Annotated in this window: 51 protein-coding genes and 1 tRNA gene (2 of these 52 only partly in view); 20 read left to right on the plus strand and 32 right to left on the minus strand. The window is 59.2% G+C overall.

Annotation, left to right across the window (positions count from 1 at the left end; genetic code table 11):
- Both HB680_RS02350 and cobA read left to right on the plus strand, forming a co-directional pair.
- A protein-coding gene (locus tag HB680_RS02350) for a bifunctional protein-serine/threonine kinase/phosphatase (RefSeq protein ID WP_213936958.1) crosses the window boundary here: on the plus strand, nt 1-522 show its final stretch. 1,149 nt of this gene lie to the left of the window's left edge; only the last 522 of its 1,671 coding nucleotides appear in the window; the start codon falls outside the window, past its left edge; its stop codon occupies nt 520-522.
- Nucleotides 523-565: 43 nt separating this feature from the next.
- Entirely contained in the window at nt 566-1,336 is a 771-nt protein-coding gene (gene cobA, locus HB680_RS02355) for a uroporphyrinogen-III C-methyltransferase (RefSeq protein WP_213936959.1), read from the plus strand.
- 188 nt (nt 1,337-1,524) lie between these two features.
- On the opposite strand, the gene HB680_RS02360 is transcribed toward cobA, so the two are convergent.
- The 8 genes from HB680_RS02360 to ppsA all read right to left on the minus strand — a co-directional run bounded on the left by HB680_RS02360 (nt 1,525) and on the right by ppsA (nt 9,663).
- Nucleotides 1,525-2,559, minus strand: a complete 1,035-nt coding sequence (locus HB680_RS02360; RefSeq protein ID WP_213936960.1) for an OmpA family protein — start codon at nt 2,557-2,559, stop codon at nt 1,525-1,527.
- Between the two features lie 107 nt (nt 2,560-2,666).
- The gene (gene sigX, locus HB680_RS02365) at nt 2,667-3,257 is read right to left on the minus strand and encodes an RNA polymerase sigma factor SigX (RefSeq protein ID WP_213936961.1); all 591 of its coding nucleotides are present in this window, start codon (nt 3,255-3,257) and stop codon (nt 2,667-2,669) included.
- An 87-nt stretch (nt 3,258-3,344) separates the two neighbouring features.
- On the minus strand, nt 3,345-4,169 hold the full coding sequence (locus HB680_RS02370) for a mechanosensitive ion channel domain-containing protein (RefSeq protein ID WP_054054005.1): 825 nt from the start codon (nt 4,167-4,169) through the stop codon (nt 3,345-3,347).
- Between the two features lie 2 nt (nt 4,170-4,171).
- Complete coding sequence (locus tag HB680_RS02375; RefSeq protein WP_008146303.1) at nt 4,172-4,420, minus strand: hypothetical protein; 249 nt, start codon at nt 4,418-4,420, stop codon at nt 4,172-4,174.
- 64 nt (nt 4,421-4,484) lie between these two features.
- Entirely contained in the window at nt 4,485-5,480 is a 996-nt protein-coding gene (locus tag HB680_RS02380) for a zinc transporter ZntB (protein WP_213936962.1), read from the minus strand.
- A 39-nt stretch (nt 5,481-5,519) separates the two neighbouring features.
- Nucleotides 5,520-6,011, minus strand: coding sequence for a ribonuclease E activity regulator RraA (gene rraA, locus HB680_RS02385; RefSeq protein ID WP_213936963.1), 492 nt, complete (start codon nt 6,009-6,011; stop codon nt 5,520-5,522).
- Nucleotides 6,012-6,133: 122 nt separating this feature from the next.
- Nucleotides 6,134-7,123 (minus strand): alpha/beta fold hydrolase, encoded by a 990-nt coding sequence (locus HB680_RS02390; protein WP_213936964.1) that lies wholly within the window; start codon nt 7,121-7,123, stop codon nt 6,134-6,136.
- 164 nt (nt 7,124-7,287) lie between these two features.
- Nucleotides 7,288-9,663 (minus strand): phosphoenolpyruvate synthase, encoded by a 2,376-nt coding sequence (gene ppsA / locus HB680_RS02395; protein WP_213936965.1) that lies wholly within the window; start codon nt 9,661-9,663, stop codon nt 7,288-7,290.
- 175 nt (nt 9,664-9,838) lie between these two features.
- On the opposite strand from ppsA, the gene HB680_RS02400 reads away from it, so the two are divergent.
- Nucleotides 9,839-10,657, plus strand: a complete 819-nt coding sequence (locus tag HB680_RS02400) for a pyruvate, water dikinase regulatory protein (protein ID WP_213936966.1) — start codon at nt 9,839-9,841, stop codon at nt 10,655-10,657.
- 123 nt (nt 10,658-10,780) lie between these two features.
- On the opposite strand, the gene HB680_RS02405 is transcribed toward HB680_RS02400, so the two are convergent.
- Entirely contained in the window at nt 10,781-12,190 is a 1,410-nt protein-coding gene (locus HB680_RS02405; RefSeq protein WP_213936967.1) for a PLP-dependent aminotransferase family protein, read from the minus strand.
- A 137-nt stretch (nt 12,191-12,327) separates the two neighbouring features.
- On the opposite strand from HB680_RS02405, the gene HB680_RS02410 reads away from it, so the two are divergent.
- The gene (locus HB680_RS02410) at nt 12,328-13,215 is read left to right on the plus strand and encodes an EamA family transporter (protein ID WP_213937105.1); all 888 of its coding nucleotides are present in this window, start codon (nt 12,328-12,330) and stop codon (nt 13,213-13,215) included.
- A gap of 94 nt (nt 13,216-13,309) precedes the next feature.
- On the opposite strand, the gene prpD is transcribed toward HB680_RS02410, so the two are convergent.
- The 6 genes from prpD to HB680_RS02440 form a co-directional block, all read right to left on the minus strand.
- Nucleotides 13,310-14,794 carry a 2-methylcitrate dehydratase gene (gene prpD, locus HB680_RS02415; RefSeq protein WP_213936968.1) on the minus strand — a complete coding sequence of 495 codons (1,485 nt, stop codon included), beginning with the start codon at nt 14,792-14,794 and terminating at the stop codon, nt 13,310-13,312.
- A gap of 288 nt (nt 14,795-15,082) precedes the next feature.
- The gene (gene prpF / locus HB680_RS02420) at nt 15,083-16,273 is read right to left on the minus strand and encodes a 2-methylaconitate cis-trans isomerase PrpF (RefSeq protein ID WP_213936969.1); all 1,191 of its coding nucleotides are present in this window, start codon (nt 16,271-16,273) and stop codon (nt 15,083-15,085) included.
- A gap of 54 nt (nt 16,274-16,327) precedes the next feature.
- Nucleotides 16,328-18,919: a Fe/S-dependent 2-methylisocitrate dehydratase AcnD gene (gene acnD, locus HB680_RS02425; RefSeq protein ID WP_213936970.1), complete on the minus strand. Its 2,592-nt coding sequence runs from the start codon at nt 18,917-18,919 to the stop codon at nt 16,328-16,330.
- A 209-nt stretch (nt 18,920-19,128) separates the two neighbouring features.
- Entirely contained in the window at nt 19,129-20,256 is a 1,128-nt protein-coding gene (prpC, locus tag HB680_RS02430) for a 2-methylcitrate synthase (protein WP_213936971.1), read from the minus strand.
- Between the two features lie 226 nt (nt 20,257-20,482).
- Complete coding sequence (gene prpB / locus HB680_RS02435; protein WP_008146328.1) at nt 20,483-21,373, minus strand: methylisocitrate lyase; 891 nt, start codon at nt 21,371-21,373, stop codon at nt 20,483-20,485.
- Nucleotides 21,370-22,089, minus strand: a complete 720-nt coding sequence (locus HB680_RS02440; RefSeq protein WP_213937106.1) for a GntR family transcriptional regulator — start codon at nt 22,087-22,089, stop codon at nt 21,370-21,372. Before HB680_RS02440 ends, prpB begins: the two co-directional genes overlap by 4 nt.
- A gap of 307 nt (nt 22,090-22,396) precedes the next feature.
- On the opposite strand from HB680_RS02440, the gene HB680_RS02445 reads away from it, so the two are divergent.
- From HB680_RS02445 to pabB, 4 genes are all read left to right on the plus strand, one after another.
- Nucleotides 22,397-22,933 carry an ATP-dependent zinc protease gene (locus tag HB680_RS02445; RefSeq protein WP_054053979.1) on the plus strand — a complete coding sequence of 179 codons (537 nt, stop codon included), beginning with the start codon at nt 22,397-22,399 and terminating at the stop codon, nt 22,931-22,933.
- A 5-nt stretch (nt 22,934-22,938) separates the two neighbouring features.
- Nucleotides 22,939-24,471 (plus strand): inactive transglutaminase family protein, encoded by a 1,533-nt coding sequence (locus HB680_RS02450; protein ID WP_213936972.1) that lies wholly within the window; start codon nt 22,939-22,941, stop codon nt 24,469-24,471.
- Nucleotides 24,471-25,457: an alpha-L-glutamate ligase-like protein gene (locus HB680_RS02455; RefSeq protein ID WP_213936973.1), complete on the plus strand. Its 987-nt coding sequence runs from the start codon at nt 24,471-24,473 to the stop codon at nt 25,455-25,457. Before HB680_RS02450 ends, HB680_RS02455 begins: the two co-directional genes overlap by 1 nt.
- 423 nt (nt 25,458-25,880) lie before the next feature.
- The gene (gene pabB / locus HB680_RS02460) at nt 25,881-27,218 is read left to right on the plus strand and encodes an aminodeoxychorismate synthase component I (protein WP_213936974.1); all 1,338 of its coding nucleotides are present in this window, start codon (nt 25,881-25,883) and stop codon (nt 27,216-27,218) included.
- A gap of 132 nt (nt 27,219-27,350) precedes the next feature.
- Here the strand turns inward: pabB and thrH are convergent, their stop codons facing one another.
- Nucleotides 27,351-27,968: a bifunctional phosphoserine phosphatase/homoserine phosphotransferase ThrH gene (gene thrH / locus HB680_RS02465; RefSeq protein ID WP_213936975.1), complete on the minus strand. Its 618-nt coding sequence runs from the start codon at nt 27,966-27,968 to the stop codon at nt 27,351-27,353.
- Nucleotides 27,969-28,141: 173 nt separating this feature from the next.
- Here thrH and HB680_RS02470 point away from each other — a divergent pair, with 173 nt between their 5' ends.
- From HB680_RS02470 to HB680_RS02480, 3 genes are all read left to right on the plus strand, one after another.
- The gene (locus HB680_RS02470; protein ID WP_213936976.1) at nt 28,142-28,882 is read left to right on the plus strand and encodes a phosphoadenylyl-sulfate reductase; all 741 of its coding nucleotides are present in this window, start codon (nt 28,142-28,144) and stop codon (nt 28,880-28,882) included.
- Nucleotides 28,883-29,456: 574 nt separating this feature from the next.
- Complete coding sequence (locus HB680_RS02475; RefSeq protein WP_213936977.1) at nt 29,457-30,998, plus strand: NCS1 family nucleobase:cation symporter-1; 1,542 nt, start codon at nt 29,457-29,459, stop codon at nt 30,996-30,998.
- A 57-nt stretch (nt 30,999-31,055) separates the two neighbouring features.
- Complete coding sequence (locus HB680_RS02480) at nt 31,056-31,784, plus strand: aspartate/glutamate racemase family protein (RefSeq protein WP_213936978.1); 729 nt, start codon at nt 31,056-31,058, stop codon at nt 31,782-31,784.
- Nucleotides 31,785-31,893: 109 nt separating this feature from the next.
- Here HB680_RS02480 and HB680_RS02485 read toward each other — a convergent pair whose 3' ends face one another.
- Complete coding sequence (locus HB680_RS02485; RefSeq protein WP_213936979.1) at nt 31,894-32,817, minus strand: LysR family transcriptional regulator; 924 nt, start codon at nt 32,815-32,817, stop codon at nt 31,894-31,896.
- A gap of 125 nt (nt 32,818-32,942) precedes the next feature.
- Between HB680_RS02485 and HB680_RS02490 the strand changes: the two genes are divergently transcribed.
- On the plus strand, nt 32,943-33,689 hold the full coding sequence (locus tag HB680_RS02490; protein ID WP_213936980.1) for a 3-oxoacyl-ACP reductase family protein: 747 nt from the start codon (nt 32,943-32,945) through the stop codon (nt 33,687-33,689).
- A gap of 120 nt (nt 33,690-33,809) precedes the next feature.
- Here HB680_RS02490 and HB680_RS02495 read toward each other — a convergent pair whose 3' ends face one another.
- Entirely contained in the window at nt 33,810-34,505 is a 696-nt protein-coding gene (locus HB680_RS02495; RefSeq protein ID WP_213936981.1) for an HAD-IA family hydrolase, read from the minus strand.
- 263 nt (nt 34,506-34,768) lie between these two features.
- Between HB680_RS02495 and HB680_RS02500 the strand changes: the two genes are divergently transcribed.
- Nucleotides 34,769-39,643 (plus strand): RHS repeat-associated core domain-containing protein, encoded by a 4,875-nt coding sequence (locus tag HB680_RS02500; RefSeq protein ID WP_213936982.1) that lies wholly within the window; start codon nt 34,769-34,771, stop codon nt 39,641-39,643.
- Complete coding sequence (locus HB680_RS02505; RefSeq protein ID WP_213936983.1) at nt 39,640-40,032, plus strand: hypothetical protein; 393 nt, start codon at nt 39,640-39,642, stop codon at nt 40,030-40,032. Before HB680_RS02500 ends, HB680_RS02505 begins: the two co-directional genes overlap by 4 nt.
- A 41-nt stretch (nt 40,033-40,073) precedes the next feature.
- On the opposite strand, the gene HB680_RS02510 is transcribed toward HB680_RS02505, so the two are convergent.
- The 5 genes from HB680_RS02510 to HB680_RS02530 form a co-directional block, all read right to left on the minus strand.
- A complete protein-coding gene (locus tag HB680_RS02510) occupies nt 40,074-40,292 on the minus strand; it encodes a hypothetical protein (RefSeq protein ID WP_213936984.1) in 219 nt (72 codons plus the stop codon).
- Between the two features lie 85 nt (nt 40,293-40,377).
- Nucleotides 40,378-40,563 carry a hypothetical protein gene (locus HB680_RS02515; RefSeq protein WP_213936985.1) on the minus strand — a complete coding sequence of 62 codons (186 nt, stop codon included), beginning with the start codon at nt 40,561-40,563 and terminating at the stop codon, nt 40,378-40,380.
- Between the two features lie 129 nt (nt 40,564-40,692).
- Nucleotides 40,693-41,115, minus strand: a complete 423-nt coding sequence (locus HB680_RS02520; protein WP_213936986.1) for a hypothetical protein — start codon at nt 41,113-41,115, stop codon at nt 40,693-40,695.
- 166 nt (nt 41,116-41,281) lie between these two features.
- On the minus strand, nt 41,282-41,653 hold the full coding sequence (locus tag HB680_RS02525; RefSeq protein WP_201196239.1) for a bacteriocin: 372 nt from the start codon (nt 41,651-41,653) through the stop codon (nt 41,282-41,284).
- A 321-nt stretch (nt 41,654-41,974) separates the two neighbouring features.
- On the minus strand, nt 41,975-42,163 hold the full coding sequence (locus tag HB680_RS02530; RefSeq protein WP_123512088.1) for a hypothetical protein: 189 nt from the start codon (nt 42,161-42,163) through the stop codon (nt 41,975-41,977).
- A gap of 261 nt (nt 42,164-42,424) precedes the next feature.
- Here HB680_RS02530 and HB680_RS32610 point away from each other — a divergent pair, with 261 nt between their 5' ends.
- A complete protein-coding gene (locus tag HB680_RS32610; RefSeq protein ID WP_256735437.1) occupies nt 42,425-43,138 on the plus strand; it encodes a hypothetical protein in 714 nt (237 codons plus the stop codon).
- A gap of 41 nt (nt 43,139-43,179) precedes the next feature.
- Here HB680_RS32610 and HB680_RS02540 read toward each other — a convergent pair whose 3' ends face one another.
- Together HB680_RS02540 and HB680_RS02545 are read right to left on the minus strand one after the other, a co-directional pair.
- Complete coding sequence (locus HB680_RS02540) at nt 43,180-43,500, minus strand: YbjQ family protein (RefSeq protein ID WP_192226200.1); 321 nt, start codon at nt 43,498-43,500, stop codon at nt 43,180-43,182.
- Between the two features lie 27 nt (nt 43,501-43,527).
- Nucleotides 43,528-44,835 carry a serine hydrolase gene (locus tag HB680_RS02545; protein WP_213936987.1) on the minus strand — a complete coding sequence of 436 codons (1,308 nt, stop codon included), beginning with the start codon at nt 44,833-44,835 and terminating at the stop codon, nt 43,528-43,530.
- 144 nt (nt 44,836-44,979) lie between these two features.
- Here HB680_RS02545 and HB680_RS02550 point away from each other — a divergent pair, with 144 nt between their 5' ends.
- On the plus strand, nt 44,980-45,747 hold the full coding sequence (locus HB680_RS02550) for a hypothetical protein (protein WP_213936988.1): 768 nt from the start codon (nt 44,980-44,982) through the stop codon (nt 45,745-45,747).
- Nucleotides 45,748-45,857: 110 nt separating this feature from the next.
- On the opposite strand, the gene HB680_RS02555 is transcribed toward HB680_RS02550, so the two are convergent.
- Nucleotides 45,858-45,947 (minus strand) — tRNA-Ser (locus HB680_RS02555).
- A gap of 308 nt (nt 45,948-46,255) precedes the next feature.
- Here HB680_RS02555 and HB680_RS02560 point away from each other — a divergent pair.
- The 3 genes from HB680_RS02560 to HB680_RS02570 all read left to right on the plus strand — a co-directional run bounded on the left by HB680_RS02560 (nt 46,256) and on the right by HB680_RS02570 (nt 49,122).
- Nucleotides 46,256-46,945 carry a crotonase/enoyl-CoA hydratase family protein gene (locus HB680_RS02560; RefSeq protein ID WP_213936989.1) on the plus strand — a complete coding sequence of 230 codons (690 nt, stop codon included), beginning with the start codon at nt 46,256-46,258 and terminating at the stop codon, nt 46,943-46,945.
- A gap of 213 nt (nt 46,946-47,158) precedes the next feature.
- Nucleotides 47,159-47,881: a 1-acylglycerol-3-phosphate O-acyltransferase gene (locus HB680_RS02565; RefSeq protein ID WP_213936990.1), complete on the plus strand. Its 723-nt coding sequence runs from the start codon at nt 47,159-47,161 to the stop codon at nt 47,879-47,881.
- A 269-nt stretch (nt 47,882-48,150) separates the two neighbouring features.
- Nucleotides 48,151-49,122 (plus strand): magnesium and cobalt transport protein CorA, encoded by a 972-nt coding sequence (locus HB680_RS02570; protein WP_213936991.1) that lies wholly within the window; start codon nt 48,151-48,153, stop codon nt 49,120-49,122.
- A 118-nt stretch (nt 49,123-49,240) separates the two neighbouring features.
- Here HB680_RS02570 and HB680_RS02575 read toward each other — a convergent pair whose 3' ends face one another.
- The 3 genes from HB680_RS02575 to HB680_RS02585 all read right to left on the minus strand — a co-directional run bounded on the left by HB680_RS02575 (nt 49,241) and on the right by HB680_RS02585 (nt 53,439).
- On the minus strand, nt 49,241-49,969 hold the full coding sequence (locus HB680_RS02575) for an amidotransferase (protein ID WP_213936992.1): 729 nt from the start codon (nt 49,967-49,969) through the stop codon (nt 49,241-49,243).
- A 95-nt stretch (nt 49,970-50,064) separates the two neighbouring features.
- Nucleotides 50,065-52,209, minus strand: a complete 2,145-nt coding sequence (locus tag HB680_RS02580; RefSeq protein WP_213936993.1) for a 3-hydroxyacyl-CoA dehydrogenase NAD-binding domain-containing protein — start codon at nt 52,207-52,209, stop codon at nt 50,065-50,067.
- A 24-nt stretch (nt 52,210-52,233) separates the two neighbouring features.
- Entirely contained in the window at nt 52,234-53,439 is a 1,206-nt protein-coding gene (locus tag HB680_RS02585) for an acetyl-CoA C-acetyltransferase (protein WP_213936994.1), read from the minus strand.
- Nucleotides 53,440-54,120: 681 nt separating this feature from the next.
- Between HB680_RS02585 and HB680_RS02590 the strand changes: the two genes are divergently transcribed.
- The gene (locus HB680_RS02590) at nt 54,121-54,942 is read left to right on the plus strand and encodes a cytochrome c (RefSeq protein WP_213937107.1); all 822 of its coding nucleotides are present in this window, start codon (nt 54,121-54,123) and stop codon (nt 54,940-54,942) included.
- A 114-nt stretch (nt 54,943-55,056) separates the two neighbouring features.
- Here the strand turns inward: HB680_RS02590 and HB680_RS02595 are convergent, their stop codons facing one another.
- The 3 genes in view from HB680_RS02595 to HB680_RS02605 are tightly spaced (at most 12 nt apart) and all read right to left on the minus strand, a layout consistent with a single transcriptional unit that may run on beyond the window.
- Nucleotides 55,057-55,872 (minus strand): transglutaminase family protein, encoded by an 816-nt coding sequence (locus tag HB680_RS02595; RefSeq protein ID WP_213936995.1) that lies wholly within the window; start codon nt 55,870-55,872, stop codon nt 55,057-55,059.
- The gene (locus HB680_RS02600; protein ID WP_213936996.1) at nt 55,869-56,819 is read right to left on the minus strand and encodes an alpha-E domain-containing protein; all 951 of its coding nucleotides are present in this window, start codon (nt 56,817-56,819) and stop codon (nt 55,869-55,871) included. The genes HB680_RS02595 and HB680_RS02600 overlap by 4 nt, the downstream gene beginning before the upstream one ends.
- Before the next feature lie 12 nt (nt 56,820-56,831).
- Nucleotides 56,832-57,671: the 3' portion of a circularly permuted type 2 ATP-grasp protein gene (locus tag HB680_RS02605; protein ID WP_054048561.1), read on the minus strand. 570 nt of this gene lie beyond the right edge of the window; only the last 840 of its 1,410 coding nucleotides appear in the window; the start codon falls outside the window, past its right edge — the gene reads right to left on this strand; its stop codon occupies nt 56,832-56,834.

Consider the following 57,671-nt stretch of genomic DNA (forward strand, 5'->3'; position numbering starts at 1 on the left):
AAACCGGAAAACCTGCTGTTGGGGGATGACGGCGAGTTGCGGCTGCTGGACTTCGGTCTCGCCTACTGCCCCGGTTTATCGCAAGACCAACCCTCTGCCCTGCCCGGTACGCCGAGCTACATCGCACCGGAAGCCTTTCGCGGGGAAACACCGACGCCGCAGCAGGATTTGTATGCGGTCGGCGTGACGCTGTTTTTCCTGCTGACCGGGCAGTATCCCTACGGCGAAATTGAAGCGTTCCAGCGGCCACGGTTTGGCGTGCCGGTCAGTGCCAGTCGCTATCGGCCCGATCTGCCGGAGTGGCTGGCGCTGAGTCTGGAACGGGCCGTCGCGGTGGATCCGCAGCAGCGCTTCGAAACGGCGGAAGAATGGTTGTTGCTGCTGGAACAGGGCGAGCGGCGCAGTTTGAGCGTGAGACCCAGACCGCTACTGGAACGTGAGCCGCTAAAGGTGTGGCGAACCCTGGCGCTGGGGTCGCTGGTGGTGAATCTGTTGCTGTTGTATCTGCTTTTTCATGGCTGAGTTTTTGGCACAGCCGATCGCCGTTATTTCGTGAGGAAACACTATGAGCGCAAAAGTCTGGCTGGTGGGTGCGGGTCCCGGCGATCCTGAATTGTTGACCCTCAAGGCTGTTCGGGCCTTGCGGGAAGCGGATGTGGTACTGATCGACGACCTGGTCAACGAAGCGGTGCTGGAACATTGCCCGGGTGCGCGGATCATTCCCGTCGGCAAGCGCAGCGGCTGTCGATCCACGCCTCAAGCGTTCATTCATCGACTGATGCTGCGTTATGCCCGTCACGGCAAATGTGTGGTGCGGCTCAAGGGCGGCGATCCGTGCATTTTTGGTCGCGGCGGCGAAGAGGCGCAATGGCTGCGCGAGCATGGCGTTGACGTTGAGCTGGTCAATGGCATCACCGCCGGACTGGCTGGCGCAACGCAATGCGATATCCCGTTGACCCTGCGCGGTGTGGCACGCGGCGTGACGCTGGTCACCGCCCACACGCAGGACGACAGCAGTCTGAACTGGCAGGCCTTGGCCCAGGGCGGTACGACGCTGGTGATTTACATGGGTGTGGCGAAGCTGAGTGAGATCCGCGAGCAACTGCTGGCCGGCGGCATGGCCGCGCAGACGCCGGTGGCGATGATTGAAAACGCTTCATTGCCTTGCCAGCGGGAATGTCGGAGTAGCCTGACGGCGATGGAGGAAGATGCCTACGGCTTTGGGTTGAAAAGCCCGGCGATCCTGGTGATTGGTGCGGTGGCGGCCTGCGAAGAAATCAAAAGATCGCAGCCTCGCTCCGCGAGTCAGTTCCTACATTCGAACGCGTCCTCGTAGGAAAAAGATCAAAAGATCGCAGCCTCGTTTCACTCGTCAGCTCCTACAAGGATGCATTCCAATGTAGGAGCTGACGAGTGAAACGAGGCTGCGATCTTTATGAGGCCGCGATCAAACCCTCGCCAAAACCCAAATCGCAGACAAAGAAAAGCCCGGCCTAAGCCGGGCTTTTCAGAGCTGCGAGCTAATTACTTAGCTTGAGCTTCAACCTGCGCTTCTACGCGACGGTTTACAGCGCGACCAGCTTCAGTTTTGTTGTCAGCAACTGGGCGGGATTCGCCGTAGCCAACAGACTGAACGCGGGAAGATTCAACACCGTACTGGTTGGTCAGAACTTGCTTAACGGCGTTTGCACGACGCTCGGACAGTTTCTGGTTGTAAGCGTCAGGACCGACGGAGTCAGTGTGACCTTCAACAGTAGTGGTGGTGGATGGGTACTGTTTCATGAAATCAGCGAGGTTTTTGATGTCGCCGTAGCTGTTAGGCTTGACTACCGACTTGTCGAAGTCGAATTTCACGTCCAGTTCAACACGAACAACTTCAGCAACTGCTGGGCAGCCATCAGCGTCAACAGTTACGTTGGCTGGGGTGTCCGGGCACTTGTCAACGTTGTCGCAAACGCCATCGTTGTCGCTGTCGGAGCAGACTTCAGCTGGTGCTGGAACTGGAGCAGCAGCAGGCTTGGAGCCGCCACCGAAGTTCACACCGATACCGACGCTTGGAGCCCACTCGGTGTCGCCTTTGTCGATGTTGTACTGAGCTTCAACGCCGGCACGAGCGTAGAAGTTGTCGGTGAAGTACAGCTTGGCACCGCCGCCAACGTTGGCGAAGGTGGAACGGTCACGACCGCCCGAACCGTTCTGACCGATGCTCTGATCGGAGAAACCGGCCGAAACGTACGGACGCAGCATGTCGCCCGGGTTGTTGAAGTGGTACAGAGCGTCCAGAGCGGTGTTGGCGCCCTTGATGTTACGACCGTCGTCGGAACGCACGTTGTGCACTTCGTCGTAGCCCAGACGCAGTTCAACGTCGTCGGTCAGGAAGTAACCAACCGAACCACCGAACAGGTTGCCGTTGTTCTTGAAGTTACGAGCGCTGTCGAATTGTTCTTTCTTGGCGAAGCCTTCGATTTCAACTGCGCCTTGGCCTTGTGCCAGAGCGCCGAACGAAGTGGCCGCAATAAGAGAACCAATGGCAAAGCCCAAGGTGTTTTTCAGTTTCATCCGTTAAATCCCCATCTGGTGATTGTGAAGCAGTCCCGCAAACCGGGGGACAACTCGGCGGCAAGTCTATCAGAACTTGCCTACACGTAAGAGATATTTGCTCTGAACTAAGTTTCAGCAACGCCTGCAAATTTCTCACGCAATTTATCTAGAGCACGTTTGTAACGCATTTTTGTCGCACTCAAACCCATGTGCATGATGTCTGCGATCTCCTGAAATTCCAGCTCTGCGACAAATCGTAGCACCAGAATTTCACGGTCAATCGGGTTCACATACACCAGCCAGCGATCAAGTCCGCCCTTATCCTCGGGGTTCGGCGTCTTTTCTTCAGACGCTTCCTCAAGGGGGTCCAGACTCAAAGCGTCCATCAAGCGACGCTTTCGCCGTTCTTTCCGATACTGTGTGATGCACTCGTTGTACGTGATGCTGTATAGCCATGTTTTGAACTTCGATTTCCCCTCGAAGTTCTTCAGGCCGTACAACACCTTCAACATCACTTCCTGACAGACATCGTCTGCATCGCGATCGTTCCCAAGATATCGTGCACAAACGTTAAATAATGTTCGTTGGTAACGCCGCATCAGTTCTTCATAGGCGCGCGTTACGTGAAACAGCTCGGTATGCGAGCGCGCGACCAACTCCTCATCAGAGAGCTCGCGGGGGTCGTAGCGCGTGGAGAGCGATTGAGCTTTATTCAAAACAAGTCGGGCCGACAGTCAGGTCAATGTCCGCCGCAGCCCTTTCAGGGCATTTTGCGGCGGCATACATTAGCAGGGTTTGCCGGGTTAGCGGCTACTCACATGCTGCTCCAGGAGGATCCGATTGGAGAGAGAGACTAGCTCACCCTCGTCGGTCAGCAATGTGGTTTTAACCGTGCCGATCTCTTCGATCTGACCTTCGACCTCGCCAACACGCACTTGTTGCCCAACCTGATACAACTCACGCACATAGATTCCCGCAAGAATCTGACCGGCAATTTCCCGGCTTCCCAACCCCATGGCCAGCGCAACCGCCAGACCAACGGTAATCAGTACGATCACAATCACGTGGTTAAGCAGGTCAGTCTTGACCTCCAACTGACTGATCGCAACCGACAAACTGATGATAATCACCAGGCCCTGGGCAATTCGCCCCAGGCCAGACGCGTAATCCAGCCCTACACCCTCTGCCGCCCCGCGCACCAGCCCATTGGCCAGTTGCGCCAGCAGCACACCCACCAGCAACACCAGCGCGGCGCCAAATACTTTCGGCAAATACAGCGCAAGCATATCCAGCGTAGCTGAAACTCGCTCAAGTCCAAGGGATTCTGCGGCAGAAACCAGGAAAATCAGCAAAACGAACCAATAGACAATCTTGCCAATCAGGGTCGAAATGGGCACCTGAAGGCCGGCACGCGACAACAGTTTGGTCAGACCAGTACCGCCCATCAGGCGATCGAGACCCAATTTGGCGAGCAGCTTGGACAACAAGGTGTCCAGAAGCTTGGCTACGACAAAACCCAACAGTAGGACAACCAGGGCACCGAAGAGGTTCGGAATGAAATTCGCAACCTTGGTCCACAACGCAGTCATTGCAGTGACGAGGCTCTGAGTCCAGAGATCAAGTTCCATATTCAATCAGCCTTATCAGCAGTGCGAACGGTAGGTTTACGGTGGCGGGAGACCGGCGCGACGTGGGCCGATCCATTGTTCAAGGCAATCATCAGCGCGGGCAGCCAGCGGCCCAGCAGGCTGAACAGATCGCCGGCGCCGACCTGGCGGTTGGCGGTTTTCAGGACACGGCCAAGGCACGCATCGTCGTCCCGAGTGGACGGAGATGCCTTGAGCATGTCACGCAAAGACTGTTCAAACGGATCGTGCATACGCACCTCTCGTGATGTCTGTGAAAGACGCGATCAAATTTGCCCGGGTCACATGGCTCATCAATCACACCCAACGCAAACGTCGGAATAACCACCACTGGCCGAGTGCCACCGAAACCATCATCAGGCACGCAATCAGGAAGCCATAGGGGCTGGCAGAGAACGGAATGCCGCCGACATTGATACCCAAAAGACCGGTCAGAAAACTCATCGGCAAAAAGATCCCGGTGATGATCCCGAAGCGGTACATCGTGCGGTTCATGCGCACGCTCAAACGCCGGTCTTCGGCCTCCAGGACCAGCCCCACCCGCTCCCGGGTCAATTCCAGCTCCTCGAGATAGCGGGTCAGGCTGTTGTTCAATTCATTCCAGTAATCGCCGTCGTCTTCGACAAACCACGGCAGTTTTATCCGCGTCAGTTGTCCGAAAATATCCCGCTGCGGAGCCAGGAAGCGTTTCAGCCCGGCGGCCCTGCGACGGATCTGCAAAATGGCCCCATGCTCGGGTGTATACCGTTCGTCGGCATCCAGTTTTTCTTCTTCCTCATCGACCACTTCCGAGAGGCAAGTGACCAGATCCTGCACCTTATTGGTCAGGTACTGAGCCATATAAAGGATGAGTTCGGAGGCGGTTTTCGGTCCCTTGCCTTCGGCGAGCTGCACCAGCAATTCATCGGTGGCACGCAACGGACGCAAACGCAGGGAAATCACCCGCGGGGCCGAAGCAAAGATGCGCACAGAAACCATGTCCTCCGGCTCCGCGCCGGGGTTCAGGTTCACTCCACGCAAAAATAGCAGCAGTTCGCTGTCGGAAAGCTGTAAAAGACGCGGACGGGTGTTCTCTTCGAGCAGCAGATCACAGCTGAATTCGCTCAGACCGCTGGACTTACGCAACCAGGTCTGGGTTTGCGGGTGACTGCGATCCCAATGCAGCCACAGGCTTTCATGCTCCTGCAGCTGCAAGTCATCGAGATCAGTCCGGGCTATCGAACGCGCACCGCCTTTACCGTCCAGCACCAGGGCATGCACCAGCCCCCACTGCGCGTTTTCTTCCTCGAACATCCTCACCCCATGTTTGCCACGAAAATTCGCATCGACGCTTTATTCAGGCATCTGCAGCGGGCTTGGCGAGATGATCACGCCGTTATTGTCCGCATAAATGTAATGCCCTGGATGGAACGTCACGCCGGCAAAGGTCACGGCGACGTTGAGATCACCGATACCGCGCTTGTCGGTTTTCATCGGGTGACTGGCCAGGGCCTGAACCCCGAGGTCGGTTTGCGCGATGACATCGACGTCACGGATGCAACCGTAGATCACCAGCCCTTCCCAGCCGTTCTTGGCGGCTTTCTCGGCCAACATGTCGCCAAGCAAGGCGCGACGCAGGGAACCGCCACCGTCGACCACCAGGACCTTGCCGTCACCCTTGAGCTCGACTTGCTCTTTGACCAGCGAGTTGTCTTCGAAACATTTGATGGTCACGATCTCGCCGCCGAAGGAATCACGGCCGCCGAAATTGCTGAACATCGGTTCCAGCACCTGCACCAGCTCTGGATAGGCATCGCACAGGTCAGGCGTGAGGTAATGGTTCATCGAGAAACTCCTGTAAAGAGGAAGACAATCGAAGGATGTCGCAAAGTGACCAAAAAAGCTCAATGCGTCATATCTTAGCCGCAAGCCGACCGGAGCGAAATGCCCTTGTTAGAGCAGTGCGCTCAGACGGCGGTGGCCAAATCCGGCTTTTCCCCGAGCAACGCAGTCTGCTGGTCGGCCAACCAGCGCGCCACCAACGGCCAGACTTCGACCTGCGCCGCTTTGCTTACCAGCATTTCAACATGGCCAAAATTGTCGGCGAAACCCTGCTCGCGTCCCAGGTTGATGAACTGTTTGTGCTCGGAGCCGAGCTGATCGAACAGTTTGCGACACGCCCAGGCCGGGTCCTGATGATCGCCCGCCGCACTCACTGCCAACACCGGCAACTGAACTTCGGCCAGTCCGGCCCACCAGTCCTTGTCCGCATCGCCAAAGCGCCCGAACAGGCCGTACCAGCGCATGCTTTCCAGGGCCAGGCCAATCGGCTCGTCCTCCGGGCCGCGTTTGAGCCGTGAACCGGACAACTGCGCAAAGCGCTTGAGAATGAAGCGCCCGCCCCACTCCACCGGCGGAATCTTCAGTGGCCAATAGGTGCGACTGACCTGCGTCCCGAAAAACGCCGCCGACGCCACCACCGGTTCGCCGATGTACTGACCACCGAGCGCGGCCGCCAGGGTAATGCCGCCCAAGGAATGGCCGATCCAGTGCGGGACCTGGCCACTTTGTTCGCGCACGAACGCACCGATGGCCGGCAGGTCGTAACGGGCGTAGTCGCAAACGCGGTTCTTGCGGTAGTTCTGGTTGCGCTGGGACAAACCGTGACCGCGCATTTCCGGGATCCACACGTCGAATCCCAGGCGCGTCAGGTAGGCGCCCAACCCCAGGCCCTTCGGGGAAAACCAGAACCGGCGATTGGAAAAGCTGCCATGCAGCAAAATCACCGGAACGCCGCGCGTGTCAGAGCCGTCCGCCATGCCCAGGCGGGTCACCGCCAGCTCGACGGTGCCATCAGGGCTGTTGCCGGGTTTCAATCGATACACGTCTTCGCTCAGATCGCCGCGCCGCTCGGCGCTGATCAGGGCGACAGGAAATAGGTTGCTGCTGCTTTGCATAATGCTCTTGCACAAAAAAGGGCGGCGTCCAGAGGAGCCCGCCCTACTTGAATCTCAGAAAACGACTACCCTCTGTAGAAGCGCAGCTTGCTGGCGATGGCGATTTTGAAGACGCCATCGCGGGCAAGCCTTGCTCCTACAGAGAGCGGTCCGCTCACACACCATCAGGCCGAAGCTTGGCCTTCAGCCAGGAAGAACCAGGTTTCCAGTACGGAATCGGGGTTCAGCGAAACGCTTTCGATGCCCTGCTCCATCAGCCATTTGGCCAGGTCCGGGTGATCCGAAGGACCCTGACCGCAAATGCCGATGTACTTGCCCGCCTTGTTGCAGGCCTGGATCGCATTGGCCAGCAGCTTCTTGACCGCCGGATTACGCTCGTCGAACAGGTGAGCGATGATCCCGGAGTCACGGTCCAGGCCCAGGGTCAGTTGGGTCAGGTCGTTGGAGCCGATCGAGAAGCCGTCGAAGAATTCGAGGAATTCTTCGGCGAGGATCGCGTTGGACGGCAGTTCACACATCATGATGATGCGCAGACCGTTTTCGCCGCGAGCCAGACCGTTTTCGGCCAGCAGATCGATCACTTGGCTCGCTTCGCCCAAGGTACGGACGAAGGGCACCATGATTTCAACGTTGGTCAGGCCCATCTCATTGCGCACACGTTTCAGCGCGCGGCATTCGAGTTCGAAGCAATCGCGGAACGCTTCGCTGATGTAACGCGAAGCACCACGGAAGCCCAGCATCGGGTTTTCTTCTTCCGGCTCGTAGAGCTTGCCGCCGATCAGGTTCGCGTATTCGTTGGACTTGAAGTCCGACAGACGCACGATGACCTTTTTCGGGGTGAACGCTGCAGCCAGGGTGCTGATGCCTTCGACCAGTTTGTCGACATAGAAGCCAACCGGATCGTCGTAACCGGCGATGCGCTTGTCGACGCTGTCCTTGATGTCCTGCGGCAGACCGTCGTAGTTCAACAGCGCTTTGGGGTGAACCCCGATCATGCGGTTGATGATGAATTCCAGACGGGCCAGGCCCACACCGGCGTTCGGCAGTTGCGCGAAGTCGAAGGCGCGGTCCGGGTTGCCGACGTTCATCATGATCTTGAACGGCAGATCAGGCATGGCGTCCACGGAGTTTTTCTTGATGTCGAAGCCCAGTTCGCCTTCGAAGATGTAACCGGTGTCGCCTTCCGCGCAGGAAACGGTCACGCCCTGGCCGTCTTTCAACAGCTGGGTGGCGTTGCCGCAACCGACCACGGCCGGGATGCCCAGCTCGCGAGCGATGATCGCGGCGTGGCAGGTACGGCCGCCACGGTTGGTGACGATGGCGCTGGCGCGCTTCATGACCGGTTCCCAGTCCGGGTCGGTCATGTCGGAAACCAGAACGTCGCCGGGCTGGACTTTGTCCATCTCAGACACGTCCTTGATGATGCGGACCTTGCCGGCGCCGATGCGCTGGCCGATGGCACGACCTTCAACCAGCACGGTGCCGGTTTCTTTCAGCAGGTAACGTTCCATGACGTTGGCCTGGGTGCGGCTCTTCACGGTTTCAGGACGGGCCTGAACGATGTAAAGCTTGCCGTCGTCGCCGTCCTTGGCCCACTCGATGTCCATCGGGCACTTGTAGTGCTTCTCGATGATCATCGCTTGCTTGGCCAGCTCGCTGACTTCGGCGTCGGTCAGGCAGAAACGTGCACGATCCGCCTTGTCCACGTCGATGGTCTTGACCGACTTGCCGGCCGTGGCCACTTCGCCGTAGATCATCTTGATGGCCTTGCTGCCCAGGTTACGGCGCAGGATCGCCGGACGACCGGCTTCAAGGGTTTGTTTGTGAACATAGAATTCGTCCGGGTTAACCGCGCCTTGTACGACGGTTTCGCCCAGGCCGTAGGCGCCGGTGATAAACACCACGTCACGGAAACCGGATTCGGTATCGAGGGTGAACATCACGCCGGCGGTGCCGGTTTCGGAGCGGACCATGCGCTGCACACCGGCCGACAGGGCCACCAGCTTGTGATCGAAGCCCTGGTGGACGCGGTAGGAAATGGCGCGGTCGTTGAACAGTGAAGCGAACACCTCTTTGGCGGCGCGAATGACGTTTTCGACACCACGGATGTTCAGGAAAGTTTCCTGCTGACCGGCGAAGGAAGCGTCCGGCAGGTCTTCGGCGGTAGCGGAAGAACGCACGGCCACGGCCATGTCAGGGTTGCCGGCCGACAGCGTGGTGAACGCAGTGCGGATCTCGGCGTTGAGCTTCTCGGGGAACTCGGCTTCCATGATCCACTTGCGGATCTGGGCGCCGGTCTTGGCCAGGGCGTTGACATCATCGACGTCCAGGGCGTCGAGGGCGGCATGGATCTGATCGTTCAGGCCGCTCAGTTCCAGAAAATCACGATAAGCCTGAGCTGTCGTGGCGAAGCCACCGGGCACCGATACACCGGCACCTGCAAGGTTACTGATCATCTCGCCCAGGGATGCGTTCTTGCCCCCTACGTGCTCTACATCATGGACGCCGAGCTTATCGAGGGAAACTACGTACTCTACCAAGGTGATCTCTCCACTAACTGTGTTGGAAAAGCTCAGAAGCCGGCGGCTCGGGGGAGCCTTTGCCGACTGTATGGCCTGGACCTGGAAAATAAGTGAGAATGCGGGCCAACCGGCGGCCTACAAATCGCGTCTATCATATCCAGAAATCTTCACTAGCTTAAGGCCCAAGGTGCAAATGAAACGATCTGCTTTCTTCATCTCCGATGGCACGGGTATTACCGCCGAGACCCTCGGGCAAAGCCTGTTGGCGCAGTTCGAAAACATTACCTTCAGCAAATTCACGCGGCCCTACATCGACAACGTCGATAAGGCGCGGGCCATGGTACAACAAATCAACAAAGCCGCCGAAAACGATGGTTTTCGTCCGATTATTTTCGACACCATCGTCAATCAGGACATTCGTGAGATCCTCGCAACGTCCAATGGTTTCATGATCGACATTTTCTCGACCTTCCTGGCGCCGCTTGAACAGGAACTGACCGAGCATTCTTCCTACACCGTCGGCAAGTCCCACTCCATCGGCAGCAACACCAATTACATGGAGCGAATCGAGGCGGTGAACTTCGCCCTGGACAACGATGACGGTGCGCGCACGCATTATTACGACAAGGCCGATCTGATCCTAGTGGGCGTGTCGCGTTGTGGTAAGACACCGACGTGCCTGTACATGGCCATGCAATTCGGCATCCGCGCCGCCAACTATCCGCTGACCGAAGACGACATGGAGCGCCTGACCCTGCCGTCCGCGCTGCGCGCCCACCAGCACAAGCTGTTCGGCCTGACCATCGACCCGGACCGCCTCACCGCGATCCGCAACGAACGCAAGCCCAACAGCCGCTATTCGAGCTATGCCCAGTGCGAATTCGAAGTGCGCGAAGTGGAGAATCTGTTCCGCCGCGAGAACATTCCGCACATCAATTCCACGCATTTTTCCGTGGAAGAGATTTCGGCGAAGATTCTGGTGGAGAAAGGGGTGGAACGGCGGTTCAAGTAGTTTTGTAGCGCTTGTAAGGGCGCCTTCGCGAGCAAGCCCGCTCCCACAGTGGATCGTCGTCGAACACACATGCCGTGTTCACTGAAGATCTACTGTGGGAGCGGGCTTGCTCGCGAAGAACGATCACACGGTTTCTGTTAATGCCCCCACCAACGCTTCAAAACCTCGCAGCAACATCCGATCATCCCCCGCCGAATGACACACACTCGCCCGAATAAACTGCGGCACCGCCCCGTGCCCCACCGCAAACGCCTCGGCGGTGGCCACCAGGTAATTATTTTCCTTAAGCTCCGCCGCAATCTGCGACGCGCGCCACGGCTCGGGCACTTCGATCCAGAAGTGCGGGCTATGGGGATGCGTCTTGTAGCTGACGTCTTCTAACACGCCGCTGACCAACCGCTTGCGGCGGCTGATTTCAGCAATCTGCTGCCCCAGCAACTGTTTGGCGATACCGTTTTCGATCCACGCCGTCGCCAGTTCCATCGACAGCGGACTGGCCATCCAGCAGGTCCCGCGCACCGCCGCGCTCAAACGTCCGATCAACGGTTGCGGCGCATGCAGATAACCCACGCGCAAACCGGCGGAAACCGCTTTGCTCAGGCTACCGATCAGCACCGAGCGTTCCGGAGCAAAATGGCTCAAGGGCAAGGGACGCTGCTGCGCCAGCACGGCATGGGCTTCGTCTTCGATGATCAGCAGGTTGTGTTGGCGACAGACCTCGGCAATCGCCTCGCGCCGTGGGACCGACATCACCGCCGCCGTAGGATTCTGGATGGTCGGCGTGCAGTACACCGCCGCTACCCGATGCTGCTGGCAAACGTCCGACAGGCGTTCAGGCAACAAACCTTCGTCATCCATCCCGACGCCGATGAGTTTTACCCCAAGCATGCGTGCGACGCTGATCAAACCGGGGTAGGTCAAATGCTCGGTCACCAGCGTGTCGCCGGGCTTGAGCAGCGCCATCAACACGCAGAGCAAGCCATGCTGGCCGCCGTTGACGCAAATCACCTGCTCGGCATTCGGCACAAAGGCCTGGTGCCGCAGCCAATGGGCGCCGGCCTCTCGGTGGCGCGGTAATCCGCCATCGGCCGTATAGCCGCTGAGAAATTGCAAGGTCTGCGGGTCGCCGGCCAGGGTCTGCAAACTCTGACTTAGAAACGCGGCTTCCTGCCCTGGGATCGGCTGATTCCGGCTCATATCGAAGTACGGCTGGGGTTCATCGCTGACATTGCGAAAGCCACTGTCCCGCAGTCGTTCCATCCCGCGCTGACGCACATAAGTGCCATCTCCGACACGGGCCACCACCAACCCGACCCGCTCCAGTTCGCCATACGCGCGACTGATGGTGCCGATGGTTACGCCCAGGCTGTCCGCCAACAATCGATGGGGCGGCAATTTGCTACCGGCCTCTATCAAACCTTCGCCAATGCTTTTTTCCAAAGCCTCGGCCAAGCGTTTGTACTTGACGCCGCGCCCATGGGCCAAGCCTTCACGCAGGATTGACACCGTGGCAATACTTACTTTGACAGTCATTTCCATCCCGAATAGCGTGCTGAAAACAGGTTCAATCAGGGATAGACCTTTTCCGTTATCAGGTCAATTCCGGCGACCCAAGGAGCACGACCATGTCGATTGCCATCAGCACGCCGTCCATCACGGGAAAACCCTGGCTGGCGGGATTGATCACCAGCATTTTGTTTCTGATCGTATGCCTGAGCTGGGGCACCACGTGGCTGGGGATCAAGATCGCCGTCGAAAGCGTGCCCCCCCTGACCGCCGCCGGCCTGCGCTTTCTGATCGCGTTTCCGCTGTTCTTGAGCTTCGCCCTGCTGCGCCGCGAACCGCTGCTGTTTCCACGGCAAAGTCGCTGGTTTTTCGTGTTCGTCACCTTGTCGTACTTCAGCCTGCCGTATTACTTGCTCAACTACGGCGAGATGCACGTTTCGTCTGGCCTGACCGCGCTGCTGTTCAGTTGCATGCCGGTGTTCATCCTGATTTTTTCCGCAGTGTTGTTGCGGGAGAAAATCTACCCTTCGCAAGTGATTGGCATCGCCATCGGCTTTGGCAGTTTGTTCATGATTATCCGCAGCCAGGGCCTGCACCTGGACCACGCTGAATTCTTCGGTGTGCTGGCGATTCTGGCGGCGGCGCTGATGCATGCGTTGTGTTACGTGGTCACCAAGAAACAAGGCACGGCGATCAGCGTGATTACCTACAACACGCTGCCCATCGGCCTGGCCGGATTGATGCTGTTTGTTGCGGGGTTGAGCGTTGAGGCGCCGGTGTTCGACGACATCACCACGCGCTCGTGGGGCGCCCTGCTCTATCTGGGGCTGGTAGCGTCGGTGGGCGGGTTTATCGTTTACTTTTTACTGCTCAAACGCCTGAGCCCGATCATTTTGTCGTTCGTGTTTATTATTTTTCCGGTGTTCGCGGTGGTGATTGGTGCCTGGTATGAGGGGCAGAGTATTTCGCAGGAGTTGATGATTTATTCGGCGGTGTTGCTGGCGGGGTTTGCCATCACCAAATTGCCTGTCGAGAAATGGCTCAAATCCTGAGCACGCCCCCCCCTTCTGCAGGAGCAAGGCTTGCCCGTGATGGCTGTCTTGAGAGCGCCATCGCGAGCAAGCTTTGCTCCTACGGGGATCGGTGTCAGATCACGAAAAGATCAACAAACCGGTTAACCGGCGTTGCTTCCAGCGCAGCCTGATCCTTGCACAACGCAAAAATCTCGGCACTGCGCTGACCGGTGAAACGCGTCGCGAGGTTGGCCTTGAACTTGTCTTCCAACAGCGGAATGCCATCGGTACGGCGGCGACGATGGCCAATCGGGTACTCGACCACGACGTTCTCGGTGCTGGAGCCGTCCTTGAAAAATACCTGGATCGCGTTGGCGATGGAACGCTTGTCGGCCTCCAGGTATTCGCGGGTGAAACGCGGCTCTTCGACAATGACCATTTTCTCCCGCAGTACATCGATGATCGGGTGCGCGGTGTGGAAGTCGTCTTCGTACTGCTCGGCCACCAGATTGCCGAAGGCCAGCGGCACGGCGGTCATGTACTGGATGCAGTGATCGCGGTCAGCGGCATTGGCCAATGGGCCGACCTTGGAAATGATGCGGATCGCCGATTCGTGGGTGGTGATCACGATCCTGTCGATTTCGTGCAGGCGATTCCTGACGTGCGGATGCAAGGTCACCGCGGCTTCGCACGCCGTTTGTGCGTGGAACTCGGCGGGAAAGCTGATTTTAAACAGCACGTTTTCCATCACGTAGCTGCCGTACTGGCGAGAGAAACTGAAAGCGCGTTTGTCTTCGGGTTTTAGCGCCAGATCGTTATTGGTGTGGCTGAACAACACGTCGTAGAAGCCCCACTGCCTGGCGGTCAGGACGCCGGGAATGCCCATCTCGCCGCGCATCGCAATGTCCGCGAGACGCACGCCACGGCTGGAAGCATCGCCCGCCGCCCAGGATTTGCGCGACCCGGCGTTCGGCGCATGGCGATAAGTGCGTAGCGCCTGTCCGTCAGCGAAGGCGTGAGACAGCGCCGACAGCAACTGCTCGCGATTGGCGCCCATGAGTTTGGCGGTGACGGCGGTCGAGGCGACTTTCACCAGCAACACGTGATCGAGGCCTACACGGTTGAAGGAGTTTTCCAGCGCGATCACGCCCTGAATCTCATGGGCCATGATCATTGCTTCGAGCACCGCGCGGATCGTCAGCGGCGCGTCGCCGTTAGCCAGGCGTTTTTGCGACAGGTGATCCGCCACCGCGAGAATCCCGCCGAGGTTATCCGACGGATGTCCCCATTCGGCAGCGAGCCAGGTGTCGTTGTAATCGAGCCAGCGCACGATGCAGCCGATGTCCCACGCGGCTTTGACCGGATCGAGACGAAAAGCGGTGCCGGGCACACGGGCGCCGAACGGCACGACGGTGCCTTCGACGATCGGGCCCAGGTGTTTGGTGCATTCGGGAAAGCGCAGGGCCAGCAGGCCACAGCCGAGGGTGTCCATCAGGCAGTTGCGGGCGGTGTCGAGTGCTTCTGTGGACTCGATCTTGTAGTTGAGGACGTAGTCAGCGATGTCCTGCAGGACTGTGTCGTAGTCGGGGCGGTTGTTCAGGTCGACGTTGGCGCTCATTCGGGGTTACTCCAGTGAAGGAATGATTGGGTTGTTGTGTTCCTCAGCGGCAGGTTGGGTTAGTTTTTGCAGGTCTGGGGTGCCTGCTTGATGTGTATTTTTTCAGGTGCATCGACCCCTCACCCCAACCCTCTCCCCAAAGGGGAGAGGGGGAAAGGGAGCCGATCTCCATGCTTTTCAACACTTGAGTTCGGCTCGGAATGGCAGGTCGCTGTTGCTATCAAGAACAACTCGGTCAGCCCCCTCTCCCCTCTGGGGAGAGGGTTGGGGTGAGGGGTGGTTTTCGGATCAGAAAGAATCGCCAGGAATACGCACGAACCCTTCCATCAACACCCGCGCACTGCGGCTCATGATGGCTTTGTTCACGGTCCATTCGCCGTTCACTTGGCTGGCTTCAGCGCCTACACGCAAGGTGCCGCTCGGATGCCCGAAGCGCACCGCGTTGCGTTCAACGCCGCCGGCCGCAAGGTTCACCAACGTCCCGGAAATCGCCGCCGCCGTGCCAATCGCCACTGCCGCCGTGCCCATCATCGCGTGGTGCAATTTGCCCATGGACAACGCACGCACCAGCAGGTCGACATCCCCCGCCGCAATCGCCTTGCCGCTGGACGCCACGTAGTCCCCAGGCTTGGCCACGAACGCCACTTTCGGCGTGTGCTGCCGCTTGGCCGCTTCGTCCAGATCCTTGATCAGGCCCATGCGCAACGCGCCATAGGCACGGATGGTTTCGAACATCGCCAGGGCTTTCGGGTCGCCGTTGATTGCGCCTTGCAACTCGGTGCCCTTGTAGCCGAGGTCTTCGGCGTTGATGAAGATCGTCGGGATGCCGGCATTGATCATGGTCGCCTTGAAGGTGCCGATGCCGGGCACTTCGAGGTCGTCTATCAGGTTGCCAGTGGGGAACATCGAACCGCCGCCGCCCTCTTCTTCCGCTGCCGGGTCCATGAACTCCACCTGCACTTCGGCGGCCGGGAAGGTCACGCCGTCGAGTTCGAAATCACCGGTTTCCTGCACTTCGCCGTTGGTGATCGGCACGTGGGCGATGATGGTTTTGCCGATGTTGGCCTGCCACACGCGCACCACGGCCACGCCGTTGTGCGGAATGCGGCTGGCGTCCACCAGACCATTGCTGATGGCAAACGAACCGACCGCTGCCGACAGGTTGCCGCAGTTGCCGCTCCAGTCGACGAATGGCTTGTCGATGGAGACCTGACCAAACAGGTAATCGACGTCGTGATCGGCCTTGATGCTTTTCGACAGGATCACGGTTTTGCTGGTGCTGGAGGTCGCGCCGCCCATGCCGTCGATTTGCTTGTCGTACGGGTCGGGGCTGCCGATGACGCGCAGCAATAATGCATCGCGCGCCGGACCGGGAATCTGTGCCGCTTCGGGCAGGTCTTTCAGGCTAAAGAACACGCCTTTGCTGGTGCCGCCGCGCATGTAGGTGGCGGGAATTTTGATTTGAGGTACGTGAGCCATGTCATTCCTCTATTGGCCGACAGGGGACGTGAAATCCCCTGCGGCCCTGAATTTTTAAACGGCGACTGCCGATTCAAGGAAGTCCTGAGCAAAGCGCTGCAACACGCCGCCCGCCTCATAGATCGACACCTCTTCAGCCGTGTCGAGACGGCAAGTCACCGGCACTTCAACCCGCTCGCCATTCAGGCGATTGATCACCAACGTCAACTGCGCACGCGGGGTGCGGTCGCCGATCACGTCGTAAGTTTCGCTGCCATCGATGCCCAGTGTGTGGCGATCGGTGCCCGGCAAAAACTCCAGCGGCAACACGCCCATGCCCACCAGATTGGTGCGGTGAATGCGCTCGAAACCTTCGGCGGCAATCGCTTCCACACCGGCCAGGCGCACGCCCTTCGCCGCCCAGTCCCGGGACGAGCCCTGGCCGTAGTCGGCACCGGCAATGATGATCAGCGGCTGCTTGCGTTCCATGTAGGTTTCGATGGCTTCCCACATGCGCATGACCTGGCCTTCCGGCTCGACGCGGGCCAGCGAACCCTGCTTGACCTTGCCGTTTTCCTGGACCATTTCATTGAACAGTTTCGGGTTGGCAAAGGTCGCGCGCTGCGCGGTCAAGTGGTCGCCACGGTGGGTCGCGTAGGAGTTGAAGTCTTCTTCCGGCAAGCCCATTTTCGCCAGGTATTCACCCGCCGCGCTGTCGAGCATGATCGCGTTCGACGGCGACAGGTGATCGGTGGTGATGTTGTCCGGCAGCACCGCCAGCGGGCGCATACCCTTGAGCGGACGCGCGCCGGCCAGCGCGCCTTCCCAGTACGGCGGACGGCGAATGTAGGTGCTCATCTCGCGCCAGTCGTACAGCGGCGTGACTTTCGGGCCGGTGTCTTCGTGGATGGCGAACATCGGAATGTAGACCTGGCGGAACTGCTCCGGCTTCACCGAGGCTTTCACCACCGCGTCGATTTCTTCGTCGCTCGGCCAGATGTCTTTCAGGCGAATTTCCTTGCCATCGACCACGCCCAATACATCTTTTTCGATGTCGAAACGGATGGTCCCGGCGATGGCGTAAGCGACCACCAATGGCGGCGACGCGAGGAACGCATTCTTGGCGTACGGGTGAATCCGCCCGTCGAAGTTGCGGTTGCCCGAGAGCACGGCGGTGGCATACAAATCGCGGTCGATGATTTCTTGCTGAATCACCGGATCGAGTGCGCCGGACATGCCATTGCAGGTGGTGCAGGCGAACGCGACGATGCCGAAACCGAGCTGCTCCAGTTCCGTGGTCAGGCCCGCTTCGTCGAGGTACAGCGCGACGGTTTTCGAACCCGGCGCCAGGGACGATTTGACCCACGGCTTGCGGGTCAACCCGAGCTTGTTGGCATTGCGCGCCAGCAGGCCGGCGGCGATGACGTTGCGTGGGTTGCTGGTGTTGGTGCAACTGGTGATGGCGGCGATGATCACCGCGCCGTCCGGCATCTGGCCGGGCACTTCGGTCCATTGGCCGGAGATGCCTTGGGCAGCGAGATCGGAGGTTGCGACGCGAGCGTGCGGGTTGCTCGGCCCGGCCATGTTGCGCACCACCGAGGACAGGTCGAAGCTCAAGCCGCGCTCGTATTGCGCATGCTTCAGGCTGTCAGCCCACAGGCCGGTGGTCTTGGCGTAGTTCTCGACAAGCGCTACCTGCTCGTCTTCACGGCCGGTGAGTTTGAGGTAGTCGACGGTCTGCTGATCGATGTAGAACATCGCAGCGGTGGCGCCGTACTCCGGGGCCATGTTGGAAATGGTTGCGCGGTCGCCGAGGGTCAGCGCCGAAGCGCCTTCGCCGAAGAATTCCAGCCAGGCGCCGACGACTTTTTGCTTGCGCAGGAACTCGGTCAGCGCCAGCACCATGTCGGTGGCGGTGATGCCCGGTTGCAGCTTGCCCGTCAGCTCGACGCCGACACTTTCTGGCAGGCGCATCCATGACGCGCGACCGAGCATCACGCTCTCGGCTTCCAGGCCACCGACGCCGATGGCGATCACGCCCAGGGCATCGACGTGCGGGGTGTGGCTGTCGGTGCCGACGCAGGTATCCGGGAATGCCACGCCGTCACGCACCTGGATCACCGGAGACATTTTCTCCAGGTTGATCTGGTGCATGATCCCGTTGCCCGGCGGGATCACATCAACGTTCTTGAAGGCTTTTTTGGTCCAGTTGATGAAGTGGAAACGGTCTTCGTTGCGACGGTCTTCGATGGCGCGGTTCTTCTCGAACGCCTCTGGGTCGAAACCACCGCGCTCGACGGCCAGGGAGTGATCGACGATCAATTGCGTCGGCACCACCGGGTTCACTTGCGCCGGGTCACCACCTTGCAGGGCGATGGCATCGCGCAGGCCGGCGAGGTCGACCAGGGCGGTCTGGCCGAGGATGTCATGGCAGACCACGCGCGCCGGGAACCATGGGAAGTCGAGGTCGCGCTTGCGTTCGATGAACTGCTTCAAGGAATCGGTGAGCGTGGCCGGGTCGCAGCGGCGCACCAGGTTTTCCGCGAGTACGCGGGAGGTATACGGCAGGGTGTCATAGGCGCCAGGCTGGATGGCATCGACCGCCGCACGGACGTCGAAGTAATCCAGATGGCTGCCGGGCAGCGGTTTGCGGAATTCTGTGTTCATCGGTCAGGACTCGGTCACGGTAGTTGCAAAAGGGGCGCGCCTGGCTCCGGACTTGAATTGAAACCGGGTCAAATGTGGGAGCGGGCTTGCTCGCGAAAGCGGTGTATCAGTCGACATAGATGTTGAATGTCAGTCCGTCTTCGCGAGCAAGCCCGCTCCCATAGGGGGTTCCGGTTCCTTCAGTTACCAGTGCTCAGGCCCTCCCCCAATCAGCGTTGTTCGATTGGCACGAACTTGCGCTGTTCGACGCCGACGTATTCGGCGCTCGGGCGGATGATGCGGTTGTTGGCTCGTTGTTCGAACACATGCGCGGCCCAGCCGGTCAGGCGCGAGCAGACGAAAATCGGGGTGAACAATTTGGTCGGGATGCCCATGAAGTGGTACGTCGACGCATGGTAGAAGTCGGCGTTCGGGAACAGTTTCTTTTGCTCCCACATGGTCTTGTCGATGGCTTCGGACACAGGGAACAGCACGGTGTCGCCCACTTCGTCCGCGAGTTTTTTCGACCAGCCTTTGATCACCTCGTTGCGCGGATCGTTGTCCTTATAGATCGCGTGGCCGAAACCCATGATCTTGTCTTTGCGCTCAAGCATGCCGAGGGTGCCTTTGATCGCCTCTTCCGGCGACTTGAAGCGCTCGATCATTTCCATCGCCGCTTCGTTGGCACCGCCGTGCAGCGGACCGCGCAGGGAGCCGATGGCGGCGGTGATGCAGGAGAACATGTCCGACAGGGTCGACGCGCAGACGCGGGCAGTGAAAGTCGAAGCGTTGAATTCGTGTTCCGCGTAGAGAATCAGCGACACGTTCATCACTTTGACGTGCAGATCGCTCGGCTTCTTGTCGTGCAGCAGGTGCAGGAAGTGGCCGCCAATCGTCTGCTCGTCGCTCACACAATTGATGCGCTTGCCGTCGTGGCTGAAGCGATACCAGTAGCACATGATCGCCGGGAACGCGGCCAGCAGGCGGTCGGTCACGTCGTGTTGGGCGGAGAAGTCTTTCTCCGGCTCGATGTTGCCCAGGAACGAGCAACCGGTGCGCATCACGTCCATCGGGTGGGCGTCGGCGGGGATGCGTTCCAGCACTTCTTTCAGGGCTTGCGGCAGGTCGCGCAGCTTGCTCAGTTTGCTGATGTAGCCATCCAGTTGCGCTTTGGTCGGCAGTTCGCCGTACAGCAGCAGGTAGGCGACTTCTTCGAACTGCGCGTCAGCCGCCAGTTCGCGAACATCGTAGCCACGATAGGTCAGGCCTGCGCCCGACTGGCCCACGGTGGACAGTGCGGTTTGCCCGGCCACCTGGCCACGGAGCCCGGCGCCACTGAGTACTTTTGCTTCAGCCATTGCTGTCTCCAATCTTGAAATTTTTAGGGAATCTGCAATTTCTTTCGGTTTACATCGCCCTCTGTAGCAGCTGTCGAGCACCGCGAGCCAGCGTCCGGCGGCGCAGCCGTCGTAAACCTGGCATACGCGGTATCACCGGAAAAACTCAATCGCCTGGTTCGGCGAGTCCTTGGGCCTCGGACGCAGCCTCGCAGGCTCGGCAGCTGCTACAAAAGCGCGTGTCTCATCATTTTTTCGCGGCGAACAACGCATCGAGCTTCTGCTCGAAGGTGTGGTAGTCGATGCGATCGTAAAGCTCCATGCGGGTTTGCATGGTGTCGATCACGTTCTGTTGCGTACCGTCGCGGCGGATCGCGGTGTAGACGTTTTCCGCCGCCTTGTTCATCGCGCGGAACGCCGACAATGGGTATAGCACCAGCGACACGTCGGCGGCGGCGAGTTGCTCGGTGGTGTACAGCGGCGTCGCGCCGAATTCGGTGATGTTGGCCAGGATCGGCGCTTTCACGCGGCTGGCGAACAGCTTGTACATGTCCAGTTCGGTGATGGCTTCCGGGAAGATCATGTCGGCGCCGGCCTCGATGCACGCCGCAGCGCGATCCAGGGCAGATTCCAGACCTTCGACGGCCAGCGCATCGGTACGCGCCATGATCACGAAGCTGTCATCGGTGCGGGCATCGACGGCGGCTTTGATGCGGTCGACCATTTCCTGCAGCGACACGATCTCTTTATTAGGACGGTGACCGCAGCGCTTGGCGCCGACCTGGTCTTCGATGTGAATCGCCGCCGCGCCGAACTTGATCATCGATTTGACGGTGCGCGCGACGTTGAATGCCGAGGAGCCGAAACCGGTGTCCACGTCCACCAGCAGCGGCAGGTCACAGACGTCAGTGATGCGGCGCACGTCAGTCAGCACGTCGTCCAGGCCGGTGATGCCCAGGTCCGGCACGCCGAGGGAGCCGGCAGCCACCCCGCCACCCGACAGGTAAATCGCCTTGAACCCGGCGCGTTTGGCCAGCAGCGCGTGGTTGGCGTTGATCGCGCCGACCACTTGCAACGGATGTTCGCTGGCGACCGCATCGCGGAAACGCTGGCCTGGAGTGCTCTTGTTGGAACTCATGACTCACCTCGTTCAGTGGCTGTCTTATTGGCGCCGTCCTGGTAGTGACGGGCGATATTGCGTTTGGAGGCGCCGATGTGACGGCGCATCAACAACTCGGCCAGCTCACCGTCACGGTCGGCGATGGCGTCGAGAATCCGGTGGTGCTCGGCAAAGGCCTGGCGCGGGCGATTGGGCGTGGTGGAAAACTGGATGCGGTACATGCGCACCAGTTGATAGAGCTCGCCGCAAAGCATCTGGGTCAGGGTGCGGTTGCCGCTGCCCTGGATGATCCGGTAATGAAAGTCGAAATCGCCTTCCTGCTGGTAGTAACCGACACCGGCCTGGAACGCCGCATCGCGCTCATGGGTTTCAAGGACCCGGCGCAACTCGTCGATTTCTTCGAGGGTCATGCGCTCGGCGGCCAGGCGACAGGCCATGCCTTCCAGTGATTCGCGGATTTCGTAGAGCTCCAGCAACTCGGCATGGCTCAGGGAAACGACGCGCGCACCGACGTGCGGTATGCGCACCAGCAGGCGTTGGCCTTCGAGACGGTGGATCGCTTCACGCAACGGCCCGCGGCTGATGCCATAGGTGCGGGCAAGCTCCGGTTCGGAGATCTTGCTGCCCGGGGCGATCTCGCCCTTGACGATGGCGGCCTGGATGCGCCGGAAGACGTTCTCGGACAGTGTTTCCGAATCGTCTTGCGCAACGACCGGGGGATCGAGTTGATCCAGCATATTGTCGACACCTTGTTAGCCAGTGCGGCAAAAACTAGCGAATACAGGCCGTATAGTCAAAGAATAAATAGAGACTGTCGACAATCGTCTAATAACCGCTTGCACCATAACGACGCAACACAGCGGTTTATAGCCCCCTGTCGGCGCTGGCGCCATAAAACCACCGTGCTAGAATGCCGCCCGCATTTGTTTGTCATTTGCATCTGCACGGCTTGTCATAAATAGCTGATAGGCATACGAGGGAGCTTGCGCAGCAATGCCAGGGCCTTGAATCGAAGTACGGACCGCTGCGCACCCAGGATTTATGAGACTCAAGCCCTTCCCCACCTTTCTTTATTTTCTGTTCCTGCCCGGTGTCGCCGCCGCGGGGGAAAAAACCGTGTACGGCCTCAACGAGTACGCCTCGTTGAACGGCATTGACCTGGAAGTCGCCGCCAAACTCGACACCGGGGCGAAAACCGCGTCGTTGAGCGCCCGCGACATCAAGCGTTTCAAACGCAATGGCGAATCCTGGGTACGCTTCTATCTGGCCATCGACGCCGCGCACTCGCACCCGATAGAACGGCCACTGGCCCGGGTCAGCAAAATCAAGCGCCGGGCCGGCGACTACGATCCGGAAGAAGGCAAGAAATACACGGCCCGCCCGGTGATCGAGCTGGACATCTGCATGGGTTCGGCGTTGCGCAGCATCGAAGTGAACCTGACCGACCGCAGCGCCTTCCAATACCCGCTCCTGATTGGCTCCGAAGCCCTTAAACGCTTCGATGCGCTGGTCGACCCCAGTCTTAAATACGCTGCTGGCAAACCCGCCTGCGCCACCGACGCTCATACCGCAGAGTAATTCCAATGCGCTCTATTAACCTCCACCTGAAAATCCTCATCGCCCTTCTGGTGGTGCTGGGCATTTCAGTTACGGCCTACCAGATCTTCGTGCTCGGCATTCCCGTCACCGAAGACGCCACGGACGACTTGTGGAACATCGACGCCAAGGTCGAGTTCGTCGCCAGTGCCAAAGACCCGGTCAAGATCCAGATGTTCGTGCCGCCCCTGAGCCGCGACTATGTGAGCCTGAACGAAAGCTTCATTTCCAATAACTATGGCGTGGCGGTGAACCGGGTCGATGGCAACCGCAAGGTCACCTGGTCGGCGCGTCGGGCCAAGGGCAACCAGACGCTGTATTACCGTCTCGTGCTGACCAAGCGCTACAGCGGCGAAAAATCCAAGATCAAAGGCCCGACCTTCCGCGACAGCATCGCCGTCGAAGGCGCAGAAAAAGTCGCCGCCGAAGCCTTGCTCGCGCCGATCCGCCAACACTCGGCTGACGTCGAAACCTTCGTCGGCGAAGCGATCAAGCGCGTCAATAATCTCAACGACGACAACGTGAAGCTGTTGCTCGGCGGCGATCCGTCCACCGCGAACAAAGCCCGGATCGTCGAGCTGGTCCTGTCCATTGCCCACGTGCCGGTGGAGAAAGTCCACACCATTCGTTTGGTCGCCGATCAGCCGCAAATGCCTGAACTGTGGCTGCGCAGTTTCAATGGCACCGACTGGCTGTACTTCAACCCGGAAACCGGCGAACAGGGCCTGCCGACCGACCGCCTGCTGTGGTGGACCGGCGACGAAAACCTGATCACCGTCGATGGCGGCAAAAAAGCCAACGTCACCTTCAGCCTGAACAACAGCGAAATGAACGCAATTCGCCTGGCCAAGCTGACCGACGAAAACACCGACGCCAACTTCCTCGAATACTCGCTGTACGGCCTGCCGCTGCAAACCCAGCAGACGTTCATGATCATGGTGATGATTCCGATTGGCGTGCTGGTGATCCTGATCCTGCGCAACCTGATCGGCCTGCAGACCCTCGGCACCTTTACCCCGGTGCTGATCGCCCTGGCCTTCCGCGAGACGCAACTGGGCTTCGGGATTGTGCTGTTTACCATCATTACGGCGCTGGGGCTGTCGCTGCGCTCCTACCTCGAACACTTGAAGCTGCAAATGCTGCCGAGGCTGTCGGTGGTGCTGACATTTGTCGTGGTGTTGATCGCGGCGATCAGCCTGTTCAGCCATAAACTTGGGCTGGAACGCGGGTTGTCGGTGGCGCTGTTCCCGATGGTGATTTTGACCATGACCATCGAACGCCTGTCGATCACCTGGGAAGAGCGCGGCGCCGGGCATGCCTTGAAAGTCGCGATCGGTACGCTGTTCGCCGCGTCCCTGGCGCACCTGATCATGAGCGTGCCGGAACTGGTCTACTTCGTGTTCACCTTCCCGGCAATCCTGTTGATCCTGGTGGGTTTCATGCTGGCCATGGGTCGCTATCGCGGCTATCGCCTGACCGAACTGGTGCGCTTCAAAGCGTTCCTCAAGGCTGATTCGTAATGTTCGGTTTCTGGAAGACCTGGAAGGCCCTGGAAGCCCGGGGCATCATGGGGATCAATCGGCGCAACGCGGACTACGTGCTCAAGTACAACAAGCGCAGCCTGTACCCGATTGTCGATGACAAGATCATCACCAAGGAACGCGCGATCGCCGCCGGCATCAATGTGCCGGAGCTGTACGGGATCATTTCCACCGAGAAGGAAATCGACAACCTCGACCAGATCATCGGCGGGCGCAGCGATTTCGTGATCAAACCGGCGCAGGGCGCGGGCGGCGACGGCATTATCGTGGTGGCCGACCGTTTCGAGGGCCGTTATCGCACGGTGTCCGGCAAGATCATCAGCCATGAGGAAATCGAGCACCATGTGTCGAGCATCCTCACCGGTCTGTATTCCCTGGGCGGCCACCGGGATCGGGCGCTGATCGAATACCGCGTCACGCCGGACCAGATTTTCAAGAGCATCAGCTACGAAGGCGTGCCCGACATCCGCATCATCGTGCTGATGGGTTACCCGGTCATGGCTATGTTGCGCCTGCCAACCCGCCAGTCCGGCGGCAAGGCCAACCTGCACCAGGGCGCCATTGGCGTCGGTGTAGACCTGGCGACTGGCTTGACCCTGCGCGGCACCTGGCTGAACAACATCATCACCAAACACCCGGACACCACCAACGCGGTGGATGGCGTGCAACTGCCCTACTGGGACGGTTTCATGAAACTCGCCGCGGGCTGCTATGAGCTGTGCGGCTTGGGTTACATCGGCGTGGACATGGTGCTCGACCAAGAGAAAGGGCCGCTGATTCTCGAGTTGAACGCCCGGCCGGGGTTGAACATCCAGATTGCCAATGATTGTGGGCTGACGTTGCGTACCCATGCGGTCGAGGCGCGGCTGGAAGAGTTGAAGGCTCGCGGGGTAATCGAGACCGTGCAGGAACGGGTGGAATTCGTGCAGGAGATGTTTGGGCATATTCCGCCGGTTGAGGGTTAGGTCTGGTTTTTTGGGGTTCAGTTAAATCCACCCCTCACCCCAACCCTCTCCCCAGAGGGGCGAGGGAGCTGACCGAGTAGTTTGGGCAAGTTGCATCGACCTGAAATATCGAGTCGAACTCAGGCTCTGAAAAGCCCCCCGATCTGCTCCCTTTCCCCAAGGGGTAGAGGGAACCGACCGAGTTGTTTATTCGAGCTACATCGACCTGAAATATCGAGTCGAACTCAGGTTCTGAAAAGCCCCCCGATCTGCTCCCTTTCCCCTCTCCCCTCTGGGGAGAGGGCTGGGGTGAGGGGTGGATTTTGATTCAGACGCCCATCTGGAATTACCACCTACCTGCCAATCCCCGACATCCCCTCTAGGAGCAATTCCTACAGAGGACTACAATCGCCACCCCGCCTCGATGGCTGATCCGCGCCGCTCATGTTGACCTGTTCCGTACACCCGCTCCCCTATCGCACCAACCCCGCCGACTACTTCGCGGCGATTCGTCATGCCCCCGGCGCCGTGCTGCTCGACAGCGGCCGCCCGAGTGCCGATCGCGGGCGTTTTGATGTACTCAGCGCCTGGCCGCTGGCGCAGTTGGCCGTGCTGCCGGACGAAAGCGGCGCCGATTTCCTGCAACGCTTGCGGGACAATCTGACGCAACTGGGCGAAGCGTCAGTGCCCGATGAACTGCCTTTCGCTGGAGGCCTGATCGGTTACCTGAGCTACGACTTCGGCCGTCATCTGGAAAACCTGCCGAGCCAGGCCCGGGACGACCTGCATCTGCCGGATGCGCGCTTCGGTCTGTATGGCTGGGCGCTGATCAGCGATCACCAACGGCTGACCAGTCAGTTGGTGTTTCACCCGACGCTGGCGGATAGCGAGCGTCAGCGTCTGGTCGCACTGTTCACTCAGCCGGCGACTGACCCGGTTACGCCGTTCAAGCTGAAGGCACCGATGAGCGCCGACCTCAGCGCCGACCAATATCGCCAGGCCCTTGAGCGGATCCAGCAGTACATTCAGTCCGGCGACTGTTATCAAGTCAACTTCGCCCAACGCTTTCGCGCGCAATGCCAAGGCGACCCATGGGCCGCGTATTGCGCACTGCGCGCCGCTTGCCCGACGCCGTTCTCCGGGTTCCAGAGCCTGCCCGACGGTGGCGCGGTGCTGAGCCTGTCGCCGGAGCGTTTCGTCAAAGTCAGCGAGCGACAGGTTGAAACCCGCCCGATCAAAGGCACCCGCCCGCGCGGCCTGACCCCGGCCGAAGACGCCGCGAATGCCGCCGAACTCCTGGCCAGCCCCAAGGACCGCGCGGAAAACCTGATGATCGTCGACCTGCTGCGCAATGACCTGGGCCGCACCTGCCGCATCGGTTCGGTGCGGGTGCCGGAGTTGTTCAGCCTGGAAAGCTATCCGAACGTGCATCATCTGGTGAGCAGCGTCACCGGCGAACTGGCCGATGACAAGGACGCCCTGGACCTGATCGCTGGCAGCTTCCCCGGCGGCTCGATTACCGGCGCGCCGAAAATCCGCGCGATGCAGATCATTGATGAACTGGAACCGACCCGTCGCGGGTTGTACTGCGGATCGTTGGTGTACCTGGACGTGCGCGGCGAGATGGACAGCTCCATCGCGATTCGCAGTTTGCTGGTCAAGGATGGGCAGGTGTGTTGCTGGGGTGGCGGCGGGATTGTCGCCGACTCGGAGTGGCAGGCCGAATATCAGGAATCGATTACCAAGGTGAAGGTGTTGCTCGATACCCTCCAGAACCTGTAACCAACGTCCCTCAATAGGATCTGTGGGGCCGTAGGCGCTGCCGAGTGAAACGAGGCTGCGATCTTTTGATCTTGTCTTTAAAAATCAAAATCAAAAGATCGCAGCCTTCGGCAGTTCCTACAGGGTTGAGGTTTACAGACTGAGGGCGCGGTTGGAGGCTTTGATAAATTCCTGCTTCAAATCCGCAAAACTGTGCACCGCCGGGAACTGCGGGAACTCGCGAATCACATTGTCCGGCGCATGGAACAGAATCCCGGCATCCGCCTCACCCAGCATCGTCGTGTCATTGTAGGAATCCCCCGCCGCAATCACCCGGTAGTAGAGGCTCTTGAACGCCAAAACCGACTGACGCTTGGGATCTTTCTGACGCAACTGATAGCTGGTCACCCGCCCGGCATCGTCGGTAATCAGGCGATGGCAAAGCAAGGTCGGGAAGCCCAGTTGACGCATCAGCGGCTGGGAAAACTCATAGAACGTGTCCGACAGAATCACCACCTGGAAGCGCTCGCGCAGCCAGTTGACGAACTCGATGGCGCCGTCCAGCGGCTGGAGCGTGGCGATCACTTCCTGAATATCGGTGAGCTTCAGGCCATGTTCGTCGAGGATCCGCAGGCGCTGCTTCATCAGCACGTCGTAGTCGGGAATGTCCCGGGTGGTGGCCCTCAGGGATTCGATTCCGGTTTTTTCGGCGAAGGCGATCCAGATTTCCGGGACCAGCACACCTTCAAGATCCAGACAGGCAATTTCCACAAGACACTCCCATTTGTATTGATTATTGAGTCGAGCGAGCAAAAGGACTGCCGAACTCTAGCGACTCGGGCGAGCCTGTGCAACGCAGAGGGCGCGCCAGTGGCCGTGGGATTTTGTTACCATCGGCCCCATATAGAGCGCCCAGCGCCACCGACCTGTAGGAAGCCGCCCTGATGAGCCCATCGTTCGATGTCGTGGAACTCGCCACGACCTATGCCAACAAATCCGCCCAGGACATCCTGAAGCTCGCGTTCGCCGAGTTTGGCGATGACCTGTGGATATCTTTCAGCGGCGCCGAGGATGTGGTGCTGGTGGACATGGCCTGGAAGCTGAACAAGAACGTCAAGGTGTTCAGCCTCGACACCGGCCGCTTGCACCCCGAGACCTACCGTTTCATCGATCAGGTGCGCGAGCACTACAAGATCGACATCGAACTGGTGTCGCCGGACTACACGAAACTTGAACCGTTCGTGAAGGAAAAAGGCCTGTTCAGTTTCTACAAGGACGGCCATGGCGAATGCTGCGGCATCCGCAAGATCGAGCCGCTGCGCCGCAAACTGTCCGACGTCACCGCCTGGGCCACCGGCCAGCGCCGGGACCAGAGCCCGGGCACCCGCAGCGCCGTCGCCGTGCTGGAAATCGACACCGCGTTTTCTACCCCGGAGCGCACGCTGTACAAATTCAACCCGCTGGCGCAGATGACCAGCGAAGAGATCTGGGGTTACATCCGCATGCTGGAGCTGCCTTACAACAGCCTGCATGAACGTGGCTTTATCAGCATCGGCTGTGAGCCGTGCACCCGCCCGGTGCTGCCGAACCAGCATGAGCGCGAAGGTCGCTGGTGGTGGGAAGAGGCGACGCAGAAAGAATGCGGGTTGCATGCGGGGAACATCATCAGCAAGTCCAAGGCATAACCCCTAGCCTTGTGAAGATCCAAATGTGGGAGCGGGCTTGCTCGCGAAGGCGTCGTGTCAGTCGACTTCAATTTCAACTGACCCACCGCCTTCGCGAGCAAGCCCGCTCCCACAGGTCCGATTGCGGCTTAATAAATGTGTACACACAAATGTCACCATAAGTGCCATTTATGTGTGCACTTTTTGTTTCATCGCCCCCAAAAGTTACAATTTCCCTTCCTGCCTTCCTCAGTCGACGTTTCCTAAACACTTCGCCGAAAATAAATACCTGTTTAATCGGTCAATTTATATGTCCTTTATTTCAGCAACTTATCGCCTATCGATAACAAAAAGAAATTACAGAAGAACTTCATAGATCCTGATCTGGCATAGAACTGGCTTAAGTGCGTTTATGTTTTGTATACAATTTTATTCAAAACATACACACACTTTAGATCCGCAAGCCTGAAGCGCCCTATCCCGTACAGGCTGCAGATGCCCCGTAACCAGTGATGCTCACCCCCGCGACGAAGATTTGTCGAGCCAACGCTCATGCACAGTCATCGCGGTATTCGAGCATCAGGAGCCTGCCGGAATGCGTACTAGCCTATCCAATAACAACATCGCGCTGGATCTGCCCTCCTCTCAACCTGCCCTCAACATTAGCGATCAAACGCTTCAAGCCCCGGTGGTCCTCAGCCCCCGCCTGCACAATAAAGACCTGGCGCCGACCAAGGCCGAAGGTCGGCGCTGGGGGCGCTATAGCATCTTTGCCCTGTGGACCAATGACGTTCACAACATCGCCAACTACTCGTTCGCCATCGGCCTGTATGCCTTGGGTCTGGGCGGCTGGCAGATCCTGTTGTCGCTGGGGATCGGCGCGGCGCTGGTGTATTGCTTCATGAACCTCTCCGGCTACATGGGCCAGAAAACCGGGGTGCCGTTTCCGGTGATCAGCCGGATCAGTTTCGGCATTCATGGGGCGCAAATTCCTGCACTGATCCGCGCCGTTATCGCCATCGCCTGGTTCGGGATTCAGACGTACTTGGCGTCAGTCGTCTTTCGCGTGCTGCTGACCGCAGTGCATCCCGGCTTCGCCGACTACGACCACGACTCGATCCTCGGCCTGTCGACCTTGGGCTGGATCTGTTTCGTGGCGATCTGGTTCGTGCAGCTGGCGATCCTGGCGTATGGCATGGAAATGGTGCGGCGCTACGAGGCATTTGCCGGGCCGGTGATCCTGCTGACCGTCGCCTCCCTCGCCGGATGGATGTACTTCCAGGCTGACGCGACCATCGCCTGGTCGATCCGCGAACCGCTGAGCGGTGGCGAGATGTGGCGCAACATCTTTGCTGGCGGCGCGCTGTGGCTGTCGATCTACGGCACGCTGATCCTCAACTTCTGCGACTTCGCCCGTTCCTCGCCATGCCGCAAAACGATCAAGGTCGGAAATTTCTGGGGCCTGCCGGTGAATATTCTGGTGTTCGCCAGCATCACCGTCCTGCTTTGCGGTGCGCAGTTTCAGATCAACGGCCGGATCATCGAAAGCCCGACCGAAATCATCGCTTCCATCCCGAACACGTTCTTCCTGGTCCTCGGTTGCCTGGCCTTCCTGATCGTTACCGTGGCCGTCAACATCATGGCCAACTTCGTCGCCCCGGCCTTCGTGCTCAGCAACCTGGCGCCGAAATACCTGACCTTCCGCCGCGCCGGGCTGATCAGCGCCACCATCGCCGTGCTGATCCTGCCGTGGAACCTCTACAACAGTCCGCTGGTGATCGTGTATTTCCTGTCCGGCCTCGGCGCCCTGCTCGGCCCGTTGTACGGGGTGATCATGGTCGACTACTGGCTTGTACGAAAAGGTCAGATCAATGTGCCGCAGTTGTACAGCGAAGACCCCAACGGCGCTTATTACTACAGCCGTGGCGTCAATCTCCGCGCGGTGGCGGCGTTTATTCCTGCAGCCCTGATCGCCATCGTCCTGGCGCTGATGCCGGGTTTCCACAGCGTGTCGCCGTTCTCCTGGCTGATTGGCGCCGGGATTGCAGGGATGCTCTACCTGATCATCGCCAAACGGCAGCCGCATTACGCCGATGTCAGCGGTGAAAGCATCGCGGTCGATAACGTCAGCCATTAATCCCCTGGCGGCCCGGCAGCGTCGGGCCGCAGAACCACCCCGCTATAAGGACTTCCCATGCGAATTCTCGTGGTCAACGTCAACACCACCGAATCCATCACCCAGGCCATCGCCCGCCAGGCCCGGTCCGTGGCCGCGCCCGGCACTGAAATCATCGGTCTGACGCCACATTTCGGTGCCGATTCCATCGAAGGCAATTTCGAAAGTTACCTGGCCGCTATCGCCGTGATGGATCGGGTCATGTCCTACGACCAGCCCTTCGACGCGGTGATCCAGGCCGGCTACGGCGAACACGGTCGCGAAGGCTTGCAGGAATTGCTCAACGTGCCGGTGGTGGACATCACTGACGCGGGCGCCAGTACCGCCATGTTCCTCGGCCATGCCTACTCGGTGGTCACCACCCTGGACCGCACCGTGCCGCTGATCGAGGATCGCCTCAAGCTATCGGGGCTGTGGGATCGTTGTGCGTCAGTGCGGGCCAGCGGTTTGGCGGTGCTGGAACTGGAATCCGATCCGCAGCGTGCGCTGGAGGCGATTGTTCGCCAGGCGGAATTGGCCGTACTGGAAGACAAGGCCGAGGTGATTTGCCTGGGCTGCGGCGGCATGGCCGGACTGGATGAACAGATCCGCCAGCGCACCGGTGTGCCGGTGGTGGATGGCGTGACGGCGGCGGTGACCATTGCTGAATCGCTGGTGCGGTTGGGGTTGTCGACCTCGAAAGTACGGACGTATGCGACACCGCGGCCGAAGACGATTATTGGGTGGCCGGGGCGGTTTGGGCGGTAGACCGCGTTATCGTTTAATCGCGAGCAAGCTTTGCTCCTACAGAAACCGCGCAAATCCCTGTAGGAGCAAGGCTTGCCCGCGAAGGCCGCGACTCGGTCTAACTCAGGCTTCAAATCGCACTAAACCGCGCCCCCAACCCCCGCGCCGCAAACTGCTCAATAATGAAATCCACAAACGCCCGGGTCTTGCCCGGCAACAACTTGTGTTCCGCGTAATAGATCGAAATGTTGCCATCGTCGACGTACCAGTCCGGCAACACCCGCTGCAACGTCCCGGCCTCCAGATAACCTACGGCAAACGGCATGCTCACCAGCGCAATGCCCAAACCCTGCACAGCACAGGCGCAGGCTGCTTCCGAATCGCTCATGGTCATCCGCGCCTTGAGCACCAGCGGACTGTGTTGCTGGGTCCGACTGCTCAGTTGCCAGGAGCGCACGCGGCCGGTTTGCGGGGAGCGGATCAGAATCCCGTCGCACAGCTTGAGGTCGTCAGGTTCGACGATCGCCTCGCGCCCGGCCAGATACTCGGCTGACGCCACCAGCACTCGATGGGCCGGGGTCAGCTTGCGCGCCACCACGCCTTGGGGCAGTTCGAATCCGCCGCCAATCGCCGCATCAAAACCTTGAGCGATCAGATCGACCTGACGATTATCGAAATGCCAGTCCGGGTTGATTGCCGGAAAGCGCTTTAGAAATTTCCCCAGTAGCGGCACGACATATAACCGCCCGAACACCGTGCCCATGCTGACTTTCAGCGTGCCCGCCGGGCGTCCTTCGGCACTGGCGAGGTTGGCCACGGCATTTTGAATGGTGTGCAGGCTGGCGCTGACTTCGCTCAAAAACAACTGACCGGCCTCGGTCAACGTCAGGCTACGGGTACTGCGCTGAAACAGCCGCACACCCAGGCGCGCCTCAAGTTTGGCGACGCTTTTGCCCACGGCCGCGGGGGTCAGGCTCAGGCGTCGCGCGGCTTCGGCGAAGCTGCCGACCTCGGCGCTGCGCACGAAGCATTCGATACTGCTGAAGGTTTCCATAGTCGCCACTATAAACTTTTGGTTTACACAGACTATCGCAATTACCCTCTACACAGCATGTAATCCGGAATCGATACTAGGCTCCATCAACCGAGACATCTCGCCTCGGGACTTTGGAGATCGATATGACTACTCAGAACCTCAGCGGCAAAGTGGCTTTGATTCAAGGCGGATCCCGCGGCATCGGCGCAGCCATCGTCAAACGCCTGGCCGCTGAAGGCGCCGCGGTTGCCTTCACCTACGTCAGCTCCACCGCCAAGGCAGAAGAATTGCAAAACAGCATCACCGGCAACGGTGGCAAAGCCCTCGCCATCAAAGCCGACAGCGCTGACGCCGACGCCATTCGCAACGCCGTGACCGCCACCGTCGACGCCTTCGGTCGCCTGGACATCCTGGTCAACAACGCCGGTGTGCTGGCCGTCGCCCCACTGGAAGATTTCAAACTCGAAGACTTCGACCAGACCTTGGCCATCAACGTGCGCAGCGTATTCATCGCCACCCAGGCCGCCGCCAAACACATGACCGAAGGCGGTCGCATCATCAACATCGGCAGCACCAACGCCGACCGCATGCCCTTCGCCGGTGGCGGCCCGTACGCGATGAGCAAAGCGGCGCTGGTCGGCCTGACCAAAGGTTTGTCCCGCGACCTCGGTCCGCGCGGCATCACCGTCAACAACGTGCAACCGGGCCCGGTCGACACCGACATGAACCCGGCCAGCGGCGACTTTGCCGAGAGTCTGATCCCGTTGATGGCCGTGGGTCGTTATGGCAAAGCGGAAGAGATCGCCAGTTTCGTCGCTTACCTGGTTGGCCCGGAAGCGGGTTACATCACCGGTGCGAGCCTGACGATTGATGGTGGTTTTGGCGCCTGATGAGCTAAAAACAAAATCAAATGTGGGAGCGGGCTTGCTCGCGAAGGCAGTGTGTCAGCCGACATCAATGTTGTCTGACGCTGCCTCTTCGCGAGCAAGCCCGCTCCCACATTTACTGCATCAGGCCCATTCGAGTGCTGGCAAACCGCATGCACTCGGCGTGAATGCCTTCAACGTACGAAGAATCCCATCCGCATGTGCGTACTTTTCGTCCGCCATGGCCGCATCCGGGATCGCAATCGCGGTCATCCCCGCCGCTTTCGCCGCTGTGACGCCAAAGGGCGAATCCTCGAACACCAGGCAATCCTCCGGCGCAACACCGAGGCGCCGCGCAGCGGTCAGGAAGATGTCCGGCGCTGGTTTGGCCGCGCCGACTTCCGGATCATCGGCGGTAACAACGAAGTCAAACAGCGCAAACCAGTCGCGGTGCAACGTGGTTTTCTGGCCGAACGATTGGCGAGAAGAACTGGTGCCCACCGCAATCGGAATGTTATTGGCCTTCAAATGCCGAACCAGTTCCTCGGCACCCGGCATCGCCAGTGCCTTGGGGAAACGCTCGCGCATCAGCGGCTCGCGGATCACCAGGAACTCTTCGGCGGTGATCGGCAAATCCAGCGCTTCGACCACATAACGCGCCAGGTCGCCCGCGCCACGGCCGATGATGTTCTGCTTGATGCTCCAGTCGAAGGTCCGGCCGTAACGCTCGACAATCATCGACGTGACCTCGGTGTAAATGCCCTCCGTGTCCAGCAGCAAGCCATCCATGTCGAAAATAACGGCCTTGATCGGGCCGAATGCTTTCAGTGGTGCATTCATCGCATCTGATCCGTTTTTTAATGACATCCCAGGCGGCTCAGGTACGGCCAGTACTCGGATCGATTAAAGGGTTCAGCAGCATAACGAGCACGGCTGGCATAGGGCAACGGGCAATCCCCCGATGGATAAGAAAACCTGCACGTCCGTGCTGCCCATGATTTAGAGATTATCCCTACAGCAAACACCTCCTTTCCCGACTTCTTTCCTCGCTGATCCCCCGCAAAGTCTCGCGCTCCTTAATTGAAGCGCGCGAGTGACTGCGAATGTTCGACCCCGATCGACTCCTGGCCCTGAACAACACCATCGGCCTGCTGGTGGTCGCCTCCATGAACCCGGAGCAACCGAACGTCGAAACGTTGCTCGGTGAGTTCCGTCTCTGCCTTAACGACTATGAGCGCTGGGCGGAAAACTTTTGGAGCGGTTGGGCGCTGGACGTCGAGCAGGTGTTCAGGGTCGGCAATGATGTTCGCCTCAGCGCGCCACTGAATCCCCCCAAACCTGTCAGCTCTGTCGTTGCTCAATGCCCCGCCGCCGGCCCCTTGACCCTGGTGCACATGTTCGAGGCGGCGCGTTTCGTGCCGATCGGCAATACGCCGGTGATGCTCGAGCCGGTCATCGCGAATCGCAACGGCGAGCTGACATTCGGCGAGCCCGTCCACAAGACCATCGGCCCGAGCGGCATTCTTGAGGTTTCCGACTGTCAACGGGGCCAGCGTTATCGCATCACCTTCTTTCCCGATGTTTCCGCCGAGCACATCAAAGTGCTATATGCCTCTTATCAAGGCCTGATCGACGAGCTGGAAGGCTGGTTGCGTGCCGAGTGGACCGCTGAATTCGAGCCGTTGTGGGCGGAGTTCGCCAGCGCCGGATTCCGCGAACGCTTTGGCCTGCTGCAAGAGGCGGACTGGCGGGGTGTCGAAAAATCGTTGCAGGGTATTTGGGATGACGTGAAACAGGTCTATGCCCTGCTCGCGGACCTGCAAGCCAACAGCGAAAAACTGTTGGAGTACCTGACCCAAGCCGAACTGGACGCGCTGCTTCTTGCCTCTGCCGACGCCATCGCCAATGGCTTGCTGCTGCTGAGCGACGAGCCGCTGCTGTTCATTCACCTCGCCGCGTTTACCAGTTGGCTGAGGATGCTGCCGCCGCAGTTCGCCGCCGAGGTGGTGGCGGAAATTCGCACCGAGTTGTTGATCGCGTTTGTGTTGATGGCGGTGACCGGCCCGATGGGCGTGAGGGTCGGTTTAAGCGTCAAAGTGCTGGGCAAAGTCAAATCGCCACGGGCCCGACAGTGGCTGGCGGCGGCCACTTTGCGCCTGAGCGAATTGACCGAAAAATCAAGACTGACTGATCACGCAGGCGCGTTTAAACCGCTGGCGGTCAATGCGCGCCACGCGCCTTTGAATCCGACGCCGACCTTGCCACTGGAGATTCGCAACGGTGAGGCACCGATTCTGGTGGTGAAAAATCCGGCGCCCATCGCCCGGAATAAAACGGACGCGCAAACGCGATTGGTCCGACACGAACCTCACGACGATGCGCCGGACCAGGCGAAAAACCCCAACGGCGACAGTGCCGATTGCGGGTCATTGACCTGCACCAATGGCTGTCCGGTGTCGATGGTCACCGGCGAAGAACTGCTGACCCTGACCGATGGTTCGCTGGACGGGATCCTGCCCTTCGACTTCACCCGGCTGTATCGCACCAGTGCAGTGGAGCTGGACTGTGGGCTGGGCTGGGGCTGGACGCATTCCCTCGCCCACCGCCTGGAGCTGGACGACCAGCAGGTCATCTGGATCGACCATGAAAACCGTCGTACGACGTTTCCGCTGCCGAATGTCGAACGCCCGACAATCCATAACAGCCTGTCGCGAGCGGCGATTTATTTGGGGGATCAGCCGCAGGAGCTGATTGTCGCGATGGCGGGCGAAACGCCGCGGTTTTACCACTTCCACAACGGGCGGCTGACGGCGATCAGCGATGCCTACGGCAACCGGCTACAGATCACCCGCGATCGCCAGGACCGCATTCAACGCCTCGACAACGGTGCCGGGCGCTCGCTGCGTTTGTGTTACGAGCGTCGACATCTGGTCGCTGTCGAATATCAGACGTTTCATCCCGCCGAAACGCTGAGCGACGCCTGGCGTACAGAGCAGGCGCTGGTTTCCTACCGCTACGACGCCCGCCATCGCCTGATCGAAGCGACCAATGCCGCGGGCGAAAGCGAACGCTACGACTACGACGATCAACACGTGATCCTCCAGCGGCAATTGGCCGGTGGGGCGAGTTTCTTCTGGGAGTGGGAAAAGTCCGGCAAGGCTGCGCGATGCGTCCGGCACCGGGCTTCATTTTCGCAGACGGACACGGCGTACACCTGGGATGACCAAGGTGGCGTCGTGGTTAGAAACGTCGACGGCAGTGAAGAGGTTTACGTCCACGACGACCGGGCGCGGCTGGTGCGCAGGGTTGAGCTGGACGGTGGCGAACACCTCAAGACCTACGACGATCACGGCCGACTGATTGCCGAGCAGGATCCGCTCGGTGCGGTGACCGAATACCGCTACGACGAAGTCGGACGCCTCGTGGCGCTGATTCCGCCGGAAGACGAGCCGACGTCCTACGAGTATCGCAACGGTTTCCTGCACGCGCGGCGGCGCGGCAAAGCAGTGTGGAAGTATCAGCGCAATGCTCAAGGGGATGTGACCGAGGCGACCGATCCGGATGGTCAGGCCAGCCACTATCACTACGACGCGCAGGGGCGTTTGCAGTCAATCCGTTATCCGGACACCAGTCGGCATGTGTTTGTCAGGAACGGTCTGGGGCAATTGATCGAAGAGACGTTGCCGGACGGCGGGCAACGGCGGTTTTCCTACGACGCTCTGGGGCGACGGATTACCCGTCAGGACGAACAGGGTGCCGTCACCCGTTACCAATGGGATGCTGTCGGCCGACTGATCCAGACGACTTTACCTACAGGCGCCATCCGCGCTTTCAGCTACAACGCCTACGGCAAGATCACCGCTGAACAGGATGAGCTGGGGCGTATCACTCGCTACGAGTATGCCGACGATCTGCATCTGGTCAGCCGCCGGATCAATCCCGACGGCACCCAGCTGAAATATCGCTACGACAATGCGCAACTTCTGCTGACGGAAATCGAAAACGAATCCGGCGAAAAATATCAGCTGGACTACACGCCGAACGGATTGATCCGACAGGAAACCGGATTCGACGCACAGCGCACGGCGTATGCCTACGACCTCAACGGGCATCTGCTGGAAAAAACCGAGTTCGGCGATGACGGCTCGACACTCGTCACCGGTTACCAGCGGGACTCCGCCGGGCGCTTGTTGGTCAAGACCCTGCCCGATGGCATCAAGGTCGAATACCGCTACGACAGCCTCGGCCGCATGGTCAGCGTTGACGACAGCCATGACCATCCGTTGGAGTTCGAATACGACCAGCAAGACCGACTGATCACTGAGCATCAGGGCTGGGGCACCTTGCGTTATGGCTATGACACTTGCGGCCAGCTCAACCACGTTCGCCTGCCCGACAACAGCAAACTCGACTTCCACCATGCCAAGGGCGGCGTGCTGACCGCCATCGACCTCAATGGCGCAAGGCTGACGACGCACACATTCGCCGCCGGTCGCGAACAACAGCGCCAACAAGGCTTGTTGCTCAGCGACTACCAGTACGACGACCAGGGTCGCCTGAAAGCCCATTCTGTCAGCCAACAGCGCCAACCGCTGTATCGCCGCGATTATGCCTACAGCGCCAACGGCAATCTCGACCACATCGCCGACACTCGTCACGGCCAACGCAGCTACCAGTACGACCCGCTCGACCGGCTGATCCGCGTCCGCCACTCCCGCGACCACGTGCCGGAAAGCTTCGCCCACGATCCGGCGGGCAACCTGCTGATGCAGGATCGCCCCGGTGTGGCGAGCGTTAAAGGCAATCGCCTGCTGATGCAGGGCGACCGGCATTACGACTACGACGCCTTCGGCAATCTCATTCGCGAACGGCGTGGCACTGCGCAAAAACTCGTTACCGAATATCGCTACGACTGCCAGCACCGGTTAGTGCAGGTCACTTTGCCGGATGGGCGTTGTGCGAATTATCGCTACGACGCCTTCGGCCGCCGCATTGCCAAAACGGTCGACGGCAAAACCACCGAATTCTTCTGGCAAGGCGATCAGGTGGTCGCCGAAAGCGGTCGCGAACATTACCGCAGCTATATCTACGAACCCGGCACCTTCCGCCCACTGGCCATGCTCGACGGCAAAGGCCCGCGCCAGGCCTGCCCGTTCTACTACCAACTCGACCACCTCGGCACCCCACAGGAACTGACCGACTACAGCGGCGAAATCGTCTGGGCGGCGCAATACACAGCCTATGGCCGACTGACCCGCCTCAGCCGCGACACCCATCAGGTGCTGGACCAGCCGTTGCGGTTTCAGGGGCAGTACTTCGATGCGGAGACGGGGCTGCACTACAACCGGCATCGGTATTACAACCCGGATGTTGGACGGTATCTGACGCTGGATCCGGTGAAGTTGGCTGGGGGGTTGAACCAGTACCAGTACACGCAGAATCCGACGGGGTGGGTTGATCCGTTAGGGTTGAACACTTGCCCTGGAACGGATGGGTGCAAAAGGCCAGTGGATGGGCAGGAGGATCCGGCTGGGAAGGTTTGGGTTGATGAAGGAGAACCTGAAACTCCAACCCCAAAACCCAAAAACTACTATTCGTATCGGGGTGACTCACGAGAGTCTTGGGAGATTTTTGAGGCAGGATTTGAGCCATTGGGCGACAGTACAGACCTCTACTTACATGCATTGGACAACAGAAGTCCTCCCAGCTTTTTCGTCAGCACCTCGATTTCGGAAAAGGAAGCCATAAAATTTGCAACAGGCTACGGTTTTGATGACGGGTTCGTTTATGTATTAAAGAATGTTCGCGGAATCGATGTAAATAAAGAGCTTGGACTGATGTCACCTCACAGACGTGAAATTGAAATAGCTGTTCCGGGGGGAGTCAATAATCAGAACATTGTCGGTGTTACACCTGTTCATGCCGATGGTAGTTATAAAGGCTACTCAATACCAAATCCGTACAGGAAACTTCCATGAAGACAATTGAAATTACGATAAGCTCAGGGAATACTACTGAGACAGCCAAGATCGAATGTGACCGGCAAAAACCGTGCTTAACTTTCACAATGCAAAGTGGTTTAAAAAAGACATACTCAGCGTCTGACCTTTACTTATGTTTAGGGATGTTGAGGGCCGACTTTCCAGACATAAAATTCCTATGTAAAGGCGCGAAACTTAACGTATATCCCTCGCGCATGTGCTCTCAAATGGCTGGTGGAGTAGTCGCCTATGAAATGAGCATGGGGAAACCTGCCGAACGAGAAGATATCGTAAATATCTTCGACTATGAGGACAAGGGCATCACCAATGACATTGAACAACAGCAGGAATTCTACAAGCGTTGGATCGAATCCCTAGCGCACTAGCATGGGGTACTAGGGGGCGAATGATTCACCCCCTGCATCCCTCAACTCGGCTCCCCCGACCCATCCTCCCCCGCAATATCCGGATCATCCGGACTCGCCTCCACATCCCCCCGCTTCACATCATCATTCGGTACCTGCTCCACCCCCGCGTCATCCTCATCATCGGGCGGACGCTGATCACGGCTCAGGGAATCAGTAGGCGAAGGCAGCGGATATTCAGGGGTTTCGTCAGCATCAGTGACGTTCGGATCAGCGTTCATAAAGCACCTCTCGAAGGGCCTGAAAAGCAGGCCCTGATAGTTCGAGGATGGTGTTACGCAGACGTTCGATCCGAGGGACGATCGGTCAATCTTCGTCTGCATCTTCCTCTTCGTACTCAGTGTTGCCCACATCCCCTGCATCGTCAGAGTCGTTGAGCGGCACGGTCGCATCGTCCATCAACGACCCCGGGTCTTCATTGCCAGGATCGTTCAAATACGGCACGCCCGTGGAGTCGTCGTCCTTATCCTTGTCTTCGGTTTCAAGTGTCATGGCACGCCTCACGATTTTCAGGGACTGTATGAAGTTCGGGGCGTCTTACAACCAAGCGTTTCAGAGCCCGCGACTCACAAATACAAACCCGTCGCATGGCCGGGTTTGTCCTGTCGCTAGACAGTCAAACTAGCGATGTTTGTTTCTGTGTTTATTCTTGTGCTTATGGCCGCCACCGGAATGGGAGCTGCCGCTGTCGCTACCCAGGTTGTTGCCGACTGCACCACCCGCGGCACCACCCAGGCCTGCGCCGATGGTCGAACCGGTGGAGCCGCCCAAACTATGGCCGACCACCGAACCACCCGCCGCTCCGATACCACCACCGACGGCCGCTTCTGTGCGGCTGCCCTTGCGCGCGCCGACCGCGCTGCCTGCCGCGCCACCCACACCTGCGCCGATCGCTGCGCCGGTGCTGCCGCCCATTTGCTGGCCGACCACATTACCCAGCGCACCACCAAGGCCACCGCCAACCGCTGCGGTGCCATCGCCGGCCGCAATGGCGCCCTGAGCGACCAAAAGACCAAGAACCAACGTGGACAATGTCAAACGCATGATATGAACCTCAATTCCGTATTGGGGGAGCGCAAGTGTCTCAACCTGCTCCCACACTACTCTGCTAGTCGAGAGGGTTGTAAGAGTTTGGAGACCCGCTGAAAAAAAACGTTCAGAAACGAAAAAGCCCGGCATTACGCCAGGCTTCTTGGGCTGACCTTCAGGATCAGTGGCGCTTGTGGCCTTTCGACAGGTTGGTACCGACCGCGCCGCCCGCTGCACCGCCCAAACCGGCGCCGATGGTTGCACCGGTCTTGCCGCCCAGGCTGTTGCCGATCACCGAACCGCCCGCAGCGCCGACGCCGCCGCCGATAGCCGCTTTGGTACGGCTGCCCTTCGGAGCGGCAATCGCGCTGCCGGCTGCGCCCGCTACGCCAGCACCAATCGCTGCGCCGGTGCTGCCGCCCATTTTCTGGCCAACGACATTACCCAGCGCGCCACCCAGACCACCACCGAGCGCGGCAGTGCCTTGACCGGCAGCCATCGCACCTTGAGTAACCAGAAGCCCCAGAACCAGAGCAGGCAGTGTTAAACGCATGACGAAAACCTCAAAAAAGGGGGATACGAAAAGGCGGAGATTGAATGCTTTAGTGAAGGCAAAGTCCAGCCACAAACCGGCTCAACCTCGCTATCGGCGACGGTTGGACAGCGTTTATGGAAAAGGTTTTATGACAGACAAAAAAAAGCCCGCTGGGGAGACGGGCTGGAGTATTGCTTTCTAACGGATGAGCTGAGACTACGTAGGACCTTGTGAAAAGTTTGTGAAACAAAAGCCACAACTTATCTGTGAGGCATTTCCCGGCAGTCAAACGCCAGAAATGAAAAACCCCGCACAATGGCGGGGTCGCTTTGCTGACGATTACTTCCTGGAAGGTGCTGCAACCTTGGGCAGAAATTTCGACTTCGGCCCGCGAGGCGCCGTCGATTTGATCTTGCCAGTCTTGACCTGATCCTCGCCAAAGCCAGCTACATACTCAGTCTGGCCACACTGCACGCAATTGTTGATTGGAAACTCAGCCCCGTCGTCTTCGATATACGGATCAGCCATTTTTTCGCCCCTTTCAAAACCGGATCGATACCGGCAAGCCCTATTTGCCTGAAAAATATCGACCACCAAGGCTTTTGAGACTAGTCGGTCATTACTGGACTTGTGATTCAGATCGCGCTGTGCCCGACGAATGGCCGACGTCGGCGTCCTACAAAATAATCAAAGAAATAAACAGCAACACACCACTTGTCTCACCACCCTCAAGATTTCCAGCTACAGGCCGTTGCCCTTGTTCCTACGCAAAAAACTCAGGGAGAGAACATGGAAATCAAGGGAATGCCGTCACTGATCAACACCACGCCCATCACGCTTACACCCGAGCAGATCGCGGCCGGTAAAGCAGGCGGAGACAAAATAAAGGACATGATCGACTCCGGCGCGATCGACATGAAAAATCCTACAGGCCTGACGCTGACCCCGGGTGTCATCTATCACCCAAGCAATCCGTCGCCGACCCAGCCCACTGAACCGGGACCTCCCCTGGTAGCTGTCATAACCTATATCGGCCGCACCGAGCCCACCAAAGACTTTCCGGCCGCGCGTGACCGCTTGATGGCAGCCCATGAAAACCTCAAGACGACGTACATGCAGTTTCTGGACGATCTGAAAAACATCGACCCGGCACTTGAGGAAAAGGACTTCGGCTTTACCGTCGATCCGCAAGGCCAGCTCAAGGCCACGTCCCCTTCCGGCTCGATCAGCGCCGAAGACCTTGCCCGTCTTTCCGACGTCATGAATCAGTCCGGCGCGTTGAAAGACGCCGCCAACGAATACGCTAAAAGTTCGTTCGACTTTGTGAAGGAAGACAGGGAATATCTGGGCACGGGCGGCTTCGTTCTGAACAAGGACAACTTCGAAAAAACCATCGATCTCGGCCAATTGTTCACGTATCAAAAGTCGGGAACGATGAACATGAGCAACTATTTTTTCAATCAGGTCTACACCAAGGGCGAACGCGCCCCGCATACGGTCTGATCAGCCTGACAACGCCCGTGCGCTGACCGCCTCGGGCCTTGTTATCTCAACTTGACCGCCGTCCCGGTCACAAACACCACCACCATTCCACCCTTGCCCGCCGGCATGCTGATCTCGAAATCGAGCCCCACTACCGCATCTGCCTGCAACGCCCGCGCCCGCTCCTTGATCTCGTCCGTCGCCTGAATCCGCGCCTCTTTCAACGCCCGCTCCAGCGTCTGCGAACGCCCACCAAAAAAATCCCGCATCCCGGCGAACATATCGCGGATCACGTTAACGCCCTGCACCGACTCGGCGCTGACGATGTCCAGGTAGGCGGTGATTTGGCGGCCTTCGATGGCGTGGGTTGTGGTGGTGATCATGGGGTTTCCTTCTTCATGGAGAGTGACTCAAGGCAACGTTGATAAATGCTCAGCCAACGCCTCAAACGCCGGCAAGGTTACCGGATCATTCGCCGAATTACTGGCCACCGGGTGCGAGGCATAACGCACGATCACCATCTCGGCCTTCGGATCGACATAGATTCGCTGTCCATGCACCCCACGCGCCATAAACGCCCCGCCCTGCTTGTTCGTCACCCACCACATCGACCGGTAGCTCCAGCCTTTCAATAGCTCATAACCTGCTTTGGCGAAGGCCTGTTTGTCACCGCCACGACGGATATCGTCCACCACCGCTTTCGGTACAATCTGCTGGCCATTAAACACGCCATCATTGCGCAGCATCTCGCCAAACCGCGCCAGGTCCCGCAGACCTGTGTTCAATCCGCCGCCAGCAAACGGCGTACCGATGGAATCCACCGTGAAATAGGCGTCCTGCTCGGCACCCAATCGACTCCAGATCCGTTCCGACAACAACTGCGCAACGTTGCGACCGCTGGCCCGGGCGATGATCCAGCCCAGCACATCGGTGTTGACGGTTTTGTAACTAAACGCGCTGCCGTGCTCACCTTGCAGTTGAACCGTCTGCAAGAACTCGTAGTAACTTCGCGGGCCTGTGTAGTCCTTTGGCTTGGGCAGCGGACTTCCGGCTTTGGCATGAGCCCAGACCTCGGCGTTCGGGTCGGCATAGTCTTCGCTGTATTTAAGGCCGGTGGTCATGTCGAGCACTTGACGCACCGTGGCACTGCCAAATGCCGAACTCGCCAACTCAGGGACGTAATCGACGACGTGCTTGTTCGCGTCGATGCGTCCTTCCGCCACCAACATCGCCCCCAGCGTACCGACCACCGACTTGGTCACCGACATCGCCGCGTGCTGGCCTTCCGGCGTCAGCACACCGAAGTAACGTTCGTAGACGATCTTGCCTTTGTGCACCACCACGATGCCGTCGGTGTACGTGGCGGTGAGGGATTGATCCCAGGTCATCGGGGTCTTCGCATCGAGCGGGGTGAAGCTGATGGCGTCGATGTCTTTGCGCAGTGCCGATTTCAAAGGAACGGACGCGCCCAGCCCGCGTGAAACGTTGGTCGTTGGCATCAACTGGCGGAAGTTCGAAACGCTCCAGCGCATCGCCGGGAACTGGAAGTAGCTGCCGTCTTCGAAGCGCACCGTTCGGTCGGCCGGTGGTGGCGAGCCAACCATCCAGCCGAGTTTTGCGGGGTCGCTGGCGGTGGCGGCTGGGAAAGTTTTAGTGTCGGCTGCGTTGGCGAGTGAAGACATGAAGCACATCAGCAGCGCCATTCGGTGGATAGCCATTAGTCGATTCCATTCGAGGGGTCCGACAGTCTATAACGGGCGAGAGGGATTCAGGCTCGTGATCTAACTGTTTTCACCGGCCCTGCTACAGTCACCGCCATGACTGTAAATAGAAAAAGTACAGCCACACAGGGAGGAAAGACTATGCCATGGAACCTCGTACAACCCGGTACGCTAAGGGCGTTAACAAACCAGACCCTACTCGCGCTGACGCACGGAGATGCGCCCATCCCGCGGTTCTTCATGACCGGTGACGGGCATGCGATTCCTCCTTTTGCCTGGACCGAGGCATGCAGCGACCTCACCGTGTATTTCCAGACTCTGATTGCGGCAGATCGTTTGTGCCTGCATGTAGAGGAACAACAATCAGCCATCACTCATGACTCTGTGCCTGAGCGACTACAGGGACTGGTTGACCGGCAGCGAGTATTCGGTTGGGAGTTATCAGTGTTTGATGCACTTGGGCCTGCGCTGGAGATATGCAATGAACTGGCCGCGAACGGGAACTACCAGTCCATACCACCGATTTATGAGCAAGTGGTAGAGCTCGACCGCACCATCGTTAGAGCACATGCCCTTTTATGGGAGCTGGCGAATCCCCCCGCACTTTTTTCCGGGCGGAATATATCGTGGAGTTACCGCGAATATTGCAAGCGCCGGCTGAACGGCGCGGTGCGCAACCCGGCAATCGAGGCTCTGTATGGTGCCATGGTGTTCAACTACCGCAAGGCGATCATGCAAGTACGCATCAGTGGTAATCCGTTCATCGGTCGCAAGATTCAAGCTTCCATCGACCGATTCCCCCACAGTACGCACTTAATAACCTGTGGTGACGGACACATTCTGGAAAATCCGCTGCAGAACTACGTGCGCATACCGGACAACACTGTCGGTGTCGTGGATGCCTACTGAACATGAAGTTGGGCGACGCGCACGTAGCAGTGCCCTATCCAAATCCGGCAGTCAGAAACCACAAAACCCCTGATTTCTCTCGAAATCAGGGGTTCTGGTTACATCGAATTTGGCGGTGAAGGAGAGATTCGAACTCTCGATACAATTTCTTGTATACACACTTTCCAGGCGTGCTCCTTAAGCCACTCGGACACTTCACCGTATCTCTTCAAACAAGTTCTGTCTGTCGAGGCGCGCTAATGTAGTCGAAAGCTTTTCCGATGGCAAATATTTTTTTCAGAATTTTCATGCGCTTAGCGATTCAGGCGCAGCGGCGGGTTCGGGGCCATGGCAAACCGGCCAATCTCCGGCTTCGTCCCCTCTTCTATATAGAGGGGAATGCACGGCCGGTACGGCCGGCTACGCTTGCCGGACCGGGAAAGCATGACCGGCGGGTCAGTCACGGCGCTTTACCTGGCCTGCAGCGGTGGGTAACGTCTGCCTCAACTTTCATACAAGGAATAGCGTCATGAGTGAGTTGATTTCCTACCACCTCGAAGACGGTATCGCGACGCTGACGTTGAGCAATGGCAAGGTCAACGCCATTTCCCCGGATGTGATTGCGGCGTTTAATGCTGCGCTGGATCAGGCGGTGACTGATCGTGCGGTGGTGATCATTACCGGTACGCCTGGGATTCTGTCCGGAGGTTACGATTTGAAGGTGATGACGGCCGGTCCTAAGGAAGCGGTGGCGCTGGTAACGGCCGGCTCGACGCTCGCTCGTCGCCTGTTGTCGCACCCGTTCCCGGTGATCGTGGCGTGTCCTGGGCATGCGGTGGCCAAGGGTGCTTTCCTGTTGTTGTCGGCGGATTACCGCATTGGTGTCGACGGCCCGTTCAGCATTGGCCTGAACGAAGTGCAGATCGGCATGACCATGCACCACGCCGGGATTGAGCTGGCCCGTGATCGCCTGAGCAACTCGGCGTTACATCGTTCGGTGATCAACGGTGAGATGTTTAATCCGCAAAGCGCGATCGCGGCTGGCTTCCTCGATGTAGTGGTGTCGGCCGAGGAGCTGCAAGGTGCCGCGCTGGCGGCGGCGCGTCAGTTGAAGAAGATCAACATGACCGCCCACAAGGCCACCAAGCTGAAAGTGCGCAAGGCGCTGCTGGATACGCTGGACAACGCGATCATCCAGGATCAGGAACATTTGGGTTAAGCCCAAGCCTGCTTCAACGAAAGCCCGACCGTCGTGTCGGGCTTTTTCGTACGTGCGCCGTTGAAAAGCGTGCAAACGCTCTAGGCCGCGTCTGACCCACAAGTCGGAAACATGCGCTTAAACATCGCCTATCTCCGACCTCTATAGCGGCAATTGCCGAAAACAGTGCACATCCGTACACTGCGCCACCTTTTGTCCCGGTGGGGCCTGTAAATGCTGTTTGTGTTTCGTATGTTACTGATGGGCCTGCACTTTATCCTGGCCGGTGTGTTGGGGGTGATCCTGGGCCTGTGCCGACCATTCAACCCGGACAACAGCCGTTTATGCGCGCGCCTGTATGCGTGGCCGGCGATGTGTATTTTGCGTTTGCGGGTGAAGGCTGACGTCGGTCCACTGATGGACAAACCCGACAGTTGCGTGATCATCGCCAACCACCAGTCCAACTACGATTTGTTTGTGTTCGGCAACGTGGTGCCCCGCCGCACCGTGTGCATCGGCAAGAAGAGCCTGAAGTGGGTGCCGCTGTTCGGCCAGTTGTTTTGGCTGGCGGGCAATGTACTGATCGACCGGGGTAACGCGCACAAGGCGCGCCAGTCGATGCTCACCACCACTCACACCTTGCAGCATGAAGACACGTCGATCTGGGTGTTCCCGGAAGGCACGCGCAACCTTGGCGAAGACCTGTTGCCGTTCAAGAAAGGCGCGTTCCAAATGGCGATTGCCGCCGGGGTGCCGATCGTCCCGGTGTGTGTCAGCAGTTACGTCAAACACATGCGATTGAACCGCTGGCGCAGTGGGAAAATTCTGATCCGTTCGCTGCCAGCGATTCCTACCGCCGGGTTGAGCATGGACGACATGCCGCTGCTGATCGCCCAATGCCGCGAGCAGATGCGCGAGTGCATTGCCGCGATGGATCGGCAACTGCAAACCGCCTGAAAACAAACCCTGTAGCAGTTGCCGAGCCTGCGAGGCTGCGTTCGGCTGCGAAGCAGTCGTAAAATCAGCCAGCGCGGTGTTTCAGAAACACCGTGTGCTCAGGTTTGACGACTGCTTCGCAGCCGAACGCAGGCTTCGCCAGCTGCTACAGCACTTCCTTGAGCGGGTTTTCTTTTACCCCTGAACTCCGCAGATTTCACTGAATCTCTACAAGCAGCAGGCTAAGCTGGGCATTGCCTTACCACTGCCAAGTAAGAAGTGAACCACCCATGGGTAGAGTTGTTGCTGCTGCGGTTTATAGCGCCGGTAAAAAAATCACCAATATCACCCTCGATGAAGGCGCAGCCTGGGCGGCCAAGACCGGCCACTTTGTGTGGATCGGCCTCGAAGAGCCGAATGCCCAAGAGCTGACCAACCTGCAACGCCAGTTCAACCTGCACGAACTGGCCATCGAAGACGCCCTGGAAAAACACAGCCGACCGAAGCTCGAAACCTTCGGTGATGCGCTGTTTATCGTCACGTACTCGCCGATCCGCCACGAAGGCAAACTCGAGTTTATCGAGACGCATATTTTTGCCGGCAAGGGTTACATCATCACCGCACGCAACGGCCATTCGGCTTCCTACGCCCATGTCCGGCAACGTTGTGAGGCGCGTCCGTTGTTGCTGGAGCACGGGGAAGATTTCGTACTCTATGCCATCCTCGATTTCGTGATTGAAAACTACCAACCGGTGGGCGAAGCGATTCACGCCGAGATCGATGAACTGGAGCGCAACGTGCTGTGCAGCGCGCTGAATGAGCACGATATCCAGAAACTCCACAGCCTGCGCCGTGATGTGCTGCGCTTGCGTCGGTACGCGGCGCCAATGGTGGAGATCGGTGAAGAACTGCAGAAGCTGAGCTTCCCGTTTATCGACAAGAACATGCGCCCATATTTCCGCGATGTGCAGATCCACGTGACGCGGCAGATGGAAGACCTGACGACCCTGGCGGACATTGCCAGCCAGACCATCGAGGTCGGGGTGTTGCTGGAGGCGTCACGCCAGAGCGTGGTGCAGCGCAAGTTTGCTGCGTGGGCGGCGATTCTGGCGTTCCCGACGGCGGTGGCCGGGATTTACGGGATGAACTTCCAGAACATGCCGGAGTTGAGTTGGCATTACGGGTATTTCGCGGTGTTGGGGTTTATTGCGGTGGGGTGTGTGGGGTTGTGGGCGAGCTTCAAGAGGTCGGGGTGGTTGTAGTCAGGACCGAGTTGTCTGTGCAATTCGCGAGCAAGCCCGCTCCCACATTCGACCGAGTTTCTTCAGGGGAAACGCGGTCGAATGTGGGAGCGGGCTTGCTCGCGAAGCTTTTAGCTTTTTAAACCGCGCCAACTTCAGGCTTATGCGCCACAAACCGCATCATCCACTCCGCAACGGTAGTGCCGTGATGTTCATGTTCCAGGCTCGCCACGCCTTTGGAATAAATCTGTTCGCCCAACGCTTCCTGGCGAATCTCCAACAGCGCCCGTGAGTAATCGTGAATGAATTCCGGGTGCCCCTGGAAGCACAGCACTTGATCGTTGATGTGGTACGCGGCGAACGGGCAGAAATCGCTCGAAGCAATCACCGTGGCGTTTTCCGGCAGCGCGGTCACCTGGTCCTGGTGACTGATCAACAACGTCAGCTCTTCCCGCACCGGGCTCATCCACGGCGCCTTGGCGGCGAGTTTGTAGTTGTGGATGCCCACGCCCCAGCCTTGGGTCGCCCGCTCGCTCTTGCCGCCCAGTAGCAACGCCAGCAGTTGATGGCCGAAGCACACGCCCAGCAGTTTGTCGCCGCGTTCGTAGCGGTTCAGCAGATATGTTCGGAGGGTTTCGATCCACGGGTCGGTGCCGAAGGAATCGGCCTTGCTGCCGGTGATCAGGTAAGCGTCGAATGTCAGCTCATCGCCGGGATATTCGCCCTGCATCACGTTGTACACGGTGAACTCGGCAGCGATGGGTTGTTGCGAAAACAGACGCTGGAACATCTGCCCGTAACCCTGATATTGATCGACCAGTTCTGGACGCAGGATGTCGGTTTCCAGAATGCAGATGCGTAACGACATAAAAAATACCTGACACGTGATGGGAATAATGCACACCCCAGAGCCTGCCTTGAAACACGGTAGCAAGGCAAGCCCCGGAATGCGTCATCGGTCCCTTAGAACGCCTCCCCTTTGGCCGCTTTCTCCAGCAACAGCGCAGGCGGAGTGAAACGCTCGCCGTACTGTTCAGCCAGGTACTGGGCGCGGGCGACGAAGTCTTTCACGCCATATTGGTTAATGAACTGCAACGCGCCCCCGGTCCAGGCCGCGAAGCCGATGCCGAAGATCGAGCCGACGTTGGCGTCCGCCGTCGAAGTCAGCACGCCCTCCTCCACACAGCGCACGGTTTCGATGGCTTGCACGAACAGCAGGCGATCGCGCACGTCCTTCGGCGAAATCTGCCCGTCAGCCTTTTCGAAACGAGTTTTCAACTCAGGCCACAAATGTTTCTGGCCACCGGCCGGGTAATCGTAGAAACCACCGCCAGCCGCCTTGCCCGGACGCTTGTATTCGTTGAGCAGCAAGTCAATCACGGCGAACGCCGGGTGTTCTATCAGCGGTTTCCCTTCCGCTTGCAGGTCTTTGGCCGTTTGTTGACGGATATGGCTCATCAGGCTGAGGGAAACTTCGTCAGAGATCGCCAGAGGCCCGATCGGCATCCCGGCCTTGCGCGCTTCGGTCTCGATCATTGGCGCGCTCACGCCTTCGCCGAGCATGGCAATACCTTCGTTGGTGAAGGTGCCGAACACCCGCGAGGTAAAGAACCCGCGACTGTCGTTGACCACAATCGGCGTTTTCTTGATTTGCAGGACGAAATCGAAACCACGGGCCAGGGTTTCGTCACTGGTGTTCACGCCTTTGATGATTTCCACCAAGGCCATTTTCTCCACCGGACTGAAGAAATGCAGGCCAATGAATTTGCTCTGGTCCGGCACGGCGGTGGCCAGGCCGCTGATGGGCAAGGTCGAGGTATTGGAGGCGATCACTGCATCTGGACCAACGACTTTCTGTGCCGCCGACGAGACGTTGGCTTTCAGCTCGCGATCTTCGAACACCGCTTCAATGATCAGGTCGCAACCGGCCAGATCCCCGTCGTTTTCCGTGGTGCGAATCCGCGCCAGCACCGCGTCACGCTGCTCAACGCTCAACTGACCACGGGACACTTTCTTGTCCAGCAGGGCGGCCGAGTGCGCCTTGCCCTTCTCCGCCGCCGCGAGGTTGATGTCCTTCAACACCACCTCGATGCCCGCCGAGGCGCTGACGAAAGCGATCCCGGCGCCCATCATCCCCGCACCGAGCACGCCCACGCGCTGAGTGACATAAGGTGCAAAGCCCTTCGGCCGCGAACCGCCGGCATTGATCTCATTGAGTTGAGCCCAGAACGTACCGATCAGGTTTTTCGAAACCTGGCCGGTGGTCAATTCGGTGAAATAACGGGTTTCGATCAGGTGCGCCGTGTCGAAATCCACCTGGGCGCCTTCCACCGCTGCACACAGGATTTTCTCCGGCGCCGGCATCGTGCCCTGGGTTTTGGTGCGCAGGATCGATGGCGCAATCGCCAGCATCTGCGCGACTTTCGGGTTCGACGGCGTGCCGCCGGGAATCTGGTAACCCTTCACGTCCCAGCGTTGAACAGCCGTCGGATTCGCCAGAATCCACGCCCGCGACTTGGCCAGCAGTTCAGCGTGGTCCGCCGCCAGTTCGTCGATCAAACCGGCCTGCAACGCCTGCTGCGGCCGGACTTTCTTGCCTTCGAGCAAGTACGGCAAGGCTTTTTCAATCCCGAGCATGCGCACCATGCGCACCACCCCGCCGCCGCCCGGCAACAGGCCGAGGGTCACTTCCGGCAGGCCGAGTTGCACCGACGGATTGTCCAGCGCCACACGATGATGACAGGCGAGGCAGATTTCCCAACCGCCGCCCAGCGCCGCGCCATTGATCGCGGCGACCACCGGTTTGCCGAGGGTTTCCAGAGTGCGCAGTTGCGCCTTCAGCGTCAGCACCATGTCATAAAACGCTTTGGCTTCGGGTTTGCCGACCTTGATCAGTTCGTTGAGGTCGCCGCCGGCAAAGAAGGTTTTCTTGGCCGAGGTAATGATGACGCCAGCGATGCTGTCCTTTTCCGCGACTATTTGAGCAACGCGAGCGGCCATGGCTTCGCGGTACACCGCGTTCATGGTGTTGGCGCTCTGGCCCGGCATGTCGATGGTCAGGACAACGATCTGGTCCTGGCCTTTTTCGTAACGAATGGCTTCAGTCATGTCACAGTTCCTTGAAATCGGGGCTCAGAGGCGTTCGATGATGGTGGCAATGCCCATGCCGCCGCCGACACACAGGGTCGCGAGGCCGTAGCGCAGGCGCCGCGTTTCCAGTTCATCGAGCAAGGTGCCGAGGATCGCGCAACCCGTGGCGCCCAGCGGGTGCCCCATGGCGATCGAGCCACCGTTGACGTTGACCTTGTCCGGGTCGATGGCCATGTCTTTGATGAACTTCAACACCACCGAGGCAAACGCTTCGTTGACCTCGAACAAATCGATGTCGTCGACTCGCAGCCCGGCCTTGGCCAAGGCTTTGCGAGTAGCCGGCGCGGGGCCGGTGAGCATGATGGTCGGGTCGGTGCTGGTGACCGCCGTGGCGACGATTCGCGCCCGTGGCTGCAAACCCAGCGCCCGGCCCTTGGCTTCGGAGCCGATCAGCATCAGTGCCGCGCCATCGACGATCCCGGAGCTGTTGCCCGGCGTGTGTACGTGATTGATCCGCTCGATGTGGCTGTAGACCCGCAGCGCCGTGGCGTCGAAACCCATTTGCCCCATCATCTCGAAGCTGGGTTTGAGCTTGCCCAAACCTTCCAGGGTCGATTCGGCGCGAATGAATTCATCGTGATCGAGCAGGATGACGCCGTTCTGATCCTGCACCGGCACCAGGGACTTGTTGAACGACCCGTCCGCCCTGGCCCGCGCGGCTTTTTGCTGGGAGTGCAGTGCGTAGGCATCGACGTCCTGGCGGCTGAAGCCCTCAATGGTCGCGATCAGGTCCGCGCCGACACCTTGGGGCGTGAAGTGGCTGTGTAGGTTGGTTTCCGGGTCCAGCGCCCAGGCGCCTCCGTCGCTGCCCATCGGCACCCGGGACATGGACTCGACGCCACCGACCACCACCAAATCTTCGAAGCCGGAACGGACTTTCATCGCGCCGAGGTTCACCGCCTCCAGGCCCGAGGCGCAGAAGCGGTTGATCTGCAGACCCGCTACGCTGACGTCCCAATCGGCGACTTGTGTTGCGGTCTTGGCGATGTCGGAGCCTTGATCGCCGATGGGCGTGACGCAGCCGAGCACCACATCATCGACCTGACTGGTGTCCAGGGACGTGCGCTGCTGCAACACCTTCAGCAACCCGGCCACCAGGTTCACCGGTTTGACGCTGTGCAGCGCGCCATCGGCCTTGCCTTTGCCGCGGGGCGTGCGTAACGCGTCGAAAATCAGAGCTTCGGTCATGTGGTCCTCGAACCCGTGGTGGGGTAAGTATAAAAATCAAAAGATCGCAGCCTTCGGCAGCTCCTACACGATCGTGTCCTCTGTAGGAGCTGCCGAAGGCTGCGATCTTGTCATCGTCACCTTTACCTTAAGCCGAGTGGAGATTGATTCAATGACCGCAATGCTCACGGACGTTGACGGTCACGCTCAGACGAACGGTAGTCAGCTATCGGATTAACCGATTCAGGTGACGAAGCTGTCTAGCAAACGGGCGTCAAAGAAGCTGGCAATAGGCCTCATGCCTTTTTAAGAGCTTTTAATGTAAAGACCATACTAAATGGATCTAAACCAAGTGTGACGCGGGCTCTAAGGTGAAGATGTACGAAGTTGTCGTCGGGTTTTGCCGAGGCACTCGTCTCACAGGAAGTGCAGCGCTTTGCCGTCATGGAGATATGCAGGCAGGCATCAGGAAATAACAAAAAAAGGCGGTCAGCCATGTTCAAGCATTCGAAAGTACGTCAAGCCGGACTCATCCTATTCGCCACTACGCTGTTGTTGATTTTGCCGAACCTGACCAAGGTGATCGGTTAAGCCTTTGTAAAAAAGAGCAGCGCTAAGGATTTTTGTCGCCTTATTAAAAATGTGACTGGCTCACTACCCGGGCCAGCGTGGGTGTGCCAACCTTCTCGGCACTTCCACGACATGGACGGCGATCACTTGAAAGCACTTTTTCTCTTGGGGGCCATGCTGGTCGGCTCGCCCCTGTATGCCGCACAGCTGAACCTTGAGCTGGGCGCGAGCAGTCGCACCTGGCAAACCGAGGAATTGCTCAAGCACCCTCAGGTTCAGACCATCAGTATCAGCAATGACGTTTCCTACAAACGCGACATGAGTTATCGCGCCGTGCCGTTGGCTGCGTTGTTGACTGGCATCCAGCCTGACGACCACCTCCAAGCCGTGGCCCTCGACGGTTTTGCCGCCGAAATGGCGGCGGCGCCGTTGCTCAATACTCACGGCGCACAGGCCTGGCTGGCGATTGAAGACCCGGCCAAGCCGTGGCCGCCCTTGTCCGAGGGCAAACACAGTGCCGGGCCGTTTTATCTGGTCTGGACTAATCCTACAGCCGGCAATATCAGCCCCGAACAATGGCCATTCGAAGTCGCGAGCATAAAACGCATGGCGCCGGTGGCCGAGCGCTTCCCTGCCCTGCTGCCCGATCCTGCGTTGAAAGCGGACGATCCGGTCAATCAGGGCTTTGCCTTGTTCCAGAAAAATTGCCTGGCGTGCCATCGACTCAATGGTGCGGGGGATGCGCAGTTCGGGCCGGACCTGAATATTCCGTTCAACCCCACCGAGTACTTCGGCGCGGATTTCCTCAAGCGTTACATTCGTGATCCGCAGAGTTTGCGCCAGTGGCCGCAGGCGAAGATGCCGGCGTTTTCAGAGCAGGTGTTGCCGGCGGGGGATCTGGATTTGTTGGTGGGGTATTTGAAGCATATGGCGGGGCGTAAGGTTAAGCCTTGAATGCAATCCCCCCTGTGGGAGCGAGCTTGCTCGCGATAGCGGTGTGTCAGTCGACATAATTATTGACTGACCGGACGCCATCGCGAGCAAGCTCGCTCCCACAGGGGATCGTGGTTATTGTTGCTGGACGGAGATCACCGGCGCGAACACCGGCGTCGGCGACACAAACACCTTCGCATGCATCTGTTCGCACCCTCCACCCCGGCGCATCCCGCGCACCGGGCAGGCATCCAGGTAATCCAGGCCCACGGCCAGTTTCAAGTGACGCTCCGGCCGCGCCAGTTGATTGGTCACGTCAAAGCTGTACCACGCGTCATCCAGCCAGGCTTCGGCCCAGGCGTGACTGGCCAGGTGTTCGCTGTTCTCGCTGTACAAATACCCCGACACATAACGCGCCGGAATGCCCAGGCTGCGGGCGCAGGCGAGGAACGCGTGGGTGTGGTCCTGGCAGACGCCGGAACGCCCGGCGAAAGCCTTGGCCGCCGTGGTGTCGACTTCGGTGGCGCCCGGCGTGTAGGTCATGTATTGGTTCAGGCCCTGCATCAAGTCGATCAGCGCGGTGCGATCCCGACGCTTTTTGCATTCCTTTTCCGCGAATGCGCGCAGGGCTTCGTCGGCTTCGGTCAATCGGGTGAAACGCAGAAACGGCAGCGCCGATTGGCTCTCATGCTCGGCTTCACGCAGCTCATCGATATCGACCTGGCCACGGGCACCAATGATGATCGCTTCGTGGGGCTCGTCCATGGTCAGCACGTGCAGGATGTTGCCGAACGGATCGAGTTGCGCACGCACCGGGCGCGGCAGGTCGAGCTGCCAGCTGAGGACGTGCTGACGCTCGCTGTCGTGGGGTGTCAGTCGCAGGTACTGGATGCTCGCCCGCACCTGATCTTCGTAGTGATAGGTGGTCTCGTGGCTAATGGAAAGTCTCATGCAGCCTCCAGGTAGGAACTGTGAATGGCGTTGCCCAACTGGCGCACCAGCGGGATGAACTCGGTCAGCCAGGCGTGCAGGCCTTCGTCGAGAATTTCGGAGATGCCGGTGTAGCGCAGACGCGCGTCCATTTCCGCTGCCAGGCGTTGCGCGGGACGGCCGTTGGCCCCCGGCAACTGAGCGAGGATCTGGTCGATTTCTTCAGTGCAGGCGCGCAAGGAACGCGGCACGTCGGCGCGTAACAGCAGCAATTCGGCGACATGCCGGGCGCCGGGCGCATCGCGGTAAATCTCGGTGTAGGCCTCGAACGACGACAACGCCCGCAGCAATGCGCTCCACTGGTAATAAGCGTGCGCCGTGCTGTCACTGACCGCTTCGGCCTGATCGCCGGCCATTTCGTAACGGGCATCGAGCAGACGCAACGTGTTGTCGGCCCGTTCTATAAAGGTACCCAGACGAATGAAGCGAAACGCATCGTTACGCATGATGGTGCCGTAGGACGCGCCACGAAACAGGTGGGAACGTTCCTTGATCCACTCGCAAAAACGGCTCATGCCGTAGCGACTCAGGCCTTGCTCGGCGATGCCGCGAATTTCCAGCCAGGTGGCGTTGATGTTTTCCCACATGTCGGCGGTAATTCGCCCACGCACCGCATGGGCACTGGCCCGCGCCGAACCGAGGCAACTGTAGATGCTCGCCGGGTTGGCCGCGTCCAGGGCGAAGAAATGCAGCAGCCGTTCGGCATGCAACTCGCCGTGGCGCTCCAGGTAATCGTCGAGGGTGCCGGTGATCAGCAGCGGCATGGCGAGTTCATGCAAGCCGTCACCGCGGCCGTCCTGCGGCATCAGCGACAGCGAATAACTGATGTCGAGCATCCGTGCGAGGTTTTCCGCCCGCTCCAGGTAACGCGACATCCAATACAAATCCGAGGCAGTTCTACTTAACATGGCAGGCTTCCTTCAATCCTCGACCACCCAGGTGTCCTTGGTGCCGCCGCCCTGGGAGGAATTCACCACCAGGGAGCCTTCACGCAGGGCGACACGGGTCAAACCGCCGGGCACAACCCGGGTTTCGCGGCCAGACAATACAAACGGACGCAGGTCGATGTGGCGTGGCGCGATGCCGTTTTCGACAAAGGTCGGACAGGTCGACAGGGACAACGTCGGTTGCGCGATGTACGCGTGAGGCTTGGCTTTGATCCGTGCGCGGAACGACTCGATTTCCGCCGCCGTCGCCGCCGGGCCCACCAGCATTCCGTAACCGCCGGAGCCTTGGGTTTCCTTGACCACCAGGTCGGGGAGATTGGCCAGGACGTGGGACAGCTCCGAAGGGTTGCGGCACTGGAACGTCGGCACGTTCTTCAGGATCGGCTCTTCATCCAGGTAGAAACGGATCATGTCCGTGACGAACGGATACACCGATTTGTCGTCCGCCACCCCGGTGCCAATGGCATTCGCCAGCACCACGTTGCCGGAGCGATAGGACGACAGCAGTCCTGGCACACCGAGCATCGAATCCGGGTTGAACGCCAGCGGATCGAGGAACGCGTCATCGAGGCGCCGGTAGATCACGTCGACGGCTTTCGGCCCGTCCGTGGTGCGCATAAACACCTTGTCGTCGCGCACGAACAGGTCCGCGCCTTCCACCAGTTCCACACCCATTTCCCGCGCCAGAAAGGCGTGTTCAAAAAACGCGCTGTTGAAGCGCCCAGGGGTCAGCACCACCACGCTCGGGTTATCGATCGGGCTGGAGCTTTTCAGGGTGTCGAGCAACAGATTGGGATAGTGGTCGATCGGCGC

This window comes from Pseudomonas sp. dw_612, from assembly GCF_018449725.1.
GTDB lineage: Bacteria > Pseudomonadota > Gammaproteobacteria > Pseudomonadales > Pseudomonadaceae > Aquipseudomonas.

Bases quoted from the DNA above. Each gene is read 5' to 3' on its own strand.
- HB680_RS02560 (WP_213936989.1), top strand. From the start codon at position 46,256: ATGAGTGAGTTGATTTCCTACCACCTCGAAGACGGTATCGCGACGCTG.
- prpD (WP_213936968.1), bottom strand. From the start codon at position 14,794: ATGAGCGCCAACGTCGACCTGAACAACCGCCCCGACTACGACACAGTC.
- HB680_RS02380 (WP_213936962.1), bottom strand. From the start codon at position 5,480: ATGTTCGAGGAAGAAAACGCGCAGTGGGGGCTGGTGCATGCCCTGGTG.
- HB680_RS02500 (WP_213936982.1), top strand. From the start codon at position 34,769: ATGTTCGACCCCGATCGACTCCTGGCCCTGAACAACACCATCGGCCTG.
- pabB (WP_213936974.1), top strand. From the start codon at position 25,881: ATGTTGACCTGTTCCGTACACCCGCTCCCCTATCGCACCAACCCCGCC.
- HB680_RS02490 (WP_213936980.1), top strand. From the start codon at position 32,943: ATGACTACTCAGAACCTCAGCGGCAAAGTGGCTTTGATTCAAGGCGGA.
- HB680_RS02505 (WP_213936983.1), top strand. From the start codon at position 39,640: ATGAAGACAATTGAAATTACGATAAGCTCAGGGAATACTACTGAGACA.
- rraA (WP_213936963.1), bottom strand. From the start codon at position 6,011: ATGAACCATTACCTCACGCCTGACCTGTGCGATGCCTATCCAGAGCTG.
- HB680_RS02400 (WP_213936966.1), top strand. From the start codon at position 9,839: ATGAAACGATCTGCTTTCTTCATCTCCGATGGCACGGGTATTACCGCC.
- HB680_RS02540 (WP_192226200.1), bottom strand. From the start codon at position 43,500: ATGATCACCACCACAACCCACGCCATCGAAGGCCGCCAAATCACCGCC.
- HB680_RS02515 (WP_213936985.1), bottom strand. From the start codon at position 40,563: ATGACACTTGAAACCGAAGACAAGGATAAGGACGACGACTCCACGGGC.
- HB680_RS02405 (WP_213936967.1), bottom strand. From the start codon at position 12,190: ATGACTGTCAAAGTAAGTATTGCCACGGTGTCAATCCTGCGTGAAGGC.
- acnD (WP_213936970.1), bottom strand. From the start codon at position 18,919: ATGAACACAGAATTCCGCAAACCGCTGCCCGGCAGCCATCTGGATTAC.
- HB680_RS02510 (WP_213936984.1), bottom strand. From the start codon at position 40,292: ATGAACGCTGATCCGAACGTCACTGATGCTGACGAAACCCCTGAATAT.
- HB680_RS02375 (WP_008146303.1), bottom strand. From the start codon at position 4,420: ATGCACGATCCGTTTGAACAGTCTTTGCGTGACATGCTCAAGGCATCT.
- HB680_RS02545 (WP_213936987.1), bottom strand. From the start codon at position 44,835: ATGGCTATCCACCGAATGGCGCTGCTGATGTGCTTCATGTCTTCACTC.
- HB680_RS02450 (WP_213936972.1), top strand. From the start codon at position 22,939: ATGCGCTCTATTAACCTCCACCTGAAAATCCTCATCGCCCTTCTGGTG.
- HB680_RS02595 (WP_213936995.1), bottom strand. From the start codon at position 55,872: ATGAGACTTTCCATTAGCCACGAGACCACCTATCACTACGAAGATCAG.
- HB680_RS02590 (WP_213937107.1), top strand. From the start codon at position 54,121: ATGGACGGCGATCACTTGAAAGCACTTTTTCTCTTGGGGGCCATGCTG.
- HB680_RS02370 (WP_054054005.1), bottom strand. From the start codon at position 4,169: ATGGAACTTGATCTCTGGACTCAGAGCCTCGTCACTGCAATGACTGCG.
- HB680_RS02525 (WP_201196239.1), bottom strand. From the start codon at position 41,653: ATGCGTTTAACACTGCCTGCTCTGGTTCTGGGGCTTCTGGTTACTCAA.
- HB680_RS02570 (WP_213936991.1), top strand. From the start codon at position 48,151: ATGGGTAGAGTTGTTGCTGCTGCGGTTTATAGCGCCGGTAAAAAAATC.
- HB680_RS02480 (WP_213936978.1), top strand. From the start codon at position 31,056: ATGCGAATTCTCGTGGTCAACGTCAACACCACCGAATCCATCACCCAG.
- HB680_RS02445 (WP_054053979.1), top strand. From the start codon at position 22,397: ATGAGACTCAAGCCCTTCCCCACCTTTCTTTATTTTCTGTTCCTGCCC.
- HB680_RS02455 (WP_213936973.1), top strand. From the start codon at position 24,471: ATGTTCGGTTTCTGGAAGACCTGGAAGGCCCTGGAAGCCCGGGGCATC.
- HB680_RS02485 (WP_213936979.1), bottom strand. From the start codon at position 32,817: ATGGAAACCTTCAGCAGTATCGAATGCTTCGTGCGCAGCGCCGAGGTC.
- HB680_RS32610 (WP_256735437.1), top strand. From the start codon at position 42,425: ATGGAAATCAAGGGAATGCCGTCACTGATCAACACCACGCCCATCACG.
- HB680_RS02585 (WP_213936994.1), bottom strand. From the start codon at position 53,439: ATGACCGAAGCTCTGATTTTCGACGCGTTACGCACGCCCCGCGGCAAA.
- cobA (WP_213936959.1), top strand. From the start codon at position 566: ATGAGCGCAAAAGTCTGGCTGGTGGGTGCGGGTCCCGGCGATCCTGAA.
- HB680_RS02580 (WP_213936993.1), bottom strand. From the start codon at position 52,209: ATGACTGAAGCCATTCGTTACGAAAAAGGCCAGGACCAGATCGTTGTC.
- HB680_RS02565 (WP_213936990.1), top strand. From the start codon at position 47,159: ATGCTGTTTGTGTTTCGTATGTTACTGATGGGCCTGCACTTTATCCTG.
- HB680_RS02470 (WP_213936976.1), top strand. From the start codon at position 28,142: ATGAGCCCATCGTTCGATGTCGTGGAACTCGCCACGACCTATGCCAAC.
- prpB (WP_008146328.1), bottom strand. From the start codon at position 21,373: ATGAGTTCCAACAAGAGCACTCCAGGCCAGCGTTTCCGCGATGCGGTC.
- HB680_RS02475 (WP_213936977.1), top strand. From the start codon at position 29,457: ATGCGTACTAGCCTATCCAATAACAACATCGCGCTGGATCTGCCCTCC.
- HB680_RS02390 (WP_213936964.1), bottom strand. From the start codon at position 7,123: ATGCAAAGCAGCAGCAACCTATTTCCTGTCGCCCTGATCAGCGCCGAG.
- prpF (WP_213936969.1), bottom strand. From the start codon at position 16,273: ATGGCTCACGTACCTCAAATCAAAATTCCCGCCACCTACATGCGCGGC.
- prpC (WP_213936971.1), bottom strand. From the start codon at position 20,256: ATGGCTGAAGCAAAAGTACTCAGTGGCGCCGGGCTCCGTGGCCAGGTG.
- HB680_RS02495 (WP_213936981.1), bottom strand. From the start codon at position 34,505: ATGAATGCACCACTGAAAGCATTCGGCCCGATCAAGGCCGTTATTTTC.
- HB680_RS02520 (WP_213936986.1), bottom strand. From the start codon at position 41,115: ATGCGTTTGACATTGTCCACGTTGGTTCTTGGTCTTTTGGTCGCTCAG.
- HB680_RS02360 (WP_213936960.1), bottom strand. From the start codon at position 2,559: ATGAAACTGAAAAACACCTTGGGCTTTGCCATTGGTTCTCTTATTGCG.
- HB680_RS02530 (WP_123512088.1), bottom strand. From the start codon at position 42,163: ATGGCTGATCCGTATATCGAAGACGACGGGGCTGAGTTTCCAATCAAC.
- HB680_RS02550 (WP_213936988.1), top strand. From the start codon at position 44,980: ATGCCATGGAACCTCGTACAACCCGGTACGCTAAGGGCGTTAACAAAC.
- HB680_RS02600 (WP_213936996.1), bottom strand. From the start codon at position 56,819: ATGTTAAGTAGAACTGCCTCGGATTTGTATTGGATGTCGCGTTACCTG.
- HB680_RS02575 (WP_213936992.1), bottom strand. From the start codon at position 49,969: ATGTCGTTACGCATCTGCATTCTGGAAACCGACATCCTGCGTCCAGAA.